This window comes from Desulfobulbaceae bacterium DB1, assembly GCA_001914235.1.
Taxonomy (GTDB): domain Bacteria; phylum Desulfobacterota; class Desulfobulbia; order Desulfobulbales; family SURF-16; genus DB1.
This window is the reverse complement of record MQUF01000006.1, coordinates 173015-230685: the sequence shown is the minus strand read 5'-3', so window position 1 is coordinate 230685 and position 57671 is coordinate 173015. Positions and strand designations below refer to the sequence as shown.

General features: G+C 52.4%; 55 protein-coding genes (1 of these 55 cut by a window edge). 32 read left to right on the top strand and 23 right to left on the bottom strand.

Features of this window, described 5'->3' with window-relative positions:
• On the top strand, positions 1 to 1368 hold the 3' end of the coding sequence (locus tag BM485_07745) for a DNA polymerase III subunit alpha (protein ID OKY75781.1). Its footprint begins 2166 nt before the window's first position; the window shows 1368 of its 3534 coding nt (coding positions 2167–3534); its start codon lies beyond the left edge, outside the window; the stop codon is at positions 1366 to 1368.
• Positions 1369 to 1432: 64 nt separating this feature from the next.
• Here the strand turns inward: BM485_07745 and BM485_07740 are convergent, their stop codons facing one another.
• Entirely contained in the window at positions 1433 to 2155 is a 723-nt protein-coding gene (locus BM485_07740; protein ID OKY75608.1) for a hypothetical protein, read from the bottom strand.
• 96 nt (positions 2156 to 2251) lie between these two features.
• On the opposite strand from BM485_07740, the gene BM485_07735 reads away from it, so the two are divergent.
• Positions 2252 to 3013: a hypothetical protein gene (locus BM485_07735; GenBank protein OKY75607.1), complete on the top strand. Its 762-nt coding sequence runs from the start codon at positions 2252 to 2254 to the stop codon at positions 3011 to 3013.
• Positions 3014 to 3086: 73 nt separating this feature from the next.
• On the opposite strand, the gene BM485_07730 is transcribed toward BM485_07735, so the two are convergent.
• A complete protein-coding gene (locus BM485_07730; protein OKY75780.1) occupies positions 3087 to 3866 on the bottom strand; it encodes a Fe-S oxidoreductase in 780 nt (259 codons plus the stop codon).
• A gap of 121 nt (positions 3867 to 3987) precedes the next feature.
• Here BM485_07730 and BM485_07725 point away from each other — a divergent pair, with 121 nt between their 5' ends.
• A complete protein-coding gene (locus BM485_07725; protein OKY75606.1) occupies positions 3988 to 5859 on the top strand; it encodes a hypothetical protein in 1872 nt (623 codons plus the stop codon).
• Between the two features lie 30 nt (positions 5860 to 5889).
• Here BM485_07725 and BM485_07720 read toward each other — a convergent pair whose 3' ends face one another.
• The 4 genes from BM485_07720 to BM485_07705 form a co-directional block, all read right to left on the bottom strand.
• Positions 5890 to 6150 carry a hypothetical protein gene (locus BM485_07720; protein OKY75779.1) on the bottom strand — a complete coding sequence of 87 codons (261 nt, stop codon included), beginning with the start codon at positions 6148 to 6150 and terminating at the stop codon, positions 5890 to 5892.
• The gene (locus BM485_07715) at positions 6150 to 7964 is read right to left on the bottom strand and encodes a hypothetical protein (protein OKY75605.1); all 1815 of its coding nucleotides are present in this window, start codon (positions 7962 to 7964) and stop codon (positions 6150 to 6152) included. Before BM485_07715 ends, BM485_07720 begins: the two co-directional genes overlap by 1 nt.
• Positions 7965 to 8145: 181 nt before the next feature.
• Entirely contained in the window at positions 8146 to 8886 is a 741-nt protein-coding gene (locus BM485_07710; GenBank protein ID OKY75604.1) for a hypothetical protein, read from the bottom strand.
• A gap of 3 nt (positions 8887 to 8889) precedes the next feature.
• On the bottom strand, positions 8890 to 9462 hold the full coding sequence (locus tag BM485_07705) for a hypothetical protein (GenBank protein ID OKY75603.1): 573 nt from the start codon (positions 9460 to 9462) through the stop codon (positions 8890 to 8892).
• A 225-nt stretch (positions 9463 to 9687) separates the two neighbouring features.
• On the opposite strand from BM485_07705, the gene BM485_07700 reads away from it, so the two are divergent.
• The 9 genes from BM485_07700 to BM485_07660 all read left to right on the top strand — a co-directional run bounded on the left by BM485_07700 (position 9688) and on the right by BM485_07660 (position 18095).
• A complete protein-coding gene (locus BM485_07700) occupies positions 9688 to 10548 on the top strand; it encodes a hypothetical protein (protein OKY75602.1) in 861 nt (286 codons plus the stop codon).
• 119 nt (positions 10549 to 10667) lie between these two features.
• Positions 10668 to 12107, top strand: coding sequence for a hypothetical protein (locus tag BM485_07695; protein ID OKY75601.1), 1440 nt, complete (start codon positions 10668 to 10670; stop codon positions 12105 to 12107).
• Positions 12104 to 12565: a hypothetical protein gene (locus BM485_07690; GenBank protein ID OKY75600.1), complete on the top strand. Its 462-nt coding sequence runs from the start codon at positions 12104 to 12106 to the stop codon at positions 12563 to 12565. The genes BM485_07695 and BM485_07690 overlap by 4 nt, the downstream gene beginning before the upstream one ends.
• 179 nt (positions 12566 to 12744) lie before the next feature.
• On the top strand, positions 12745 to 14172 hold the full coding sequence (locus BM485_07685) for a hypothetical protein (GenBank protein ID OKY75599.1): 1428 nt from the start codon (positions 12745 to 12747) through the stop codon (positions 14170 to 14172).
• A gap of 381 nt (positions 14173 to 14553) precedes the next feature.
• A complete protein-coding gene (locus BM485_07680; GenBank protein OKY75778.1) occupies positions 14554 to 15537 on the top strand; it encodes a rfaE bifunctional protein in 984 nt (327 codons plus the stop codon).
• The gene (locus BM485_07675) at positions 15534 to 16421 is read left to right on the top strand and encodes a YicC family protein (protein ID OKY75598.1); all 888 of its coding nucleotides are present in this window, start codon (positions 15534 to 15536) and stop codon (positions 16419 to 16421) included. The genes BM485_07680 and BM485_07675 overlap by 4 nt, the downstream gene beginning before the upstream one ends.
• Before the next feature lie 14 nt (positions 16422 to 16435).
• Complete coding sequence (locus BM485_07670) at positions 16436 to 16720, top strand: hypothetical protein (protein ID OKY75597.1); 285 nt, start codon at positions 16436 to 16438, stop codon at positions 16718 to 16720.
• Positions 16717 to 17328, top strand: a complete 612-nt coding sequence (locus tag BM485_07665) for a guanylate kinase (GenBank protein OKY75596.1) — start codon at positions 16717 to 16719, stop codon at positions 17326 to 17328. Before BM485_07670 ends, BM485_07665 begins: the two co-directional genes overlap by 4 nt.
• Positions 17329 to 17333: 5 nt before the next feature.
• Positions 17334 to 18095 (top strand): 23S rRNA (guanosine(2251)-2'-O)-methyltransferase RlmB, encoded by a 762-nt coding sequence (locus tag BM485_07660; GenBank protein ID OKY75777.1) that lies wholly within the window; start codon positions 17334 to 17336, stop codon positions 18093 to 18095.
• Between the two features lie 187 nt (positions 18096 to 18282).
• On the opposite strand, the gene BM485_07655 is transcribed toward BM485_07660, so the two are convergent.
• The 9 genes from BM485_07655 to BM485_07615 all read right to left on the bottom strand — a co-directional run bounded on the left by BM485_07655 (position 18283) and on the right by BM485_07615 (position 26361).
• Positions 18283 to 18876 (bottom strand): response regulator, encoded by a 594-nt coding sequence (locus BM485_07655; protein OKY75595.1) that lies wholly within the window; start codon positions 18874 to 18876, stop codon positions 18283 to 18285.
• A 54-nt stretch (positions 18877 to 18930) separates the two neighbouring features.
• Positions 18931 to 20151, bottom strand: a complete 1221-nt coding sequence (locus BM485_07650; GenBank protein OKY75594.1) for a 30S ribosomal protein S1 — start codon at positions 20149 to 20151, stop codon at positions 18931 to 18933.
• 65 nt (positions 20152 to 20216) lie between these two features.
• Complete coding sequence (locus tag BM485_07645) at positions 20217 to 20732, bottom strand: YfcE family phosphodiesterase (protein ID OKY75593.1); 516 nt, start codon at positions 20730 to 20732, stop codon at positions 20217 to 20219.
• 31 nt (positions 20733 to 20763) lie between these two features.
• A complete protein-coding gene (locus tag BM485_07640; protein ID OKY75592.1) occupies positions 20764 to 21828 on the bottom strand; it encodes a hypothetical protein in 1065 nt (354 codons plus the stop codon).
• A 10-nt stretch (positions 21829 to 21838) separates the two neighbouring features.
• A complete protein-coding gene (locus tag BM485_07635) occupies positions 21839 to 22348 on the bottom strand; it encodes a bifunctional adenosylcobinamide kinase/adenosylcobinamide-phosphate guanylyltransferase (protein ID OKY75776.1) in 510 nt (169 codons plus the stop codon).
• Positions 22349 to 22417: 69 nt separating this feature from the next.
• Complete coding sequence (locus BM485_07630) at positions 22418 to 24226, bottom strand: hypothetical protein (GenBank protein OKY75591.1); 1809 nt, start codon at positions 24224 to 24226, stop codon at positions 22418 to 22420.
• Positions 24227 to 24317: 91 nt separating this feature from the next.
• Entirely contained in the window at positions 24318 to 24977 is a 660-nt protein-coding gene (locus BM485_07625; GenBank protein ID OKY75590.1) for a hypothetical protein, read from the bottom strand.
• 1 nt (position 24978) lies between these two features.
• Entirely contained in the window at positions 24979 to 25773 is a 795-nt protein-coding gene (locus tag BM485_07620; GenBank protein OKY75589.1) for a glutamate racemase, read from the bottom strand.
• A 108-nt stretch (positions 25774 to 25881) separates the two neighbouring features.
• Complete coding sequence (locus BM485_07615; GenBank protein ID OKY75588.1) at positions 25882 to 26361, bottom strand: transcriptional regulator; 480 nt, start codon at positions 26359 to 26361, stop codon at positions 25882 to 25884.
• Between the two features lie 227 nt (positions 26362 to 26588).
• On the opposite strand from BM485_07615, the gene BM485_07610 reads away from it, so the two are divergent.
• The 3 genes from BM485_07610 (at position 26589) to BM485_07600 (ending at position 29337) form a co-directional block, all read left to right on the top strand.
• Positions 26589 to 27668, top strand: a complete 1080-nt coding sequence (locus BM485_07610) for a hypothetical protein (GenBank protein ID OKY75775.1) — start codon at positions 26589 to 26591, stop codon at positions 27666 to 27668.
• A gap of 536 nt (positions 27669 to 28204) precedes the next feature.
• Entirely contained in the window at positions 28205 to 28711 is a 507-nt protein-coding gene (locus tag BM485_07605) for an IS630 family transposase (GenBank protein ID OKY75587.1), read from the top strand.
• A gap of 5 nt (positions 28712 to 28716) precedes the next feature.
• A complete protein-coding gene (locus BM485_07600; GenBank protein OKY75586.1) occupies positions 28717 to 29337 on the top strand; it encodes an IS630 family transposase in 621 nt (206 codons plus the stop codon).
• Positions 29338 to 29350: 13 nt separating this feature from the next.
• Here the strand turns inward: BM485_07600 and BM485_07595 are convergent, their stop codons facing one another.
• The 3 genes from BM485_07595 to BM485_07585 are packed head-to-tail and all read right to left on the bottom strand — an operon-like array spanning position 29351 to position 31509.
• Entirely contained in the window at positions 29351 to 30286 is a 936-nt protein-coding gene (locus BM485_07595; protein ID OKY75585.1) for a diguanylate cyclase response regulator, read from the bottom strand.
• A 42-nt stretch (positions 30287 to 30328) separates the two neighbouring features.
• Entirely contained in the window at positions 30329 to 31198 is an 870-nt protein-coding gene (locus BM485_07590; GenBank protein ID OKY75584.1) for an HD family phosphohydrolase, read from the bottom strand.
• Positions 31198 to 31509, bottom strand: coding sequence for a hypothetical protein (locus BM485_07585; GenBank protein OKY75583.1), 312 nt, complete (start codon positions 31507 to 31509; stop codon positions 31198 to 31200). The genes BM485_07590 and BM485_07585 overlap by 1 nt, the downstream gene beginning before the upstream one ends.
• Positions 31510 to 31707: 198 nt before the next feature.
• Here BM485_07585 and BM485_07580 point away from each other — a divergent pair, with 198 nt between their 5' ends.
• Positions 31708 to 31983 carry a transcriptional regulator gene (locus BM485_07580; GenBank protein ID OKY75582.1) on the top strand — a complete coding sequence of 92 codons (276 nt, stop codon included), beginning with the start codon at positions 31708 to 31710 and terminating at the stop codon, positions 31981 to 31983.
• Positions 31984 to 32111: 128 nt separating this feature from the next.
• Here the strand turns inward: BM485_07580 and BM485_07575 are convergent, their stop codons facing one another.
• Both BM485_07575 and BM485_07570 read right to left on the bottom strand, forming a co-directional pair.
• Complete coding sequence (locus tag BM485_07575; protein ID OKY75581.1) at positions 32112 to 33215, bottom strand: tRNA preQ1(34) S-adenosylmethionine ribosyltransferase-isomerase QueA; 1104 nt, start codon at positions 33213 to 33215, stop codon at positions 32112 to 32114.
• 29 nt (positions 33216 to 33244) lie between these two features.
• Positions 33245 to 33442 carry a hypothetical protein gene (locus tag BM485_07570; protein ID OKY75774.1) on the bottom strand — a complete coding sequence of 66 codons (198 nt, stop codon included), beginning with the start codon at positions 33440 to 33442 and terminating at the stop codon, positions 33245 to 33247.
• A gap of 200 nt (positions 33443 to 33642) precedes the next feature.
• Between BM485_07570 and BM485_07565 the strand changes: the two genes are divergently transcribed.
• From BM485_07565 to BM485_07555, 3 genes are all read left to right on the top strand, one after another.
• Positions 33643 to 34713, top strand: a complete 1071-nt coding sequence (locus BM485_07565; protein ID OKY75580.1) for a 4-hydroxy-3-methylbut-2-en-1-yl diphosphate synthase — start codon at positions 33643 to 33645, stop codon at positions 34711 to 34713.
• A gap of 73 nt (positions 34714 to 34786) precedes the next feature.
• Positions 34787 to 36508 carry a proline--tRNA ligase gene (locus tag BM485_07560; GenBank protein ID OKY75579.1) on the top strand — a complete coding sequence of 574 codons (1722 nt, stop codon included), beginning with the start codon at positions 34787 to 34789 and terminating at the stop codon, positions 36506 to 36508.
• A 10-nt stretch (positions 36509 to 36518) separates the two neighbouring features.
• On the top strand, positions 36519 to 38714 hold the full coding sequence (locus BM485_07555; protein ID OKY75578.1) for a GTP pyrophosphokinase: 2196 nt from the start codon (positions 36519 to 36521) through the stop codon (positions 38712 to 38714).
• Between the two features lie 88 nt (positions 38715 to 38802).
• Here BM485_07555 and BM485_07550 read toward each other — a convergent pair whose 3' ends face one another.
• On the bottom strand, positions 38803 to 39009 hold the full coding sequence (locus BM485_07550; GenBank protein ID OKY75577.1) for a 50S ribosomal protein L28: 207 nt from the start codon (positions 39007 to 39009) through the stop codon (positions 38803 to 38805).
• Between the two features lie 320 nt (positions 39010 to 39329).
• On the opposite strand from BM485_07550, the gene BM485_07545 reads away from it, so the two are divergent.
• From BM485_07545 to BM485_07530, 4 genes are all read left to right on the top strand, one after another.
• The gene (locus BM485_07545; protein ID OKY75576.1) at positions 39330 to 40667 is read left to right on the top strand and encodes a hypothetical protein; all 1338 of its coding nucleotides are present in this window, start codon (positions 39330 to 39332) and stop codon (positions 40665 to 40667) included.
• 24 nt (positions 40668 to 40691) lie between these two features.
• Entirely contained in the window at positions 40692 to 41537 is an 846-nt protein-coding gene (locus tag BM485_07540) for a c-type cytochrome biogenesis protein CcsB (GenBank protein OKY75575.1), read from the top strand.
• A 239-nt stretch (positions 41538 to 41776) separates the two neighbouring features.
• The gene (locus BM485_07535) at positions 41777 to 42163 is read left to right on the top strand and encodes a class III cytochrome c (protein ID OKY75773.1); all 387 of its coding nucleotides are present in this window, start codon (positions 41777 to 41779) and stop codon (positions 42161 to 42163) included.
• A gap of 112 nt (positions 42164 to 42275) precedes the next feature.
• Positions 42276 to 44297, top strand: coding sequence for a penicillin-binding protein (locus BM485_07530; GenBank protein OKY75574.1), 2022 nt, complete (start codon positions 42276 to 42278; stop codon positions 44295 to 44297).
• Between the two features lie 49 nt (positions 44298 to 44346).
• On the opposite strand, the gene BM485_07525 is transcribed toward BM485_07530, so the two are convergent.
• Together BM485_07525 and BM485_07520 are read right to left on the bottom strand one after the other, a co-directional pair.
• Entirely contained in the window at positions 44347 to 45030 is a 684-nt protein-coding gene (locus BM485_07525) for a hypothetical protein (GenBank protein ID OKY75573.1), read from the bottom strand.
• A gap of 209 nt (positions 45031 to 45239) precedes the next feature.
• Positions 45240 to 46100 (bottom strand): hypothetical protein, encoded by an 861-nt coding sequence (locus BM485_07520; GenBank protein OKY75572.1) that lies wholly within the window; start codon positions 46098 to 46100, stop codon positions 45240 to 45242.
• A gap of 175 nt (positions 46101 to 46275) precedes the next feature.
• On the opposite strand from BM485_07520, the gene BM485_07515 reads away from it, so the two are divergent.
• From BM485_07515 to BM485_07475, 9 genes are all read left to right on the top strand, one after another.
• A complete protein-coding gene (locus BM485_07515; GenBank protein ID OKY75571.1) occupies positions 46276 to 48540 on the top strand; it encodes a hypothetical protein in 2265 nt (754 codons plus the stop codon).
• Between the two features lie 575 nt (positions 48541 to 49115).
• Entirely contained in the window at positions 49116 to 49796 is a 681-nt protein-coding gene (locus BM485_07510) for a hypothetical protein (protein OKY75570.1), read from the top strand.
• Positions 49793 to 50824: a hypothetical protein gene (locus tag BM485_07505; protein OKY75569.1), complete on the top strand. Its 1032-nt coding sequence runs from the start codon at positions 49793 to 49795 to the stop codon at positions 50822 to 50824. Before BM485_07510 ends, BM485_07505 begins: the two co-directional genes overlap by 4 nt.
• Positions 50825 to 50885: 61 nt before the next feature.
• The gene (locus BM485_07500) at positions 50886 to 52607 is read left to right on the top strand and encodes a hypothetical protein (protein ID OKY75568.1); all 1722 of its coding nucleotides are present in this window, start codon (positions 50886 to 50888) and stop codon (positions 52605 to 52607) included.
• Positions 52588 to 55242, top strand: a complete 2655-nt coding sequence (locus tag BM485_07495; protein OKY75567.1) for a chemotaxis protein CheR — start codon at positions 52588 to 52590, stop codon at positions 55240 to 55242. Before BM485_07500 ends, BM485_07495 begins: the two co-directional genes overlap by 20 nt.
• A gap of 181 nt (positions 55243 to 55423) precedes the next feature.
• The gene (locus BM485_07490; protein ID OKY75566.1) at positions 55424 to 55708 is read left to right on the top strand and encodes a hypothetical protein; all 285 of its coding nucleotides are present in this window, start codon (positions 55424 to 55426) and stop codon (positions 55706 to 55708) included.
• A 45-nt stretch (positions 55709 to 55753) separates the two neighbouring features.
• Positions 55754 to 56416 (top strand): hypothetical protein, encoded by a 663-nt coding sequence (locus BM485_07485; GenBank protein OKY75565.1) that lies wholly within the window; start codon positions 55754 to 55756, stop codon positions 56414 to 56416.
• A 397-nt stretch (positions 56417 to 56813) separates the two neighbouring features.
• Positions 56814 to 56993, top strand: coding sequence for a CsbD family protein (locus BM485_07480; GenBank protein ID OKY75564.1), 180 nt, complete (start codon positions 56814 to 56816; stop codon positions 56991 to 56993).
• Between the two features lie 319 nt (positions 56994 to 57312).
• Positions 57313 to 57660, top strand: a complete 348-nt coding sequence (locus BM485_07475; protein ID OKY75563.1) for a hypothetical protein — start codon at positions 57313 to 57315, stop codon at positions 57658 to 57660.
• The last annotated feature ends 11 nt before the right edge of the window (positions 57661 to 57671 follow it).

Here is a 57671-nt window from a genome sequence, read left to right as displayed (position 1 = left end):
CGGGGCAAGTTCATGCAAGGGGCGGAGAAAAACAAGGTCCCCCTGGACAAGGCCGAGTACATCTTCGACCTGATGGCCAAGTTCGCCGGCTACGGCTTCAACAAGTCACACAGCGCCGCCTATGCCCTTATTTCCTACCAGACCGCGTATCTCAAGGCCCATTACCCGGCCCAGTTCATGGCGGCGCTGCTTTCCTGCGACGTCAACAACACCGACAAGGTGGTCAAATACATCAATGAGTGCAAGGAACACGAAATCGATGTCCTGCCGCCGGACATCAATGAAAGCAACCAGGATTTCACCGTCATCAACGACCGCATCCGTTTCGGCCTTGCGGCGGTAAAAAATGTCGGCGGCGCGGCCCTTGATTCCATCATGGAAGAGCGGAGCAAGGAAGGGCCGTTCAAATCCCTCGGTGACTTTTGCGCCAGGGTCGACTCCCGCAAGGTCAACCGCCGGGTCATTGAGAGCCTGATCAAGGCAGGGGCCTTTGATTCCCTTGGCGCGAAACGATCCCAGCTTTTCGCCGTTCTTGACCTGGCCATGGAACAGGCCCAGGCCGCCCAGAGGGACAAGGAAAGCGGACAGCTTTCCCTTTTTTCCATCATGCCGACCGAGGCCAAGGAAAAATCGACCAATATCCCCTTTCCCGACATCCCGGAATGGGATGAAAAAGACAAGCTTGCCGCGGAAAAAGAAACGGTTGGTTTTTACATCACCGGCCATCCGCTGGATGATTTCAGGAAAGAAATCAGCCAGGTTATTGATACCGAGATCGCCGACCTGATGCAGCGCAGTGACGGTTCGGCGGTCAGAATCGGCGGCCTGATCAAGAACCGGAAAAACCTGAAAAGCAAAAAAGGGGATCCCATGTCCTTTATCACCCTGGAAGACACGTCCAGCTCGGTTGAGGTCATCGTCTTCCCCCAGACCTATGCCGAATTCGGTCATGTGCTGGTCGACGATACCCCCCTGGTTATTCAGGGAGTCCTGCAGAAGGAAGAGGAAGAAGGCGGCGGAGCAAAGATCCTGGCGGACACCATTGATACACTGTCCGAGGCCCTGAAAAAATTCACCGCCGCGGCAAAAATCATGCTCATTTCCGATCGGGTAAACCGCAAGATACTTGAAGACCTGAAAAAAACCATCCACCGCCACCACGGCCCCTGCCCGGTGTCGCTGACCCTTCATTTCAACAAACGGGGAGAGGCGGACATCGACCTCCCGGAAGAACTCACCATCAATCCCTGCGGGGATTTCGCCCGGGAGGTGGAAAGCGTGCTTGGCTACAAGGGGCTCCTTTTCATGAAAAAACAGGCGGAACTGATCCCCAAGAAAAACGGTAAATGGGGCGGCAAGCGACAGTGAACGAAAAATGAATCGATAGTTTTAGTGCCTGAAATACTTCAAGTACTTAAAGTGTCTCAAGTTATCAGTCGCCTGTCGACCTCCGGACCTGTACCATCTGACCGACAACGCTGACCGCGATTTCTTCCGGGGTTTGCGCCCCGATCTCAAGACCGGCCGGTGAAATTATCCGGGAAATTTCTGCTGCGTCAAGGCCCTGCGCGGCAAGATATGCCTCCATGGCCGTGCGTTTCCCGCGGCTTCCCAGCACGGCAACATATCGCGCCGGAGTTTTCAGCGCGGCAAGGGCCGCGGCAAAATCCTGCCGGTGATCACTGGTCGCGATAAAAATAAAGCTTTGTCGGTGCCCGGCAAGGGCAAGCAGTTCTTTGTCGATTTCAGGACCGGGCGAGACGAGACGTGCCTGAAACCCCGCCGCCTCGCCCGCGCACATCACGGCCCTGGCCACATGGCCTGATCCCACCGCCACCAGACGGGGTGCCGCGTTGATCGGTTCGATATAGACCCGCATGTTGCCGCCGCAGGTCGCGCCGCTTTCCTCGATGGCAGCAAAGCGCAGAAGACGCGGTTCGCCGGTTTGCAGGCTCTCAAGCGCCGCGACGATGGTGTCCGCCTCGATTCTGCCGCCGCCGACGGTTCCGGCAATGGAGCCGTCCGCGGAAACCAGCATCTTGGCTCCCGCCTTGCGGGGCGTTGCCCCGCTCGTCTCAACCACCGTGGCCAGGGCGACGGACTTGCGTTCGTGCATGAAACGGATTATTTCTTCATAAAGACGAAGATCATCCACGGCACCTTCCTCCTGAAATTCATATTGCTTGACAGAACGGCAATGATCTTTCCATAATTTTCATGACCCCCTCTCTCAAATCAAAGGAGAAAGCCCATGAAAAGAGAATTATCCGCATCGATCTGTTTTCTGTCATTGCTCACCGCCCAGCTGGTTCTCGTGCCGGCAAATCCTCCCTCCCTGCAGGCCGGCTGGCTGGAAAAAGGGGCTGATGTCCTGCAGAACTCCATGCCGGGAAAAACAACATCCGCCACCCAGCCGAGTTTAGGCGATGTCACCGCCGGACTGAAGGACGCCCTGCGGGTGGGCTCCGAAACCGTGGTGGGGAAGCTCGGACGGCCGGACGGCTTTAACCTGGATCCTAAAATCCACATACCATTGCCGGAAAAAATGCGCGTCGTCCAGGATGCCCTGAAAAAAATCGGCATGTCCTCCATGGTCGATGACCTGGAAACACGTCTCAACCGTGCGGCGGAGATCGCAACGCCAAGGGCGAAAGAACTTTTCCTGGGCGCCATCAGCGAGATGACGATGGACGACGCCATGGCGATTTATAATGGCCCGAAAGACGCCGCGACCAGATATTTTCAGAAAAAACTGACCCCGCGGCTGACAAAGGAAATGACGCCCGTGGTCTCGGAAAGCCTGGCCGAGACCGAGGCGGTCAAATCATACGACAATGTCATGTCCAAATACCAATCCATCCCCTTTGTTCCCGACGTCAAGGCCGATCTCACCGCCCATGTGGTTGACAAAGGCCTTGACGGCATTTTTTACTATCTGGCCAGGGAAGAAGCTGCTATCCGCACCAATCCGGCAAAACGGACAACGGAAATCCTGCAGAAAATTTTTCGCTGACAAAGGCAATGCCTGCGGGGAGAAGCAGCGGTTGAACATCGCCGCTCTTCCCCGTCTTGACGGATTCATTTTCTCACCTTTTTTTTCTCGGCTGCAGAGTCGGCATGCCGGCAAGCAGCAACTTCAGCCAGTCAAAGCCGAAGGTCAACAGGGCTTCATCATCATTTTCAATGGAACGGAGCCGGTTCGGCGAAATCTTGAACAGGTCGAGCAGATTGTGATGCGCGACATAATCCCTGAAGCCGTCGATATTGTAACAGATCAAAAAGGCAAGTTTCTGCATGGGGCCGGCCGCCCCTTCACCCGCCCAGGGATTTTTCGCGAACAGGGTATCCATCTCCGCCCACTGATCAGCCATGGCATTGTGAAACAGCAGATTCTGGCTGCGCAGCCATTCCTTTACCGACCAATCCTGTTGTTCCTCATGTCCCTTGCAGTAATCATGACGGGTCAGGAAATAAAACTCCGCGGCCCTGCCCTTCTCCGGCGTGCGGTCAACCCCCCTTTCCAGCGGATACATGCGGCATGACAACGGCCGCTGCTCATAAACCGTGCATCCTTCCGCACCGAGAAAAGGACAGGAATTGGTTGAGGTCATTTTCATCATCAACGCAGGAAAAAAAGGATTTGCCCCTTTGACCACCTGCACATATTTTTCCAGAAACTGGTCTGAACGGATGCCCAGGAATTTTTTCAACCCGATGATGTCATACGGGTACAGCAGCATATCAACATTGCTGCAGCACTTCATGAAACAGGACACACCGGGATGGCAGGAAAAGGAAAACTTCGACTTTCCCAGGGGAACCATCCCCGCGGGAAAGGATTTGTCTTGTTTGTCGGTCTCGTTCATCGTAATCTCTCTCATGATGTTCATGTGACTTTTTTCATGATAAAAGCCGCGATTTCCCGGCAGCATGGAAATGAGGCAAATGAGTCTTTTGCAAAAAAGAAACAAGGTAACATTTGCGTTTATGCAGGTCAAGAATGCGTATCGAATATGCCGCGTCATCCTCGTCTGTCTTGTCGGGCTGCCCCTGTTCCTCGTCAGTGCCCCGCAGGCGGCGCCGCAAAAAAACCTTGCCGCCTGGGTCGTCCGCCGGCACATGGACAGCCAGGCGGAAATAAAGCAGATCTGCGCCGAAGCCCATGCCTCCGGTTACACCACCCTGCTCGTCCAGGTGAGGGGAAGAGCTGATGCCTATTACCGGAGCGATCTTGTTCCGCGTGCCGAAGAACTGAGTCAGACGCCGCCTGATTTCGATCCACTGGCCGCGATGATGCAGCAGTGCCCTGACCAGCGCATCCAGGCATGGCTGAACGTTTATTATCTCTGGTCCGGCCAGGCCCCGCCCAAAAACAAAAAACATCCGGCCCTCGCCGACCACGGTTGGCTCCTTGCCGACAGAAACGGCAAATCGGTTTCCGATTACAGCGAACTGGAACAAAGTCAACACTGGATTGAAGGCATCTATGCCGACCCTTCCTCCAGCCGCTTCCGCGATTATTTTGTCGCCGTTGTGGCGGAACTTGTACAGCAATATCCGGTTGCCGGCATTCATCTCGATTTTGTCCGCTACCCCGGCTCCTTCTTCGGCCTTGGGGAAATTGCCGATGAATTCACAAATGCGTACGGCTTTGATCCCCGGCTGCTGCCGGAAAAAATAAACGAAGCCGACGTTGAAAAATGGTATCGGGGGCAACTGAGCGCAGGTGATGAACTCCTCACCACAGCGGCACTTCTCTGGGCCGACCTGCGGGCGGGTGAAGTCACAAAACTTGTCCGCCGGGTTAAAAACACCTTGCGGCAATCCCCGCATACCCCCTTGCTTTCCGCTGCTGTTTTCCCGGACCTGATTCCCGCCTATCTCGACAAAGGCCAGGACTGGTTGACCTGGGCGCAGGAGGGGATTGTTGATGAAATCATGCCGATGGCCTATTTCGGCGGCGCCGAACGGGTAAAGAGACAACTTGAAAATGTTGTGGACAGAAGCGGCGCAACCCCGGTTCGCATCTGGGCCGGACTCGGCGCCTACATCAAATCTCCGGAAGAAATCGCTCGGGAAACCGAGAACATATCCGAGCTGGGACTTGACGGCATATCGTTTTTCAGTCTCGGCCATTTACTGCGGCAAGACGACAAATCCGCCGCATATAGAAAAAAGATGGTTTTTCCTCGCCACAACGGCTGCGGCGCGACAACATCAAAAGCCGCGCAACAAACCATGACAACGGAACATATCATTCGAAACCTGCAAAAAATACGCGGGGTGAAAAAAAATGAAATGAATAAGGCAGTCGACCTGCGGATTTCAGCCAGGATTGAGGATTTTCATCAAAGCTGCCGAACCATTATTCCCCCAGCACTCAAGGAACTCGAACAAAATACGGTCATGTCGCCCTTCCGGCTTGATCTGCACGGCATCTTCCGCTACATCCATCCTTACGACTCCGCAGAAAAAAAACAGGCCCAGGAAAACCTCTGCCGTGAGGCGCGGGAATTGATGCTTACCGACGGCAATATGGACCTAATATCAAAAAAATTCTCCCAGGCCGGTTCAAGGCAATTCCAATCCCTGCTGCCGCGCAGGTATCTTGATATGAACCAGGAAAAAGACAGGGAGCTCGCCGGTTTGCACGAGGGTGAGGTAAGCCGGGTCTTTCAAGAGGAGGACGGCTGTTGGACGTACAAAATCCGGGCAACAGGCACGGCGGGGGAAAAAAAATTCGAGGAACTTGATTGGGCGGCCAAACGTATCGTTTTCAGCAACAAAATCAGGGAAGCGGCAATCAGGGAAAGGGCAATGAAGTCGGAAATCCGCAGCAACAACAAAAAAGGTTGGTGAGATTCCCGACTGCCGGCTGCTGTTGCACGATCAACTGTAAATAAAGACATAATCATCCTTATTGACACTGATCCTCACCCGGCCGCCATGGTTGCGGCCATAAACCTCCCAGCCCGGGGCGCCATGCAATTCGCATTTCACGCAACTGGGGGAATGTTTATCGCGTGCCCTGTCATTCCAGGAAATCAGCATGGGTTCATCACCCTCTTTTTCCGCAACGGCCAGCGCGATGTTCTTTGCCGTCTCAAAATCAAGCGCAATCCCATCAACGGTAATATGAATTTCCTGCATCATGCCTTCTCCAGGTGAAATTCCCCGACAAGCCCTTCAAGTCTTCCGGCCAGTTCCGCCAGTTCCGCGGCGGCATCGGAAATTTTATGAATTCCTTCCGTGCTGCTGTCGACAACAGCCTTGACCTCATTGATATTGGCCGTGGTATCGTTGGCATTCCCGGCAAGCTCACTGATGGCGGAGGCAATGTTGTTTGCCCCTTCATTGACATCCGCCACACCGGCCGCCATGCCCTGTGCCTCCCGAATCTGCTCTTCCACCGCCTGATTGATCTGGAGAGAAGAGAGATTAACCTTCTTAATGGTCTCCGCCACATCGCCGATGACATGCACCGCCTCGCCGGTGTTGTTCTGCACCTGGCCGATGAGTGCTGCTATATTTTCCGCCGCCGCCGCGCTCTGCTTGGCCAACTCCTTGACCTCTCCGGCAACCACGGCAAAGCCCTTGCCGGCATCGCCGGCCCGGGCGGCCTCGATGGTGGCGTTTAAGGCGAGAAGCTTGGTCTGCTCGGTAATTTCATTAATGGCCGTGGTCACCTTGCCGATTTCAATGGCCGTATCGTGCAGGGAGAGGATTGTTTTCGTCGCCTTATCGGACATGGTCAACGCCGTCTCGGTTATCTCGGCGCCATCCTTTGCATTGCCTCCTATCCGGACGATGGCAGCCGACATCCGCTCGGTGGTCTCGGCGATGATTGCCATATTTTCGGACATTTTCCGGGCAGTGGTGGTGACATTGCGAGCATGGACATTGATATCGTTGATACAATTTGTCGCATCTTTCGTTTGTGCACTCATCTCTTCCGCCCCTGCGGCAAGATGCATCGACAAACCGGACATGGAATCAGAGGCGGTGGAAAGATGGATGGCATTTTTCTGCACGTTTTTAATCATCGCGGCAAGATTTTCCACCATTTTCTGCAACGAATGGCCAAGCGTGTCGCGCTCGGAAGCTATCGGGACATTGCAACACAGATCTCCCTGGGCGATGGACTCAGCCACCTCGCTTTTCTGGGCAAGGCTGCGCACCATGTCATTCAAGGCCCTGCTCATGCTGCCCAGTTCGTCCTTTGACGTGATATCAAGCTGGTGGGAAACATCTCCTTCCGCCACCCTTTCGGCGAACTCCACAGTTTTCGCCAATGGCCGGATAATGGAAAAAACAGTGACGATCGACAAAAAAAGGACAATCGGCACGGAGACAGCAAAGATAACGAGATTGATACGAATACTTTGTTTGGAAAGCGAATGAATCTGATCCAGCGATTGCTCCAGATCGGAACGGGCCATCTGCTGCAAAGAGCTTATCAGGGTAAAATATTCTTTTTTCAGAGCCTTGAATTCTTCCTCCGCGGCAAATGATTCGGCATACTTCTGCGCAAAGGAAAATTCAACCCATCGCCTGCCGGCGTCAAGAACCTGATCAGTCAGTTTCTTCATTTCATTAAGGGTGTTTTTCACTTCCTCATTTTTTGATACCGCAACAATATCATCAATCTGTTTCTGAAGAACGGTTTTGTCCTGTTTTGCCGTTTCCAGACTGTCAAGAGATTCCGTGGTGGCGCTGATTTCGACATCATTTGACAACTTGCGGGACTGGGCACCGAGTTTTTCTATATCCATGGCCATAACAAATTTTTCACTCTTGACCCGTGCACTGATTTCGATGTTTGCATTCAGTGCTTTATTGGCGTTCAAAAAGACAATAAAGAGCCCCAGCAGGGAAATGCAGATCATGACAACCATTTTTGTTTTTATGTTGGGAACAATCATCGCGCCACTTTCTCCCTTTTTAAATTTGGTTGAAAAGCACATCAGGCAACCGGCTGATACCGCAAACAAATTATAGAGGTGAGAAACGCAGAAAGAAAGTTTTTTTTACCACGGCAGCGCATTCCTCTGTTCCGATTAAAAACACCCGAACAGGACGCATAAAAAAAGGCGATGCGGCAGCATCGCCTTTTTTTATCAATACAAGTTGAAACTTCCGTGTCAATTATTCCGAAATTTCACACCCGTCATCCGGATCGCATTCCACATTTCCCATGACATACCGGGTCTTGAAACCTGCCTTTTTCAACTCCTGAAAGGCCATTTCCGCCCGGGCCCCGGTGGAGCAGTGGATGAGTATCTCCTTGTTCTTGGGCAGGGTGTTCATTTTGGCGCCCAGCTCATCAAGGGGGATGTGAACGGCGTTTGCAAACATGCCTTCCTTGATCTCGTCATTTGTCCGCACATCAAGGATAATCTTGTCCGCAGGTTGTTTTCCCGCGACTTTCACAAAATCGGCAATCCCGATTTCACCCGGCCCAAGAATTCTCACCCAGGTGATCTCTTTGGGAGAGGCGGATGTATCCAGGGATTTGCCGGCCGCGGTCCATGCCTTGGTTCCTCCTTCATACACCGCCGAGCCTTTATATCCCCACTTCTTTGCCGTTTTAAAGGCCTTCACCGCGTTGTTGCCGTAAAAAACAAGGGGGGCCGTTTTGTTTTCCGGGAAATCATCCTCCGCACCTTCAAGATCGGCAAAGGGGACATTATAGGCGCGGGGAATATGACCTTTTTTGTAATCAGCCGCATCGCGCAGATCAACCAGCACGATATTGCCTTTCTCGACAAAATTATTGCTGGCAACCACATGATGACCGGCCTTCTGCCATCCCGGTGCGCCGTCAAGAAATACCTTTACATTTTTGTACCCTGCTTCAGCCGCCAGACCGGCGGACTCGGTGCTCATGCCTCACGTGGGGCCTCCGCAGAAGAAAATCAGCTCGGTATTTTTATCTTTGGGCAGAAGGGAGGCACCCTCCTTCTTGATCTTGTCAACAGGAATACTGACCGCGGAAGGCAAACTGCCGGCGTGAAAACGACCGGCCGGACGAGAGTCGATCAGCTGATAATTCCCGCCTTTGGCAATAAGGGCGGCAACATAGTCGGTCTTGACCTCGGAGGTTCCCTTGGGCAGTTGGGCCAGTTTCGGTTTGATGACCGTCGCTATCTTATCCTTCCCGACAACCTTATACGCGACAATGGCGGCCTGACCTTGTTCGGCGAATTCAAGACCCGTGGTCTGGTCGTTAAACTTGACCATCATGGTTTTGGCTTCCGCATCCTTGCCGACCTTGATGGATATTGTTTTCGCCTTATTGGACTTTCCCGTCACCTCGCCTTTATAGACATTCTGCTCGGTCTGGGCGCTGGTGACCTGAGCGGCCTTGCCGCCTTGTTTTTCGCTGCCCGTTGTTGCACAGCCAACCAGCAATGAGAAAAAAATCATCACCGGCACAAATTTCCGCAAAAACGTTTTCTGCATAGACAACCTCCGAATGGATTTGTGATTTTCAACCGGAAGGCAAATACCACATTGTGCATCCGGCTAATATTACGAAAAAATATTTTTTAAATGGTATCACAGTCAAAAATTTAACTCAAACCGAAATTGACGAGAGCAATCGACGCCGAACAAAATCGAAAAAGTCATGGAGAAAATGTTTGCATTGCCAAAATGTTCCTCTTGCCTCTATCCTGAATTTTTCCTTTGATTTTATTTTTTTTTCCCCCTTATAATGGCATAAGCTTGCAACGGAATCAACTTGCGGCACTGATTTTTTCCATCAAAAAAAGAACAGTGCGTGTTGTGCGCGGATCAAAAAAATTAAACCAGGAGGATGATTTCATGAAAAAAGTTGGTCTTTGCCGTATTCTGTCATTATTGACGCTTTGTCTTTTTTTCATTCAGTCAACGGTCCTTGCGGCGGATTCTCTGATAACCACCGACGACCTGAAAAAGAAAATTGATGCAGGAGAACCTCTCACCTTAATTGATGCGTTGAGCTCCATCGAACATAACGAAATGGCAATTGCCGGCTCCATCAATATCCCCAGCAGCAAGGTTGCCGGCAACCCATTGCTCCCGGCTGACAAGGCATCACTGCTCATTTTCTACTGCAAGGGCCCCAAATGCACCAAAAGCAAGAAAGCGGCGGACGCGGCAACTGCCCTGGGATACACCAATGTCATGGTCTACAACGAAGGGCTTCCCGCCTGGGCAAAAAAAGGGTATCCCATTGAAAACAAAGTCAAATATCCCAATGTCGACCTTCCCCGCTTGAACCCTGCCGATGTTCAGGCCCAGGCCGGCGGTATCGTCATGCTCGACATCCGCGGTGAAGAGGTTATTGAGGTGGGCAAAATCAAAGGCGCCGTCAATATCCCCCTTGATGACCTGGATGAGAAATACACAACCCTGCCCAAAGACAAAAAAATAGTTATCATTGACCATGCCGGAAAACAAGTCGGCGTCTGCGGCAAATTCCTGCACATGAACGGTTACACTGATCTTGCCGTCATGGATGGCGGCGTACTGGCATGGAAACGGGCCGGACTGCCGGTTGAATAGATGCTTTTACGTTTGTGATTTTGGCGAAAAAAGGAGATGCGGCCAGACGTCATCTCCTTTTCCTGTTTTTGTGATGCTGTTTTATTTCCAACAGTTCAGACTTTTTCGAGAGATTTTTTATGAAATTCGGCGGCAAAAGAAGACTGTATTTCTTTTTTCTTCTCCTCTTTCTCCTTTCCGGCGCTATTATTTCCTACGCCCTGATGGCGACGAAACAATTTACCCTCGAAGTTCGCAAGGTGAGCGGGCAGGTGTATCCGGAAACCAAAATCGCCATTGAATTAAAAGGCCGCGTCACCAATATCATAGAAAAATTCAATGTGTCGCGGGCAGCGGGAACGGAAAGCGAACTTGCCGGCATGGAAACCATCAACAAACAGATTCTTGATCAGTTTGCAGCACTCGCTCAACTGAACCAATCCGTACCCGAGGCAACAAAGCAGATTGGCGCTCTGCAAAAAACCTATCAGGCATCGTATCAGGCAGGGCTGAAAATGGTTTCCGCCAGCGTTAATCAGCAATACGGGGAAGAATCGACATGGACCGCCGCCTTCGACAAAGAAAACAAAAGTCTCCTCCAGTCCCTTGCCGAAATCGTCGCAAACAGCTCCGCCAGTCATAACGAGGCCATGGCCCATGTCCTTGACGTCAGCAGGCAACTCAACAAAATGCTGCTTGTCTCCATTGGACTGCTGGTCGTGATCGGCGCAATCATCTTTTACATGATTTCCCTCATTTCCCGCCAGCTCGACTGGATGGGCCAGGAATCAACCAACGCAACCCATGGGCTGCTCGACGCCATTGACAACATCAACGCCATGTCCGTTCAATTGGCAACCGAGACCAGCTCATCCTCGGCCTCCCTGGACAGCATCGCATCGACCATGGAGCAGATGACGGCACAGGCCGAAGAGAATCTGCAAGCCGCCCGTACCGCTGAAAACGCGGCAAACGACCTCTATCGCACGGCAACTCATTCCAACAGTTCCATCAATGATGTGGTCGGTGCCATGAAGGAGATGGTGGAAGCGGACAAGGAAATTTCTTCCCTGGTCAAAGTCATAGAAGATATTGCTTTTCAAACAAATCTTCTGGCTTTAAATGCCGCGGTCGAGGCGGCGCGCGCCGGTGAAGCAGGGGCGGGATTTGCCGTTGTCGCCACTGAAGTGAGAAACCTTGCCACCCGGACGGCGGAAACATCAAGCATGGTTGCCGCCATTATCAAACGACTCGACACAAAAGTAACCGCCGGCGTCGATATGGTGAACAACCTGAAAACAACCTTTGCCGAAGTCAACACGGCCTCGGATTCGGTTGTCCGCCAGATGGAAAAAATCATGGAGACCGGCAAACGACAGTCGGAAACCGAAGGAAAAATCCGCGAATCGGTCAACAGCATTGACGGCATGGTACAATCCCAGGCTGCCATGTCGGAAGAAGCCTCGGCTACTGTTCAGGACGTGAAGGAACAGGTGGAGAGATTGCATCAGATGATGTACAAATTGATGCAGTTCTGGGAAGGAACCGGCAAAGGCGATTCTCCTGTCGACCCGTCATGAAGGTGATCCGCTTCCTGGTGGTGACTGACTACTATCTGGCGTCGGCTCTTCTTGTCTGGGCAGGACTTGTCAAGATACGGGACGCCGGTGTCGGAGATGTGCTTGAATCCCTTCTGGAACGGCACATTCTCACCCTTGATCAGATACTGTTTCTTGCCCGCTGGTACCCTCCCCTGGAAATCCTTCTCGGCGTTCTGGCCCTCATCGGTATCAAGGCAGGAATTTTCGCCAGGATGATCGCCGGTCTTTATCTCGCCTTCACCCTGCTTCTTCTTTTTGTTTCCGGCGGCTACCTGCAATTGCCCATCGACTGCGGCTGTTTCGGAACCGGCAATACAAGCCCGGTTTACCTGCTTATCCTGCGCAACCTGCTGATCGCTATCCCCCTTTTCTTTTTCCCCGGATCCCTCCGTCATTTCACCCGCCCCACCCTCCTTTACGCATGCCGGCAACATTAAAATTTGTTTGCCTGCTGGCCTCTTGCCGTCTATAGTAGCAGATTCAGAATTTTTTTTCTTTTCACATGTTTTCAGGCCCAAAAAAGGGACATAAACTCATCATGGCGCAACCGGCAAACACTTCCGTCAGGCAACATTCCGCTCCTGAATCAATTGCCGATCACTTGAGCCGATCGTTCATGGCGCAGGTCGCAAACAAGCTGCCGCCGGATCTTGATGTTGTTGATCATCTTTGCCGCATGGCTCTTTCCAGGGACAACGAACAGACACGAAAAGCTGCCGTTGTCGCCCTTTATAAAAATATTATCGAACCGTTGTGCGATGATTTCAGCGCTGACGGTGTCGACATCTGCAGCCGGGTCCTGCTGCGAATGACGGCATTTCTCCGCACCCGGACTGAAGGCGGGGCTCTCGACAAACTGCTCGGCGATCTGCACTTTCACGACGAGCACCAGTTATTCTCCCGTTATCGCCGGATCAAAAAAGAACGCGCGCTCTCCGGCTCCATGCGCCGCAACATCCGCAAGATCCTTGTGCTGTCCCGGGTCACCGTGGGCGCCGATGTTGCCATGACCTCCATCATTGTTCATCGGCTTCTCGTTACTTTTCCCCAGGCTGAACTGATTGTTTTCGGCCCTCAGCATCTTGCCGAGATTTTTTCCGAACTTCCCCGCGTCCATTGGACCAAGGTGCATTATCACCGTGAAGGCGGTCTTGTCGGCCGAATGACCTACTTCACCTCGCTTTACCGTTTGCTTGAACAGGAATGGCAGGCAGCTTCGGTGGAAAACACCCTTCTTTTCGATCCCGACAGCCGACTCAGTCAACTCGGCCTGTTTCCCTTGATCGATGACCGGTCTTACTGCTATTTTCCTTCACGGGAAATGGAGCAGCACAGCTCACACCGCCTCAGCAGTCTGACCAATGTCTGGCTGAACCGTCTGCTGGATGAAAAAAAAGATATCGCGCCCTGCATCTCCATTCGCCCCGTGCACCAGCAGACCGTGCGCAACTTTTTCACCCGCTTTCCGAAAGAAAGCAAAAAAATCGCCGTCAATCTCGGGGTAGGCAATGATCCTCGCAAACGACTGCCCGACCCTTTCGAGGAAGAACTGCTGTCCAGCCTGCTTCAGCATGCCGGGGCCATGGTCGTGCTTGACAGCGGTTGTCACCCGGATGAAAGAAAAAGGGCGATAAAACTTGTCGACAAAATAAGCGGCAGGGGATTTGCGACCGCGCACATATCGGAAAAAGATTTCAACCAAGAAAAACCGTATTTCAAACAGGGCCTTGTCTGCGTGCAGGGCGGCATCGGCATGCTTTCGGCGCTTATCGATCAGGCCGATGTTTTTTTCGGCTATGATTCCTGCTGCCAGCACCTCGCCACCGCCCGGCAAACCAGATCGGTCATCTGCTTTGCCGGGGCTGTTAATGACCGTTTTTTCTCCAGATGGATGCCGCTAGACAATCGCGGCCGCACCACAACCGTCCGCATGGAAGGGATTGACAACCTTTCGATCCCCGAGCTGCAACGATTGGCGATAAAATTTTCCGAACTGATTCTTCAGGATGACGGAAAACATCTCGTAAGGCCGAATACCCGCTGACAGCCCGGCGCTGCCGGCGGACAACGTGCCCTGGAGAAACAATTTTTTGTTTAAAACGATGGCAAAATCTGAAAATCAGGTTAAAGAGCTTTTTTTAAAATTCAAACAACCTGATCCCGGCAAATTTTACTTTAATACCGGAATCGCGGTTCGAGAAAAGTGCCTAAAGTACTTAAAATGCCTAAAATACTTGAAGTGGCGGTATTTTCTGCTCAGATAACACCTTTAATTTTCGGCACGTTACGCACTTGAAGTATTTTAGGCACTAAAACCGGTAACAAGCCAGAATCCGAAATTGTGACAAACTTATCGAAATCACGTTACGACATCAGGAGTTCTGAAATTATACGACACGTCCCTATAAAACAGGAGTAACCAGTGCTGGAAAATGTCAACAGGCAGAACCTGCATGATGCCGTCAAAAAATTTTCTTCCGCCAGGGTGCTGGTCATCGGTGATATTATCGTTGACCACTTCATCTGGGGAACAGTCACCCGCATATCTCCCGAAGCCCCGGTTCCGGTCGTCAACGTCACGGACGAAAGCCTGCTGCTGGGCGGCGCGGCAAACGTCCTGCACAATCTCTATGATCTGGGCGGTAAAGCGGTTTTGTGCGGCGTGATCGGCAGTGACTTCATGGGCGACCATCTCCTTTCTTTGCTGGAAGAGTTGGATTCCCCGACAAACGGCGTCATCAGATGCGCGGATCGGCCCACCACAAAAAAAACCAGGATCGTTGCGCAAAGCCAGCAGGTGGTTCGTTTCGACCGGGAAAAATCAGGTCCCCTTCCCGACGAAACCATCGATTCCCTGCTTTCCTTTCTTGACGATCATATTTCCTCTTTTGACGCGGTGATCATCTCCGACTACAGCAAAGGCGTCATCTGCGCCCGCCTGATGGACCATCTGCGGGATCTTCTCGGTCGCCGGCAGATCCCCATGATTGTCGACCCGAAACCCGCCCATGCCGAACTCTTTCACAACGCCACCATCATCACCCCGAACAACCATGAGGCGGAAAAGATGTCAGGCGTTGCCATCACGGACGGTGATTCGCTGCTGCGCGCCGCATCCGCCCTGCGGGAACGACTCAACTGTACCGCTGTTCTCATTACCCGGGGCGAGGCGGGAATGGCGTTGCTTGAAAAGGGAAAGACCATTTTCACTATTCCCACGGTGGCCAAAGAAATATATGATGTCACCGGGGCCGGCGATACGGTTATCGCCAGCCTTGCCCTGGGTCTTGCCTGTGGGCTCAGTTTCGCCGAGGCCGCCACTCTTGCCAACTTTGCAGCGGGCATCGTGGTGGGCAAGGTGGGCACGGCCACGACAACGGCACAAGAACTTATGGAGCTTATTTCATGAAATACCCTGCCAGCATGACGGCTTTCGGCCGAGGCGAACAGCTGACCCCGACCTGCGGCTGGACGGTGGAAATCCGTTCGGTCAACCATCGTTTTTCCGACATCCGCATCAAAATACCCAGGCAGTTTGCCGGTCTTGAGGAAAAGGTCAAAAAAGAAATCTGCCTCTTTTACAGCAGGGGGCACATCGAAGTGGTGATCACCCCTGCCCCTTCCATCGTTGACAGCAAAACCCTCACCGTCAATCTCCCCCTGGCCCGTCAATACCGTGATCGGTTGAAGGAAATCAAGCAGGAACTGATGCTGCCTTCTTCCCCCAATGAACTTGACCTGATCGCCGCCTACCCGAACGTCATTATTTCCGACGAGCAGGAACAGAACCTTGATGATGCGTGGTCCGTTCTCCGCCAGGCTCTACTGGAAGCCCTTGAATTCACCGGCGAAATGCGACAACGTGAAGGATTGAGCGTAAAATTGGATCTGCTTCAGCGTCTCGATCTGCTGACCGAGGTCGGGAAACAGATAGCGGAAAGGATTCCGGAGCTTACCGTCCAGAGAATGGAAACCTTGCGTGATCGAGTGGCAAAACTTGCATCCGAGGTTGATCTCGATCCGAACCGCCTTGCTCAGGAAATCGCTCTCATCGCCGACAAGGCGGATGTCACCGAAGAGCTGGTCCGGCTGAACAGCCACATCGACCAATTCCGCCGTTTTCTCGAAAAACAGGAACCCGTCGGGCGCCGCCTGGACTTCCTCCTGCAGGAATTTTTACGGGAGATCAACACAATGGCATCGAAGATCTCCGATGCGACCATCGCTCATCAAGCGGTTGAGCTGAAAAATGAAGTGGAAAAAATGCGCGAGCAGGTACAGAATCTGGAATAGGAGAACAGGTTGAAATGGACCAGAGAATGATCAATGTCGGTTTCGGCAATTCGGTGGTGGCGAGCCGGATTCTTGCCGTGGTAAAACCGAAATCATCCCCCATCAAGAAATTGAAAGAGGAAGCAAAAGAGCAGAAAAAACTCATTGATGTGACCGAGGGGAGGAAAACACGCTCCATCATCATCCTGGACAGCAATCATGTGATACTTTCCGCTGTGCAGCCGGAGACCTTAACCCAGCGTTTCACCCCGGCCACCATCAACGATCCACCCGTGGTTGATGAAGAGGACGCACCGTGAAAGGAAATCTCATTATTATTTCCGCCCCCTCGGGAACCGGCAAAACCACGATCCTCAAAAAAATTTTCGCAGATTTGCACGGCGTGACCTTTTCCATCTCCCATACGACCCGGGCACCGCGTCACGGTGAAAAAAACGGTGTGGATTACCATTTCGTCGATCATCAGACCTTTGCCGCCATGCGGACCAAAAATGAATTTCTCGAATGGGCCGAGGTGCACGCCAATTTTTACGGCACCAGCAAAAAAGAGGTGGAGGGACATCTGGCACAAGGGATCGATGTTTTTCTGGACATTGATGTGCAAGGCGCCCGCCAGGTCCGGCAGGCAGCCGGGAGTGTCGGCTGTTGCTCCATTTTCATCGTGCCCCCCTCCTGGGAGGAGCAGGAACGGCGCCTCACCGGACGGGGAACCGATTCAACGGAAACCATTGCCCTGCGCCTGAAAAACGCCAAAATGGAAATGCGGGATGCTTCTCTTTATGACTACATCATCGTCAATGATACGGTGGAACAGGCGGTTGACACCCTGCGGGCCATTATCATTGCAGAGCGCAGCAGAACGAGGCGCGACAGGGACGGACGGCCCCTTTCCCTTCCCCTCACGTGAAAGATATGAAACCAAAAAACGACCAAACCGACGACAATCTCGTCTGGGGCATCCATCCCGTCCATGAACTGCTTGCCGGCCGACCCGGTTCGATTCATGAGATCATTATCCAGAAAGGGAAAAGCGGCCAAAAACTCCGGGAAATCATCGATCTGGCCCGTGATGCGGGAATCAAGGTCAATTTTTCCGCTGACTTCGGAATGACCGGCAACAAGCAGATGAATCACCAGGGCGTCATCGCCAGGGTCGCTCCTTTTGCAACATTGGACGAGGACGCCTTCCTTGCCCTGCTGGAACAGCACGCTCCGCCCTTTGTTCTGGTCCTTGATTCCATCCAGGACCCGCACAATCTGGGCGCCATCATCCGTTCCGCTTCCGCGGCGGGCGTCACCGGCCTGATCATCCCCAAGGATCGCTCCGCCCAGTTGAGCGGCACGGTGGCCAAAATATCCGCCGGCGCATCGGCCTCTCTGCCGGTCTGCCAGGTAACCAACGTAGCCCGTATGCTGCAGAAACTGAAAGAAATGGGGATGTGGATTTACGGAACGGTCAAGGATGGCGGAACTTCGATTTATCAGACCACATTTTCCGGCGCCGTCTGCCTGGTGATCGGCGGCGAGGAAAAAGGCATTCGCCCTCTGATCGGCGAACAGTGTGACTTCAAGGTCACAATCCCCATGCAACGGCATCTCGATTCCCTTAACGCCTCCGTTGCAGCCGGGGTTGTCATGTTCGAAATCGTGCGACAGAGAACCGGGTCGGAATAAGGGAAAAAATTATGTAACTATCCAGCAGCACCGCATCTGCTTTGTCATCGGCCTGCCCGCATACCCAGTGTATAGCGGTCAGGCCTCTCTCGGAGTCTGCGCTTACCGGCGCATCTGCGGCACTGCTGAACAGTTACAGCACGGGACGGTTTGAACACTTTTCGTCCCAAGCTGGATAGTTGCAAAATTATTTCTTCTTTTTTCTGGCCAGCTCGATTTCTTTCATGGCCTCCATGAAACATTCGGGACAGTATCCGTGACTGATACCGAGACCCGTTTTTTTGCTTATGAACTGGTCCAGGGCAATCCATTCCGTCTTTTTGCCTGTTCCCGTCAAATCGTTACAGACTTTCCTGCAATCCTCGCAGATCGGCAGAATTTTTTCATAAATCTTTATTTTCCTGGCCATGTCCTGCAGTTCAAGACATTTTTCAATCCGCACCTGCAGTTCATCACTGCCGCAGGGCTTCAGCAGATAATCAGAGGCTCCGAGCCGTAACGCCTCGATTGCCGATGACACCTCGCCGTAACCGGTGAGGATGATGACGGCGATTTCAGGGTCAATTTCCTTGGCCGCCTTCAGAACTTCAAGTCCGTCAATGCCCTCCATCGCCAGATCGGTAATCAGCAGATTGAAGTAATTTTTTCTGAGCGCATCTATCCCCTCCTCCCCGTTGGCCGCCATGGTGACATCGTACCCAGCGCCTTCAAGGTCCATGCAAAGACTGCTTAAAATAAGTTCTTCGTCATCAACGAGGAGGATTTTTTTTTTGACTTTCATTGGTTGACTTTCATCTGCCCTCTGCCTTCGGCGGCTTCCGGACTGGAACCATACTTATTCATCAAGCTTTCCCTTCAACAGATCCCCAAAAGTCCCCATTGCGGACCCTTTCTTGTCTTTCGATGTCTCTTGAAAACGATGGAATTCATCACGCATGTCATCCCGGCGCTCAGACTTTCGTCCTTTTTTCCTTTCCTCAACCTTCTGCTCTTCTTCCTGCGACTGGGGCAGGGAAAGGGAAACCCGTTTCTGCTCCCGGTCAAGGGAGTCTATGCGCACTTCCAGGCTTTGTCCTTTCTGCACCACCTCACGGGGATGATTAATCCGGCGTCCGCCGCCGAGATTGGAAATATGAACCAGGCCGTCAATGCCGGGCGCCAGGGTAACAAAGGCGCCGAAATCCACCAGACGCGAGACAACGCCTGTCATGGTGCTGCCTTCCTGAAGATTGGCCGCTTCCCAGGGATCGGGCATGGTTTCCCGCAGGGAAAAAGAATAACGGTCGTTTTCCCAGTCAAGTTTCTTGACGGCAACCTGTACCTTCTGACCTTTTTCCACCACGGAATGAACGTCCTCAACCCTGCCGTAGGCCATCTCGGAAACCGGAATAAGTCCTTCAATACCGCCGATATCGACAAATGCGCCAAAATCACGGATGGAGGTGATGGTTCCATCGACGATCCGGCCGACTTCAAGACTTTCCCGCAGGGCTTCTTTCTGCCGGAGACGTTCCTCCTCCATGATTTTACGGTGGGAAACGATGATATTCCTGCCGTTTTCCTTGTATTCAACAATGCGGAAAGGCAACTGACGGCCGATGTATTCCTCATTATTTGTTATTTTATGCAGCCCCATCTGAGAAAAGGGGCAGAAGGCGCGGATGGCCCCGATTTTCACTTCAAAGCCCCCCTTGATTTCCTTCTGAACGGTTCCCTCAACCGGGATACCGCTGCGGTACGCCTCCTCCAGATGGGCACTGGCCGCGGAACCGCCTATTTTTGTGGTGAAAATTTTCTCATTGCGCTGCACCCCAAGAAAATAAACCTCAATGGAATCGCCTTCCTTGACCGTCGGCTCTCCTTCCGTGCCAAGCAGTTCCGCCAGGGCGAGCGATCCCTCGCTTTTGCCGCCGAGATCAAGAAAAACCCATTCCTTGCTGATGCGAACGATTTCCGCCTTCACCTTCTGGCCGGGAACAAGATGTTCCACAACGGTCTCGTTATCCTGGAACATCTCGGCAAAGCTCATCTCATTGTCGTTCTTCTGGTTCTGCATGCATTTGTCCTGTTCAATGTTTTTTCCGGCTTATAAAAAAACTTCTTTCCCAATGGTGCGTGACATTAGTTTCCGAACTTCATTTTCGTGCCCACCTCCACCTTTTCCACGGTGCGGGATGAGCTTTCAAAAATTACAAAACACGGCTGATTTTCCTTGCCGAGCATATCCCCTGGATTTATCAGCAATGTCGTGCCTATTTCTTCCACCCCGTAACGATGATTATGGCCGCAGCATACCACGTCAAAAAGACCCTGGTGGGCAAGGCCGCGGGCAACCTGGGGATAATGGTGGAAGGCGATTTTAAGCCCTCCCGCTTCAACGGCTCCCAGCACCCCGTGATGACTGATGGAGGGGAATCTGGTGCCGCAGGACTGGGAGATCAGATGCTGATCGCCGACATTATTGCCGTAAATCAAATGCACCGCACCGGCAAAGCAGGCCAGCTCATCAAGCATGAACGGCGAAATCAGATCCCCGCAGTGGATGAGCAATTGGACATTATAGGCATTGCAATATGTGACCGCTGCCCGCAGGTTGGCCACCTGATCGTGTGTATCCGAAATGATCGCTATTCTCATTGTTGTTATTTACTGAAAATAATTCTTTTTTTTACCTTTCGGCAACTATGTCGGACAAGGCCCTGATGCATGCCTCGTTTTCCTTGCGCTCCTTCAGGCAGATGCGGAAAAACGTATCGTCAAGCCCTTCGAAATTATCGCAGTTACGAATCATGATTCTTCGAACCAGCATTTTATCCCGCAGTTGCCGTGCCGTCATCTGTCCGTGCAGTCGGATGAGGATGAAATTGGCGTTGCCGGGAATAACCTCGATTCCGGGAATTTTCGCCAATCGGTCGACAAACCAGGGGCGCTCCTTTTCAAGAAACGCGCGTACCTGCTCCGCATAAACCTCACCATGGGTGAGGAGAAACTCCCCCGCCAACTGGGCGATCCGGTTGACCCCCCATGGTTTGCGGCGCTCGCCGAGTTTTTTCAGGTTGGCGGCGCGGGAAACCAGAAAACCGAGCCGGAGCCCTGGAATACCATATATCTTGGAAGAAGAAAAGAGAACAAAAAGATTGCCGGGCAGCTCAAGGGTGAGCTGCGATATATCCCGGGTAAACGGCAGATAGGATTCATCCACCAGAAAAAACGTTTGCGGATGGTTGACGATAAAATCATGCAGCTCACGGTTTGGTGTCAGTACGCCGGTGGGATTGTTGGGGTTGCAGAGAAAGACCAGCTCCCCGCCTCGGAGTTGCGACGAAAGCCGGTGCAGATCAAGCTGAAAATCCCGGTCACGGTCGAGCATGAAATCGACCACCTCGACACCGGCCCATGAACAGGCCAGCTGATAATCGGAATAGGTCGGATTGACGATCACCGCCCGCCGGCCCGTAAAGGCCCACGGCAAGGCAAAGATAAACTCGGTGGTTCCGTTGCCGACCAGAACCTCGTTTTCAGCCAGGCCGAATCTTGCGGCAAAAATATTGCGCAGGGTTTCACTTTCCGTTTCGGGCAGATAGGCTATCTGCGACAGCCCCTGTTCAAGAACCTGTCTGAGTCCGGGAGCCATACCCAAGGGTGTCAGGTTGCTGCTCATATCGATCAGGTCGACTACCCGGCAACCGAGCTCTTTGGCAACGGCAACTATATTGCCCCCATGCTTGCTCATTGTTCCTCCCTTATTTCAAAGTAAGCGGCAATCCGGCCGCCATGAAAACAACCTTGTCACAGCGGGCGCCGATCTGCTGGTTGCACCAGCCGGCAAGATCCCGGAAACGCCGGGCAAGGGACGATTCAGGCACAATTCCCATCCCCACCTCATTGGCGACCAGCACCACCGATATCGGGCACTCCTCCAGGGCCTGGATCAGCTCCTTCACCTTGCCGGAAATGGCCTCATCGGTGTTCTCATCCAACAGAAGATTGGTCAGCCACAGGGTGAGACAATCGATGAGGAATACATCCGTTTCACGGCAAAGGTCACGCAACACGGACGGCAGATTACTCGATTCCTCGATGGTCCGCCAGTTTTCCCCACGGTCCCGACGATGTATCCGCACCCGTTTCGCCATTTCCTTGTCATCGCCGATAACCATGGTGGCCACATAGATTTTTCTGGCGAAACGCTCGGTGGCCCATTGTTCCGCAAAGCGGCTCTTGCCGCTGCGGCAGCCGCCGACAACAAGCATCGTCTGTTTATCAAAGGTATCCATATTCTTTATCCAATCAGGCAACAGCCATTTGTCTGGGACGCAACATCAATTTTTCCCATCCCTGACCGCCAGGGCGAGAAATCTGTCACCTTCACGGAAGACGAGCCGCTTGGCGACAAGGTCATTTAAAAAGTTCTCAATCTGTTTCACGCTCAATGACGGAAACATCCGGGCAAGGGAGGCCGGGTCGATAATATCATTACAGGCGCGATATATTTCGCGGGACAGGCCTTGCAGCCGATGATGCAGAACATCTCCTGCCGGCAGCACCTGACGGATAATGAGAAAATCACCACCATCGCGATATGAAAGAAAAGGGTTCCCGCCGCCTGTTTTTTTTTCATGAAAGGCGCGCCACCGGCGAACCTTGTCCACCACCGGCTGCCACATCCTGCGCTGTTTTTGTCGATCCCCCCGGTATCCCTTGATGAGAAAAGGGAAATCCGCGGCAATCTCCGCGGGCAGCATGGCCGCAAAATGGGGATGCACCGTTTTTGCCGAAATTCCGTAATCCCTGGCCCGGCAATCCACGGGACTGCCGTGGCCGAGGAAAAAAGAGGCGGTGGAGAGGGGGTGAAAAGGAAAAGCAAAATCAAGGACCGTCAGTGTCTCCTCGACCTCGGCCGAGGTGCTTCCCGGAAATTCAACGATCAGATTGCCGTCAAGCACGACGCCGCCGGCCGCCGCATCACGCATGATCGCCAGATTTTCGATCACCGTGACCCCTTTGGCAAATTTCTGCAGCAACGAGTTGCTGAAGGATTCAATCCCCACCTGGACGGCAGCAAGGCCGCCTTGTCGGCTTTGGGCGAGCATCGTCCCTCGATAATCCGCCCGAATTTCCGCAAAGAAACGGTAGTCATGGGCGGACCGCGCCATCGTCGTAAAAAAGGTGGCTGCATCCTTGAGCGGCAGCGCGTTATCCGTGAAGGTAAAGTCCAGGGTTTTATAGCGGTTGGCCAGCAACAGCACCTCGCGTGCCATCTTTTCCGCCTTTTTGAAACGATAGCCGCGCCACTGCAGATTCAGATTGCAGAAAGTACATCGCCGCCACCAGCATCCACGGGAAAATTCAATCGGCAGAACAGGGATGAAGGTATTGCGGCTGAACAAATTTTCCATTTCCCGAAAATAGTCATCATAATCAGGAACAGCAAGTTCGGTCAAATTGACCTGCCCGTCCGCCGGCGCCGGTGAAGGTTGGGCAGGAGGACCGGCATGATGCACCCGCGCGTGCAGCCTTTTGTCCAGCCCGGCCAGATATCGGCACAGCGAAAGAAACGGTTCCTCCCCTTCGCCGCTGATCATGTAATCAACATCAAAAGAGCGGAAAAGGGCGCCTGCAACATCATCATGACAGGAAGAGCCGCCAAGCACGATCACCAGGCCGGGACGTCTTTCTTTCAATTCCCGAACCGCAACAAGAGTGGCAAAGAGCTGATTGAAACAAACGGAAAAACCGACCAGATCAATGTCCCGCCAGTCAACGCCTGCCGCCCACATTTTCAGGTTTTTGTCCAGTTGCGCACAGACAGCATCAAAATCAAAAGGAAGCGTCCGGTTGTCGGACTGAAACTCTTTTTCCGCCAGCTCCTTGGCCCGACCGCGCTGTTCCGGAAAGAGAAGTGCCGCGTAAAGCGCCTCGCAGACCCAGACATTGGCGGAAATCGCGTGATAAAGATCCTTGCCGAGATCTTTTGCCACTGCAAGATACGGATGCAGCGAACGCACCTTGATACCGTCCGCTTTTCCCTCCAGATAACTTTTCAGGGTACCGAGCTGGATGGAAGGCCGGTTAAAAATGGCCCACGGCATGGAGACAAGCGCCACATGGAAAGGAGATGATGGTGTCATTCGACTGCTTTGAGTTCCGGTTCCGGTTTCAGGTCAACAGCAAACCATCCTCCGCAAACCATAAACCGGTCATTGAAAAAAAACAAAAAGGCTATTGCCTGATTATTTCCGTTCCTTCAGGGGGGGTAAAATGGAAATGTTCGACCGGAAACGGTTTATCAACCACCGGATTGAAAAAAACAAGATCGGTCAAACTGCCCAGATGATCCTGAATCTGCAGATGGTTGATGAGAAAAGTGTCCTTATCCACCCAGACATACATGATCTCCACCTGGGGATGCGGATTTTTCGGCTTGAGGGCGATCACGTGGCTGCCTTCCTGGTCGAGAAAACCGGGTGCGTCCGTCACGTCAAAATCCCGCAGCAGGTTGCCGGTCCCGGAAAAGAAGCTATAGGTCACATCCTCCTGCAAATACTCTTTGGCAGGGGTGACAATCATCTGTTTTTCCGAGGCGAAATAAAGGGAGAAATTCTCTCCATCGCTTACCAGCACCTGGATGTCCGGAGATGAATAATCCCAACGAAGCAAAGCCGGTTTCTGGATCGCCATTGTGCCGCTGCCCTGCCGCTCGCGATGCTGCATGCCGCTTATATTTGATGTTTGCAAAAAATCGGCTTTAAAAGCATTTGTCCTCTCGTATTTTTCCTGAATCTTCGTGGCAACGGCAGTCGGGGTCAAGTCATCGCAGTGACCGACAACGGAAAAAAAGAGAATAAGGAGCATCTGCAGCAAAAGTAACATTTTTTTCATTTCAACTTCCTTCCATATCAACCTGAATAAGTTCTACTTTTCTGCCGAAAATCCGCTGGGCGGTCTTCTGAGCCGCATCGGTGACATCCGAAACATAATAAAAGCGCTCTCCGCCGTTGGTCAACTGACTGTCCATCTCGGGGTGATCAACAAGATACTGCTTTACCACCCAGGCGACAGCAGTGGAAGAATCAATCACATTGACCCCGTTGCCGATCCGCGGCCCGATAAGATGCTTGAGCAGCGGGTAATGGGTACATCCCAGCACCAGGGTATCAACACCTTTATGCTTCAACGGATGCAGATAACGACGGATGATCATCTTGGTTTCCCGCTTGTCCAGCCACCCTTCTTCCACCAAGGGAACCAGCAGGGGACAGGGCTGGGAGAGCACCGCCGCATCCGGCCGGATTTGCCGGATTTTCGACTCATAGATGTTGCTTTTAATCGTTGCCCTGGTGCCTATCACCCCTATCCGTCCGTTTTTCGACAGATTGATGGCCCGATGGATGGCCGGAGTGATAACCTCAAAAACCGGGGCGCTGAACTCGCCGGCCAGCAGGTCCGAGGCCACACTTGCCGCGGAATTACAGGCGATGACAATGATTTTTGCCCCTTTATCGAGCAGCAACTCGGTATTCTGGCGTGAATATTTCCGGATGGTTTCCGGACTTTTCGAACCATAGGGAGTCCTGGCAAGATCCCCGAAATAGACTATATTTTTTTGGGGCAGCAGTTGTTCAATGGCTTTGGCCACCGTCATTCCGCCGACACCTGAATCAAAGATACCTATCACTTCCGACGCCTGACACAATAAATCAACATAAAAAAAGCACGCAAAGATCCATTCCCTGCGTGCTTTTTATTACAAGACGGATTGAAAGAAGTAAAATAAAATCGTTTTTTACTTCGTCTTCTTCGCCGATTTCTGTTTCGCGCCGCCCTTCTTTTTCCGCTCGGCGATGGCCTTTAAAAGATTCTCCGGAACACCGCGCTCCTTGCCGGCCTTTTTACGGCGTTCCGACAGCGCCTTTGCACAAAGAGGCTGACGGAGGGAAAACCCGTATTTCTTTCGATAATCTCGGCCGGTCAGTCCATGCCCGGCAAGATGTTTCGGCGACAACTGCTTGAAGGACCGGCCGCACTCAAGGCAGATTATTTTATTCTTCTGGATTGATTTTTCCGGCGTAATCGCGACAGGGACGCTTTCCTCCCCGGTCGCTTCTGCTTGACCCGCATCAGCAGACAATTCAGTTTGCTGCAGGGATTGCAGCAAAGTAAAGGTGTTCTGCAATGACAGCCCGATCTCATCCGACGTCATACTTGTGCAGGCACATTGTGACTTGACAATGTCCGCAGCCATCTCAACAAGCGATTTACTCATATTTCCCTCCTTGCGTCAGGTACTTTATTACAACTCGGCTTTTCATTGTGAAGACATATTTCCTTTATGAGCCTCTTTCAAAATGACGAGACGCGCCACACAAAAGATATTATCGCGTAACATATTGAAATAATTGAACTTCACGGCGTTTTCTGGTATTGTTTTGTAACCAGCAAAACAGAACACAGGAGAACGCCGTGAAGCTCACCGACAAAATATCATGGTTGATGGGGTATGTCCAAAGAAGTCTGTTTCCCCATCTGAACAAATGTTTGCAAGCTCCGCTCACCGCGCAGGAGGAACGCCTGGTGTCTATTCTGGAGATTATCCAGGTTGAGCAACACGTACCAAGGAACATACGTCGATATCAGTATCCCGGGCGCAAGCCTCTTGACCGACAGGCTTGCGCCCGAGCATTCGTGGCAAAGGCGCTCTACCGATATCCGACGACCAGCGACCTGCGTCGGGCTCTGCAATCAGCAGGGAATCTGCGGCAGATATGCGGATTTGCCACTTCCAATGCTATCCCGTCGGAGCCTACCTTGTCGCGGGCCTTTGCCGAATTTGCCGCCGGCAGTCTTGGTGGGCGGGTCCATGATGCACTGGTGAAGGAATACCTTGGCGAAGAGCTTGTCGGACACATCAGCCGGGACTCCACGGCCATTGCCGGACGTGAGAAAGCGGCGAAGAAGGTGGCCAGGGAGCCGAAGAAGCCTCGCAAGAGGGGGCGTCCCGCCAAAGGCGAGCAACGGACGCCGGCCATCGAGAAGCGGCTTGACCGTCAGGTCCGCCAGAGTGCCGAGGAAGCCATTGGTGAGTTGCCGGTTGCCTGTGATCGTGGCACCAAGAAGGACGCCAAGGGGTACAAAATATCATGGAACGGTTTCAAGCTGCATCTGGACATCAACGATATCGGCCTGCCAATCAGTGCCCTTGTAACCTCTGCTTCGCTGCATGACAGCCAGGTAGCGATTCCGCTGATCAAGTTGACCAGCGGAAAGGTGACCTATCTCTACGATTTGATGGATGCAGCCTACGATGCCAAGCGGATCGAGGAGACCAGCCGGAAGTTCGGCCATGTTCCAATCACAGATAAGAATGGCCGCGGCCAAGAGGTTGTCCCCATGGCACCGCACGAGGCAGAGCGCTATAAAATCCGGTCCAGCGCGGAACGGGCAAACAGCCGATTGAAAGAAGACTTCGGCGCTAACAATGTCATGGTCAAGGGACACTGCAAGGTGACCCAGCACTTGATGTTCGGGGTCATCACCCTGTTTGCGGATCAGCTCCTACGCCTGATCGGATAGATTGTCAAAGATCAAATTGTGGACAGCCTTGTAGGCTGTTCATTTTGAAAGAGGCTCTAAAAGATATTTTTTTATATAATCGACAATTGAGATTTAGCAAGCATATCCATTCATTTTTTACTTTTTCATCACAAATCAACATTCCCGGTCAAGAAACAGAAAAAGAAAAGCGGAGATATGACTTCGATTGAAGAAATTGGAAATAGAAAATCGCTCCATAACACGGCACAGGTGTAGACGAAACGACAAAAGCACGGGAAGGTCAGGCAGAAAAAAAGATCAAAGGGGAATAAATCTTCACCCCATGTGAAACAAGCGGAAGGACAAACGGGAAAAGGCTCGTGTCGGCTCAAGTATCATCCGACGTTTCATTTGCAGGTCGGGAAACCTTTCCCGACAGGGAAATGTCGGCATGGGTATGCCGACCTACAAGGACAATTCAAGCTTGACATGCCACTAGTACAATGTAAAATTTAAGTTTTCGTATTTTTGCGTGATATTTGTTATAGTCGTCTTCAAAATACAAGGAGGACGACATGGCACCAAGATACAGAGTGACATTAACAAAAGAGGAACGGGAAGATTTGGAGGCTATTTCAACTAAAGGGAAAAGGGCAGCCCGCACCGTACTGTATGCTCGAGCATTACTTCTGCTTGATGCGGGGGAACATGGACCGAAGTGGGTTGTCACTCAGGTCGCAGAAGCTTTAGGGACAACGACGCGGAGTTTAGAACACTTAAAGAAACGATTTGTTGAAGAAGGTCTTTCTGCCGCCCTTGAACGTAAGGAGCGCGAGACCCCTCCGCGAGAAATTCAATTCGGAGGAGAATTTGAAGCACATCTTTTGGCTTTGGCATGTTCGGATGCTCCAGAAGGTAAAAATCGATGGACAGTACGTCTGTTGGCTGAGAAAATGGTCGAGCTGAAGATGGTAACGAGTGTTTCTCCGATGACGGTATGTAACACTTTAAAAAAAATGAACTTAAGCCTCACCAAAGCAAATACTGGAAGATACCGCCGGATCAAAACGCCAGTTTTGTAGCGGCAATGGAAGATATACTCGAAGTTTATGCGCGTCCGTATAGTCAAGAATTCCCGGTTGTGTGCATGGATGAATCGAGTGTACAGTTAATCGGGGAGGTGCATGAGCCTATTCCGGCAGCCCCTGGCCATCCTGTTCTGATGGATGATGAATATGTTCGCAATGGGGTCGCAAGCATATTACTTGAGGTAGAACCGCTTGGGGGAAAGCGCAAGGTAAAAATTACTGAACAGCGGACACGGATTGATTGGGCCCATTTCATCAAAGAGATGCTTGAAGAGCGTTATGCCGATGCCAAGAAAGTAGTTTTGGTCATGGACAACCTCAATACACACGACACGGCCTCGCTCTATGCGGCTTTCCCACCTGAAGAAGCCAGGGGCTTGGCGGAACGTCTTGAAATACACTACACCCCGAAACACGGGAGTTGGCTGAACATAGCAGAGATTGAACTCAGTGTATTGAAGCGGCAATGCCTTGCAGGCCGGATTGATTGTATCGAGAAGATGCGAGCTGAAGTGGCGGCATGGAACATTGATCGAAATAACCGCCAGACTAAGGTTGATTGGCAGTTTAGAACAGATGATGCGCGAATAAAACTAAAACGGCTTTATCCGAAACTTTAACATATACAATGTACTAGCCTTTCAGAGAGCGGCGATCAATCATATAATTGCTTCCCTCTTTCTGTTTGACAAAGTGCTTCACCTCGGAGGCTGCGGTGGAAACCTCGCCTGAATGGCTGTAAACATGGGAACCGGTCATGACCACTGCAATGGAAAGGCTGAGCAGGCCGAATATGGTTTCCCTGCCCTGCCGGTCCTTTTCCACATAACAGCCGACCTTCAGATCCTCCGCCGGAATGAACATGTTGCGAACAACATCAAAATTGGCAAGTATCCGTTCACAAACAGGCTTCACCTTTTCTTCTCCGACAATAAAAACAAAATCATCGCCGCCCACATGGCCGACAAAGCTGCCGTCCCGGGCCAGCTCATCAATGACGTTCACGGCGATACGGGCCACCATGAGGATAACGTCATCCCCTTGGGAAAAGCCGTAGCGGTCATTGTACGGCTTGAAATTATCAATATCGATGTAGCAGACACCATAGCTTTCATCCGCATCGATGGCTCGCTGGATCGCTTTGAGGATGGAGGTGTTGCCCGGCAGTTTGCTGAGCGGATTGTTGTCAAACACGCGTATCATCCGTGCTTCGGCGAGCTGAATGCGGGCCAGCATCAATTCCGGAGAAAAGGGGCGGACCAGGATATCATCCACCGGATAGGTCTGCCAATTAAAACCTGTTGCCACGTGTTTTTCCGTCACCACCAGCAGGACCGGAATATTTGTTTTCTGCAGGCATCCCTTGACCGCGTTAAGCAATGCCAGCCCCTCCTGTTTCTCACCAAAATCGATATCCATAATAAGCATGTCCGGCGGATCTTCCAGGATAAGTGAAACAGCGGAATGGAGATCCCTTATCAGCAAAGGCTGGTATCCTTTGGCCTCGAGAAGAATCTTGTGCTCGGAGCTGCCGACAATGTTTTCACCGACAATAAGAATGCGTTTCATATCCGTCCCGGAGTGACAATTTCCATTGCCTGCTATCTGTTATCAAGATGTAACGCTTCGTTCCAGCTCGGATTGTATTTCCAGGCTGAAGCCCTTGACATCCCAGAGTTTTTCCTCAACCTGCTCGATTATTTCATCAATGTCCTGGGCCGAAAGATTCAGCATCTCCCAGGCGCTTTTGCTCAGCGGCGGCACCCAGACGTCATCGCCGTGACCGTACCCGAGACCACGAATCAGAATATCGCTGAAATGAATAATTGCGGCGGTGAGCTTTTCGTCTTTGGCATCCGTGGGATTATGATGGCAGGCAATGGACTCCACCAGCTTCGGCGGCAGATTCCAGCTTTTTGCCAGCCAACCGCCGACTTCGGCATGATCGAGCCCGAGCAGTTCACGTTCGGCGGCAAGCATGCTGATCTCTTTCTCACGAACCAGTTGGCCGAGGGCTTCGCATTCCCGACGAAGTTCCATCTTGATCGCCACCTTGCCGATATCATGAATAAGACCGGCGGTGCTTACCTCTTCCGGGTCACTTACCTCAAGACGTTTGGCCAGCACACTGCAGACAACCGCGCAGCCCAGGGAATGCTCCCACAGCTCCATATCCTGGGACTCCATCAACTCAAAAATCGACGAACTGATGATGAGACTCTTGATAACGTTGAACCCAAGGAGAATGATGGCACTGTTTAACGAACTGATTTTCTGTGGAAAACCGTAAAAGGCCGAATTGACAAGCTTCAGGAGTTTTGCGGCGAGAATGTGATCCTTGCTGATCACCTTGCCCATCTGCTCCGTGGTCGTGTCCGGATCCTCCGCCATTCTGGTCAGCTTGGAAATAATTCCGGGCAGGGTGGGAAGATTTTTCACCTCCCGCAGTGCCTTACGAAAATCCGCCTGTTTCGTGTCCATTACGCGCCCTTTCTGCCCGCAACCGTGCGCTGCATAATTTTCTTTTTGATGTACATGAGGGGCGGGACATGCTTGACCCGGGAAAATCGTTTTTCAATATCGGCCAGTTCCTGCTCCAGGCTCTTTTCACCCTCAACCTGAACCGGATGCCCCTCCACGGTGACATATCCCACCTCCATTTTGATAATTCGATCAATCATGGAAGCGGTGAGCGTGGTTCCCTTGCCGCAAAGAATGCGACCATCCGGCGTATTGACATCCTTGGCCAGCACCATTCCCTCCGCAGCCTGCAAACTTAAAATCTGCTGCATGATTTTACCTCCTTGGCCCTCGAACTGAATGAAAAATGTCGTCTGAGAGTTGACAGACTCGCTTCGCAACATTACTATCAGTACGTTTCCGGATTAAAATATATTCGTGAGCCGAAGCCTCCCCAAATCGGAAGACGACTTCACGTTTTCATTTTTTAACCATTTTTAAAGATTATACTTTTTTTAGGGAGAACTCAAATGCCTATTTACGAATACGAGTGCCAAAAATGCAAGAAGGTTACCGAGGCCTGGCAAAGTATTTCCGACGAACCGTTGACTGACTGTCCGGACTGCCATGGAAATCTGAAAAAAATCATCTCAAGCAGCGCCTTCCACCTTAAGGGCGGCGGCTGGTACGCCGATGGATACTCAAGCTGCAAATCAGGCAAGTGCGACGCCTCCCCCGCCTCCCCATCCGCAACCGGCGGATGCGGCAAGGAATCTTCCGCATGCCCCTGCGCCGCGGCATCATAATCCGGAAAACAGATTACGATTCAGGAACCGGGAAAAAATGTTTTTTTGTGACTCCCGGCTCCTGAACCCTGACACCATTTAAGCCTTGTCCCCACGGACATTGCTTACCGAAACGGATCTCTCCGCTCCTATTCCCCCTGAATTATCATCGCATCGCCGTAACTGAAAAAACGGTAGTCATGTTCCAGGGCATGTCGATAACAGGAAAGGAGCTGCTCGCGTCCGACCAGGGCGCTGACCATGAAAAGCAGTGAAGAGCCGGGCAAATGAAAATTGGTGATGACATTTTTCACCAGCTTGAATCTGTATCCCGGTTTTATATACAGGCTGCACCATCCTTCAGCGGCATGCATCATTCCCGAAGCATCAGCCGCGAATTCCAGAGCCCGGACCGTGGTGGTTCCCACCGCCCATATTCGATTTCCCCTCAGTCCGACCTCATTTATTTTGTCCGCCGTCTTTTGCGAAACCGTTAAAAATTCGGAATGAACCTGATGATCACGGATATCCCGTACCCGTACCGGCGCAAAAGTACCGTATCCGACATGCAGGGTGACGGACTCTCTTTCCACTCCCTTGTCGGCAATGGCGGCCAGCAGATCATCGGTAAAATGCAATCCCGCGGTGGGTGCGGCAATGGCCCCGGTCCGGGCGGCAAAAACCGTTTGATAACGTTCCCTGTCCCGCCCTTCCTCCCCCTTCTTTCTTTTGATGTACGGAGGCAAAGGCAGCCGGCCATACTGTTCAAGAAGCAAGGCGAGATCGCCGCTGTAATGCAGCTCCACCAACGCCTTGCCGTCGGCAAGAAGCTCGACCACCTCGGCGGAAAAATCATCGGCAAAGATGATCCGCTGTGCGGGCCGGCAGCGCTTGGAGCTGCGCAACAGACCCACCACCTCGGCCCGTCCCCGGCAATTTCCGCTTCCGTCCTCGGGCAGCGACATCTCTTTGGGATAATGAAGCACGAGCAGTTCCACCCGCCCGCCGCTTTCCTTATTGCCCAAAAGTCGAGCCGGAAAAACCCTGGTGTTGTTCACCACAAGCAGATCACCGGGGGAAAAAAAATCGACGATATCAGTAAAAACATGGTCATGGATGGCGCCGGTTGGCCGGGTAAGGGCCAGCAGCTTCGAACAATCGCGCCGGGAAACCGGATGCTGGGCGATCTTTTCCGGCGGCAGCTCATAGCGGTACGAATCAATATCATAATCAAGGGGGATTTTATCAGGCATGGGAAATCAAAAATAGTGTAAGCAAAAGACTACAGTAAACCTGTCCGCTGGGTAAGATAGCAGAGCAAAAGCCCCGCCCCCATGGCAAGCAGGCCGATAACGCGCAGGACAGCGGGATCCATTGAGGAAATCTGTTTCAGCCAGTTCTGCATGGCTTCGGGGAAGGCCACATAGGGCAACGCCTCCAGGATCAAAACCACACCTATGAGAGAAAGTAAGAATTTCATGGCCGCCATACTAGCAGGAGCGATGAAGGAATTCAACAGGGAAGAAACCGCAGGGCCCGGCTTCCTGGATGATTTCCCCGGTCATTTCCCCCGTTTGCCGGTGCTTTGCTCCTTGGTATCCGCGGTTATGAGAAATTTTCCTTGGGAAGGTTCATTTCCGACTTAAAAGTTTCAAAAAAAACATGTATAGTTGCTGCACTATGATTACAAGAAAACCGACAAAACAAATCAAGGTAGGCAATGTGGCCATTGGCGGCAATGCTCCCATTGCCGTTCAGTCCATGACCAATACCGACACCCGCGACGTGGAGAGCACGGTTGAGCAAATCCGCAGACTGGAGTCAGCCGGCTGTGAGATCATCCGGGTTGCGGTGCCGGACATGGAGGCCGCCGGGGCAATCCGCGCCATCCGGGACCGCATCTCCATCCCGCTGATCGCCGACATCCATTTTGATCATCGACTGGCGGTTGCCGCCATGGAAAACGGCGCCCAGGGAATCAGGATCAATCCCGGCAATATCGGCGGGCCGGAAAAACTGGGCAAGGTCGTTGAGGCTGCCAAAGCGCATCATGTGCCGATTCGGGTTGGGGTAAATTCCGGTTCGGTTGAAAAAGATATCCTGGCCCACCACGGGCACCCGACCGCCGAGGCTTTGGTCGAAAGCGCCATACGCAACATCCGCCTGCTGGAAAAACTTCATTTTTTCGAACAGAAAATTTCCCTCAAGTCATCCGACACCCTGACCACCGTGGAGGCGTACCGTCTGCTTTCAAGCCAGTGCGAATACCCGCTTCACCTCGGGGTGACTGAAGCGGGCGGACTCATCGCCGGCACGGTCAAATCGAGCGTTGCCCTGGGAATGTTGCTTTATGAAGGAATCGGCGACACATTCCGTATTTCCCTTACCCGTGATCCGGTTGAGGAAATCAGGGTTTCCTACGAACTGCTCCGCTGCCTTCGCATCAGGGAGCGAGGCCCCGAACTCATCTCCTGCCCCACCTGCGGACGCTGCCGGATCAATTTATTCAATCTGGCGGAAAAGGTGGAAGAGCACATTCAGCAGATGGACACGCCACTGAAGGTTGCCGTCATGGGGTGCATAGTAAACGGCCCGGGCGAGGCAAAAGAGGCTGACATCGGCCTGGCGGGCGGCAAAGGAGTGGGAATTATATTTAAAAAAGGGAAACTGGACAAAAAAGTTCCGGAAGACCAGCTGCTGGAGGTCTTTCTCGCCGAACTTGACGCCCTGGCCGAAGAAAAAAAAATGTAAACAAACCGCACCGTTTCATCATTCCTCCGCCGGAAACGGAGGAAGATATAGACAAACAACCATAAGGACGATCATGCGCTTTACCCAGCTGCTTTTACCGACTCTGAAAGAAACCCCTGCCGAGGCTGAAGTCATCAGCCACAAGCTGCTGCTGCGGGCAGGCTTTATCCGCAAACTTGCCTCCGGCATCTATTCCTACCTCCCCCTGGGTCTGAAATCCATCCGCAAGGTCGAACAGATCGTCCGGGAGGAGATGAACAACGCCGGAGCCCAGGAGCTGCTCCTGCCCATGGTGCAGCCGGCCGACCTTTGGCAGGAATCCGGCCGCTGGAAGAAATACGGACCGGAACTGCTCCGTTTTACCGACCGTCATGACCGTGAAAGCTGCCTCGGGCCCACCCATGAGGAAGTGATCACCGATCTGGTCCGAAAAAATATCCATTCCTACCGCAACCTGCCGGTCAACCTCTACCAGATTCAAACCAAATTCCGGGATGAAATCCGCCCTCGTTTCGGCTTGATGCGGGGCCGGGAATTCATCATGAAGGACGGTTACAGCTTCGACGCCACTGAAAAAGGGGCGGAAGAAACCTACGAAAAAATGAACTCCGCCTACCATCGGATTTTTCAACGGTGCGGCCTGACCTTCAGGGCGGTGGAGGCCGACTCCGGCTCCATCGGCGGCAGTTTTTCCCATGAATTCATGGTGCTGGCCGATACCGGCGAAGACACCATTGTCATCTGCTCCAGCTGCTCCTACGCCGCCAATATGGAAAAGGCCAGGGCCATGGAAAGCCCCGGCCCCGAGGCAGGCGAAGAACTGCCGGTCAGCCGCGTTGAAACGCCGGGCAAACGCAAGGTGCAGGCCGTCTGCGAATTCCTTGATATTTCGCCGAAAAACCTGGTCAAAACCATGATCTACGTGGCAGACGGTGAACCGGTGGCCGTGCTGCTGCGTGGCGACCATGAGGTGCAGGAGGTCAAATTGCAGAACCTGCTGCACGCGACTGACGTCCGGCTGGCCGACGAGCAGGAAACCTTTGATTTCACCGGCACTCCGACCGGCTATCTCGGGCCCGTCGGGCTGAAACTGAAAATGGTTGCTGATCTGGAAGTGACGAAGATGGCCAACTTCACCACCGGCGCCAATGAAAAAAACTTCCACCTGCAAAACGTCAGGATCGGCCGCGATTTCAGCATCAGTCAGTCCGCCGATCTGCGCATGGTCACCGCCGATGACCGCTGCCCCCTGTGCGGCGGAGCGCTGTCTCTGACCCGCGGTATCGAGGTGGGACACATCTTTAAACTGGGCACCACGTACAGCGAGGCGCTGCATGCCACCTTTCTCGACGACCAGGGCAAGGAGATTCCCTTTGTCATGGGTTGCTACGGCATCGGCGTCAGCCGTTCCGTGGCCGCGGCCATCGAACAGAACCACGACAAGGACGGCATCATCTTCCCGGTCCCCATCGCCCCTTTTCAGGTGATCCTGCTCAATCTTTCCGTCAAGGACGAGGAAATCACCCGGGCCACGGAAAACCTCTATGATGAATTCCGCAAAAACGGTATCGAGGTGCTGCTCGATGACCGGGACGAAAGGCCGGGCATCAAATTCAAGGATGCCGATCTGATCGGTATCCCCTTCCGGGTAACGGTGGGGAAAAGCCTGACCCAGGAAGGGAAAATCGAGATCAGGGAAAGAAAAACCGGCACGACCATCTCCGTGGGTGTTTCGGAAACCACGGCAAAACTCAAACAGCTGATCGATGACGCCATGATGAGCTGCCGGAACTAAAGGTGGCCGCATGGCGCAGCACATTCCCATTACCAACGAACCGATCACGGTAGACGACCTTGTCCACCGGGCTCAGGGCTACCTGAGCCCCGGCGACACCGACGAATTGCGCAAGGCCTATGACTATGCCGTAAAAATTCACGGCAACCGCAAAAGGGCCGACGGCACCCCCTACATCCTCCACCCCCTGGCTGTCGCCCATACCCTGGCATCCATGCAGCTTGACCTGGAAACACTGCAGGCCGGGCTGCTGCACGGCATTTTCAAGGAACCCGGCACCAAGGCAACCGAAAAAGAACTGGAAGAACTCTTCGGCCCGGATGTCAAGGAAATCGTCTGCGGCGTTACCCGAATCGACAATATCGAGCATAATACAAACCTTGACTACCAGGCGGAAAACATCCGGAAGATGCTGCTCGCCATGTCTTCCGATATCCGTATCCTGCTCCTGAAACTGGCCGACCGTCTCCACCTCATGCACCTGATGGACATGCCTGATACGGAAAAAAAGGATTACGCCGCCGAGACCATGGATCTCTACGCTCCCCTTGCCAGCCGGCTCGGTATCGACTGGATGAAACGGGAGCTGGAGGACCTCGCCTTTGCCCATCTCCATCCCCTTGAATATCAGGATCTCGCCGCCCGGGTGGACTCGTCGACCAGCGACCGCGCCATCTACGTGGAAGAGATCAAGAAAATCCTTACCACCAAACTCAGGGAACAGGGCCTGACCGATTTTCTCATCCTCGGCCGGCCCAAACATCTTTACTCCATCTACCGAAAACTTATCGCCCAGCGCATCCCGCTGGAAAAAGTCTATGACAAGGTTGCCTTCCGCATCATCCTGAAAACCGTGCGGGAGTGCTATGAAGCCCTCGGCCTGGTCCATTCCCTCTGGGTTCCCATTGACGGCCGCTTCAAGGATTTTATCAGCTCGCCCAAGTCAAACATGTACCAGTCCCTGCACACCTCGGTCATCGGTCCCCATGGTGATTTCATGGAGATCCAGATCCGCACCGAAGAGATGGACAAAATCGCCAAGGAGGGAATCGCCGCGCACTGGGCCTACAAGGAAGGAACGGCGATTTCCCACAAGGACGCCAAAATGTTCCAGTGGCTCAAGCAGCTCATCCAGTGGCTGCAGGAACTGAAGGATCCGAAGGAATTTCTAGAGGCATTCAAAGACGAGCTGCACCAAGGCGAAACCTATGTCCTTACCCCCAACGGCGAGGTGAAAGAGCTGCCCGAGGGCAGCACGCCGCTGGATTTCGCCTATGCCATCCATACCCAGGTGGGCAATCGCTGCACCGGCGCAAAGATAAACGGACGCCTGGTGCCGCTCAAGACAGTCCTGCACACCGGCGATGTGGTTGAAATCCTGACATCTCCGCACCAGCAGCCGAGCAGGGGCTGGCTGTCACTGGTCAAGACCAGTCGGGCAAAAAGCCGGATTCGCTCCTGGCTGCGCCAGGATGAGATGGAAAAAACCCTGAAGCTCGGACAGGAGATTTGTGAACGAGAGCTGCGCAAACACAACCTGAGCCTGAAAAAACTGATCAAGACCGGCCATCTCAGGGAAATCCTCAAGCGCGCCAATTCCAATACCATGGAAGAGCTGCTGCGCAGGGTCGGTTCCGGAAAAATCAGGACGGACCAGATCATCGACCTGATGCTCCCAGCCGAGCTTAAAAAAGCAAAAGAGGAAGAGATCCCCCTTGCCGTTGAAGCAGCCGTTGAAACTGCCGCGCCACCGGCACCGAAACCGTCAACAGGGGATGCCATTGTCATCGACGGCATTGACGACATGCTGATCAAGATCAGCCAATGCTGCCTGCCCATGCCGGGCGATGATGTCATGGGATTCATCACGACGGGAAGGGGAATCTCCGTCCACAAGGCCCTGTGCCCCAACCTGCAGGCCACGGACCCGGAACGAAGAATCGAGGTAAGCTGGTCCAGCTCGGCGAGAACCCAGCATCGGGCTCATATCCAGATTCTTGCCCATGACCAGAAAGGACTGCTGGTTTCCATCTGCAACGCCATCACCAATGACGATGCCAATATTCTCAACGTGGATGCCCACACATCAAAAGACAATATCGCCAGGCTCAATATTGTTCTTGAAGTGAACAATATCGACCACCTGAGCACATTGCTGCAGCATCTGCGTCAGCTGAATCAGGTGATTGAGGCCAAGAGGAAATAAACAAAACAACCCGAGAAAAAAGCCGTTCAGGAAAACGGTTCTTTCTCGGGTGCGGTGGAAAAAAGATTTTTTCGGCAGGAAATCGAAATCAGGCGTTGCGGACCAGCGGCTTAACCACGGCGCCGGAACGGATACAACGGGTACAAACCCTGATCTGTTTAGCATTGCCGCCGGGGGTAGCCACGCGGACTTTCTTCAGATTGGGCAGCCAACGGCGTCTTGTCTTGTTATGGGCATGGCTGACATTGTTACCGGAAACAGGCTTTTTGCCGCAAATATCACATTCTCTAGACATAATCAACTCCTTAGGACATAGATGATCCGGCCGTAGTCATTTGAAAGAAACAGCCGATATATTTTTTGCAAGAACCAGGATTTATACATCGTCCTCCCGACCATGGCAAGTTTTTTTTATCAGGGAGACACTGAAAAAAAGTTTAAAATCCATGTTATCTTTTCATGAACTTTCTGCTACTATTTGTGTCACAAGTTATGAGTCCTCATACCCTTTAATGATATTGACACTTTGTCACACTCCATGGTATCAGGTTTTTTCCATACTTACGTCCGCCCCATAACCTGTTTCAATTAACCCTTACAATATACAAGGACAGCATGAGCAATCAGAAAAACAGCATCTGGTCTTTTTTTGCCTCGGTCAAACTAGCCCTTTTTGTTCTTTTCCTCCTCGCTGTGGCTTCCATCATCGGCACGGTCATTCCGCAAAACAGTCCAATGGAAGCGTATGTCCAGCAGTACGGCGAAAACATGGCACGACTTTTTCAAGTACTTGACATCCCCGACATGTATAATTCATGGTGGTTTGTCAGCCTGCTCGTCCTTCTCGGCCTCAACCTGACCATCTGTACCATAGAAAGGCTGCCCCATGTCTGGGCAATGGTGGTGCTGGACAATCTGCAAACCGACCTTGACCGGCTCCCCAAGATGAATCCACGCAAGGAAATCGTCACATCCGCCTCGCCTGAAAACACTGCCGTCCAGGTCCGGGCCGGCCTGAACGACAAAGGCTGGAAATCAAAAGAAACCGAACGCGACGGCGGCCTTCTTCTTTTCGCCCAAAAAGGCCCATGGACCCGTCTCGGTGTCTATGTCGTCCATACCAGCATCCTTGTTATCTTTGCAGGTGCCATGATCGGTTCCTATTTCGGTTACAAGGGCAGCATCATGCTTCCCGAAACCCGCAAAACCGACACTATCTACCAGTTCCAAACCCAAAAACCGATCAACCTGGGCTTTGAAGTCCTGTGCAAACGATTCACCCTGTCCCACTACCCGAACGGCGCGCCGAAAGAATTTCGCTCCGACCTGGCCATTCTCGAAAACGGCAAGGAGGTCCTGAGCAAATCCATCGTGGTCAACGACCCTCTTTCCTACAAGGGTCACACCTTTTATCAGTCAAGTTACCAGTCATACGAGAAATTCCTGGTCACCCTTGTCAATAACCAGACACAAAACAAAGAGCTTTTTCTGATTGAACCGGGCAAGGAAATAAAGTGGGACGGCGAAAATGTCACCTTCGGCATTATCAACAGAAACATGACCGACACGCCGATGAAATTCCAGTATAAAATCTGGTTGACCGACGGTTCCGGCAGCGGAGAGCCTTTCTGGATTACCGACGGCGACTCCATGACCGTTAGCCGCGGCGACACGCAGTATACATTCGCCATGAAGGAGTTTTTCGCAACCGGACTGCAGGTCACCAAGGATCCCGGCGTCTGGTATGTCTACCTGGGATGCACGCTTATGCTGCTTGGCCTGATGGTTGCTTTTTTCCTTTCGCACCAGCGCGTATGGGTTTACATTAAAAAAGAAAACGATGAAACCCATATCATGATCTGCGGCAACAGCAATAAAAACAAACCTGCTTTTGAAAAGAGTTTTGAGGCGCTTACCGCCTCCATCACCGCAAAAGTACAAACTCTTTCCTAGTCACAATCATACAGAGGATAGACAATGACAAGTTCGCAACTTTTAGGCATAAGTACCATCGGATACCTCATTGCTTCGGCGCTTTACATCGCCACCCTGATTTTCAAGACCAGAAAGAGCGGCATCGCGGCTTCCCTGGTTACCCTCATTACCTTTTTCGTCCAGACCGCGGGACTAGGCCTCAGGTGGTATGAATCATACCAGATGGGCATGGGCCACGCACCGCTGTCCAACATGTACGAATCCCTGGTCTTTTTTTCCTGGGCCATAGTAATTTTTTACCTGCTGATGGAAGTGAAATTCAACAACAGGCTGATCGGCGCCTTTGCCATACCCTTTGCCTTTATCAGCATGGCGTATGCCTCATTCGGCAAAGGCATCAACCAGGAAATATCCCCATTGATCCCCGCCCTGCAGAGTAACTGGCTGATTGCCCATGTTATCACCTGCTTCATCGGTTACGCCGCCTTTGCCGTTGCCTGCGGCCTCGGATTCATGTACCTGCTGAAAAACTCTGCGGAAGAGAAGAAGGATGACGGGCTTATCAGCACCCTGCCTTCTCTCAAAATAATTGATGACATCATTCATAAAAGCATGATTTTCGGTTTTCTTTGGCTGAGCGCGGGCATCATCACCGGCGCCATCTGGGCCAATTCCGCCTGGGGAACTTACTGGAGCTGGGACCCCAAGGAAACCTGGTCGCTGATCACCTGGTTTATCTATGCCGCCACCCTGCATGCCCGTTTTACCCGTGGCTGGCAAGGAAAAAGAATTGCCTGGCTGGCGATCATCGGCTTCGTTTCGGTCATTTTCACCTACTTCGGCGTCAACTTTCTGCTCTCCGGCCTGCACAGCTACGGCAGCAGCTAAGCCTTTGGAAACACACAACATGAGCATCAAAATGCTCAATAAATCACAGGGAGCCGTTACGAAAGAAATGATGAACCACGTTATTGCGCAACGGCTCCTGAAAAAATGAATAGCAAATCATTTTTCTCCGCTTCCATCTTGACAAACGACCCGAGAAGTCGTAAAAAAGATGGAGTTTAGAGGTTTTTTTCACTGGCTCTTATGGATGTGTAAAAATTAATCAAGGGAGAAAAAAAATGATTAAAAAAACTATTGTTAGCGCAGCAGCTCTCGCGGTACTTTTCGGTTTCACCATGCCCGTCATGGCTGATAACGGTCCGGCCGACATGACCCTGCAGGCAACCGTGGATGCGGCAGCCAAACCAAAACCAGCGGTTTTCCCCCACAAGAAACATCAGGATGCCGGATTGAAATGCGGCGAATGCCATCACGGCAAAGGCGCTGACGGCAAGAAAACCGACTATACCGACGGGATGAAAATCGAGAAATGCGAGTCCTGCCACAATAAAGCAGCCGGACTGCCGAAAGAAGTTGCAACATTCAAAGATGCGGCTCACACCAACTGCAAAGGCTGCCATCAGAAAGGCGGCAAAGGCCCCACCAAATGTGGAGATTGCCACAAATAAGTATCGCTTGACATCAGTCTCATAAAAAAAAGGCTGCTCCCTGGAGCGGCCTTTTTTTTATGAAATAACTCAAATCCTCCACCAAAAGAGATCCTCACCCCGCCCCTGAACCATGGCAGCACAAAACAACCCGCAAAAAGGGCAAAACCGAACACTGAGCCATATTCATCTTTCCCTTTATCTCCTGTTCATTGCCTTTCTCCTGACCGTCTTCATCGGGACGGTGATGTTTCTCTTCGTCTCCTTGAACATCCCCGACGTCGGCTCCCTGACCGAGTATAACCCGCCGGCCACAACCGTTATTCTTGACAGATACGGCAAGCAGGTTGACCGTATTTTCACGGAAAACCGTTACGTCATTCCCTATGACAAAATGCCGGAACAACTTCCACTGGCTTTTGTAGCCGCCGAAGACGCCCGTTTTTTCCAGCACGCCGGTGTTGACGCCTGGTCCATATTACGCGCCCTGCTGCACAACATCAGCAAAGGCGGCCGCGGTCAGGGCGGCAGCACCATTACCCAGCAGGTCGCCCGCTCGCTGCTGCTTTCTCCGGAAAAGACATACACCAGGAAGATCAAGGAGGCGATACTGGCCTACAAAATCGATAAAACCCTGAGTAAAAAGGAAATACTGCATATCTACCTGAACCAGATCTATTTCGGTGAAGGGGCGCATGGTGTCGACGCCGCAGCCCGGGTCTATTTCGATAAACGGGCCGAGCAACTGAACCTGGCGGAAATCGCCATTCTAGCCGGTCTTCCCCAGGCACCCAGCCGTTATTCACCCTTCAAGCATTTTGACCTGACCAAGAAAAGGCAGGCCTATGTATTAAACAGAATGGCGGAAGAGGGATATATCACCCCGACCATGGCCAGGAAGGCCTATGACCAGACCCTGCTCTGGGGGGCGCCGCTGGAAAGGGATGATGACTCCCGCTATTTTATCCAGTATGTGAAAAATTATATCCAGAACAAATACGGTACGGATGCCCTGGTATCCGGTGGGCTCACTGTTGAGACAACCCTTGACCAGGAACTGCAGAAATATGCGGCGTCTGCCGTCAGTCGCGGAGTCGCCAAATGGGCGGTGCGGCAAACGAGGAAATCCACGGACCTTCCCCAGGCGGCCCTGGTTGCCATGGAAAGCGAGACCGGTCACGTCAGGGCTGTGGTCGGCGGAACGGATTTCGACAAGAGCCAGTTCAACCGGGCAACCCAGGCAAAACGACAACCAGGCTCTTCCTTTAAACCGATAGTTTACGCGGCGGCCCTGCAAACAAACTTCACCCCGGCCTCGATTATTATCGACGAGCCTCTCGAGCTGCCGGGCTCAAACGGCGCCTCGAGCTGGCAGCCCCAGAACTTCAGCGAGGAATTTTACGGGCCGACGACAATCAGCACGGCGCTCATTCATTCCCGCAATATCGTTACCATCAAACTTCTCCAGGAAATGGGAATTGATCCGGCCCGCAGGTTAGCCAGGGCCCTGGGCATTGCTTCACCCATGATGAAGAATCTTTCCCTTGCCCTCGGCTCTTCCGAGGTCACCCTGCTGGAACTTACCGGCGCCTATACCGCCTTTGCCAATCAGGGAAAACGATCCCTGCCGGTTTTCATCACCCGCATAATCGACAGAAACGGAAAAATCCTGGAACAATGGCAGGCTGACGGCGAACAGGTGCTGGATGAGGAAACCGCCTTTCAAATTACCCATATCCTGAAAAACGCCATCGCGGAAGGAACCGGACGCAATGCCGGCGGGCTGCCCCAGGAATCAGCCGGCAAAACCGGCACCACGGACAAATACCGCGACGCCTGGTTTATCGGCTATACCCCGGAAATCGTCTGCGGCGTCTGGCTGGGCTTTGATCGGCGCGAATCACTGGGCACCAATGAAACCGGCGGCAAAGCCTGCGCGCCCGTCTGGCTCGATTTCATGCAGCATGTCCCCTACAAGCAAACAAAATTCGCGGTTCCCGAAAACATTGTCTTCCTGCCCATTACTCCGGAAACAGGGGCCTTTGATCCCAGCAACCTCGACAGATCGACCTGGTTGCCTTTCAAGAAGGACATGCTGCCGTGGGATACGCAAACACCCGCACCGGCAGAAGAGGTTTTTCCCGGTCTCAAATAAAAAAGCCGGGGTACGACCCCGGCTTTCCACATTTCCATAAAAGAAGAAACTAATTGCGTCGTTTGGGAACGTCCTTCAATTCATCCTTGCCCTGGAAGACAACGGTAAAATTCTTCGCAAGCAGATCAGAAAGATTTTCCGCTTCATCCGGGTTTATCGGTAAAACCCTGATCGCCACCCTTTTCTTCCCTGACGGCGCATCTTCAAATGAGGTCAGCACACTGATAACCCTGGCATTATTTTCCCGTAACACGCCTACCACCCTGGTGACGGAGCCGGGCTCATCGACTAGGTCGAAAACATACTGCATGGCGCCGTCCTTGATGCCGGTGCTGTGGATGAAGCCGCGCAGAACATCGGTTTCACTGAGCAGTCCGATGAGATAGCCGGATTCGTCAATAACCGGGATACCGGAAATTTTGCACTCCAGCATGATAACCGCCGCCTTCTCCAATGACTCATGTCCACCGATGACAATGGGGCTCGGGGTCATGAGATCCTTGACCTTCATCTCGGAAAGAAGATAGTACAGTTCATGCACGTCAAGCGACGTCGTTTTGGAGGGAGACGCATCCTTGACGTCACGATCAGTTATAATTCCAACCAGTTTCCCATGGGAAACAACGGGCAGACGGCGAATTGAATTTTCTTTCATGACACGGGTAGCCCGCATCAGCGACGTGTTTTCATCCACAGTCAGAACATTTTTCGCCATCCAGTCACGAATCAGCATGCTTCTTTTCCTCCCTGATCACTTTACAGATATCATCTGATGTTTTTTTGCTCACAACCGCGCATAGACAAAAAAGAGAATTATTCCATTTTACAAAGCATTATTTATAAAATATTCCCTTGCAGATGGCAAGGGTTTCAACTCTTTTGATCACCATCACGGCATCGATTTTCGCAAGGAGGATATGCGGCGACCGGCGCAACCGGGACTCACCATCCGGCGAGCCCTTCCCGCCACAGGTTGGCTTCCGCCTGACGCCGCTTGCACAAGCCCGATCCCGGCGACCAGAGGCGCTGCATGGCGACAATCTGATCCTCGACTTCGATCAGGATTTCCTTCCGCCGTGTCATGGTCAGGGAAGAATCATCAGCCTCGGCAAGAATATCACGGATGGACGCCATTTCCCGCCGCTTCGCACCGCTGAGACCGGTGCCCCGGTTGTAGACGATGCTGACCAGCACGGCGCGACACAACTCCGGCAAACGCGGCAGCGACGGATAAATGCCCTGGGTCTCAAGGTAAAAACGGGGCAGGGTTTTGTCGATAAACACCGACCAGGCCGCCTTGAACGGGATCTCGATCCCCATCCTTTTCAATTCAGCGGTTCGCTTTTTCGTGCCCGGCCTGCCGATATCCGAGGACAACGCCTCAAGAGCAGCCGGGGCAAGATGCGGCTCCCACGCCTCCCGGAAGCCGTCTTCCGAGTTGAACCGCAGATCAAAGCCGATGCCGATGGTAATACCGCTGGCTTCGCCCGGATAATGGGGCCAACGGCAGACCTGATCATAATAGGCCAGACCGCCGGTTTCCTCCCTGGCAATGAGGGCAACGCCATTGGTGGCCAGCGACGGAAAGGGCTCCGGCCGTTCTTCAAGCCAAAGCCAGAGATTACGGTCGGCAATGCCGCTTTCCGGCTGCCCCGCGCACTTCTGTCCGTAACATACTCCCCGCACGGTGCCGCTGCCGAAATCACCGTCCGGCACAAGCATCGCCCCCACCCGGTTCAGAAGCGACTGCAGCCGCTTCACCTCATCTCCCTTGGCCCCACGACGCAGTTCCGGATAGCTCATGTTCTTCTCCTGTTTGTCGAATAAACGCCGGCAATGTTTCCCATATTATATAGCACGAAATCCGATAAACGCACAAAAAGTAACAAACTTCGGCTCACAAAAAAAATCTTGCCCGGCTCATGGCGTCCGGTGATTTTAATCTTGCCGGAACACATATCAGTGAAGTAAAAATAATGTGGGCACAAAAAAACAGATATGTAACGCGGGCGAGAGCAGTGAGTTGACGCGCTTCGAAAAAACTCAGCCATTTGCCGTCCCGGCTGACGAGCCATTTTCCCGCCCCTGTTGCTTCTCCCTGTTGCATAAAACCTATCGGGCGGCATTTATGAATCAGGATTCTTTGCACAAAAAAAAACGCGGCGCAAAAACAGCATCCCGTGAAATGCGGGAGCGCGCCGAACGGTTGCTGCGCGAAAAGGCGTTGTCGGCTTCGGATATCACACCATCGGATATGCCGGAGCTCGTCCATGAGCTGCAGGTGCATCAGATCGAACTTGACATACAGAACGAGGAATTGCGCCGGACCAAACTGCAGCTTGAGGAATCCTGGCTTCGTTACGTCTATCTCTATGATCTCGCGCCGGTCGGTTATTTCACCTTTGACGGCAAGGGCCGTATAGTGGCGGCAAATCTCACCGCCGCCAAGCAGCTCGCTCTGGGGAAAGAGGCCCTGTTGCAAATGCCGTTTTCTTCTTTCCTGAGCCAGGATGATGCCGATCTGTTTTATCTGCATTTAAAAAAGGTATTTCGCACGGGCACGAAACAAAGCTGTGTTCTCACCGTTTTCCAGGAAAAAGGCGAACCGTTTCATGCCCAGCTTGACAGCATCGTTTCCGCCGTGTCCCACGATGAAAATCCCGTCTGCCAGACCACGATCACCGATGTCACCGAACGCAAGAAGCTGGAGGAGTCGCTGCAGATTTCAGAAACCTTCTTCCGCCGTCTCTTTGAAGAAGCCAGAGAGGGAATATTAATTCTCGATGCCGAGACCGGACAGATATCCCAGGTCAATCCTTTCCTGATGGAAATGCTGGGCTATTCATACGAGGATTTTTTGGGCAGGAAACTCTGGGAAATCGGTCTTTTCAAGGATGTTGATGAGTCGAGAGTCTCATTTGCGGAACTGCAGCACAAAGGATTTGTCCGTTACAGCAATTTGCCGCTGGAAACAAAAAACGGCAGGATAATTGCCGTGGAATTTATCAGCAGTGTTTTTCTGGTGAACCGTAAAAAAATGATTCAGTGCCGCATCCGCGAGGTCACCGGGCAGGCACTTGGGTCAGATTTTCCGCATGACGAGCACAACGGAACGGAACGACGCATGCGGGAGCGACGGAGCAAGCAGCGCACCAGCAATGAAGAGCTGATGCAGGAGAAAAAAAGAAACACGCAGCTGGAGGAATCCCTGCTGAAAGCCCTGGCGGAAATCAGAACATTGAAAGACCGGCTGGTGGTCGAAAATATTTACTTTCACCAGGAAAGCAAAAAGAAACATCAATTCGGCCACATCATCGGCCAAAGCGACGGCCTCAAGTATGTTCTCTATCGCGCCGAACAGGTCGCGCCGACAGATGCGACGGTGCTCGTCCTCGGCGAGACCGGCACGGGCAAGGAGCTGATTGCCGAGGTCATCCACCACTTGAGCCCCCGCAAGGATCGACCGTTGATCACCGTCAACTGCTCGGCACTGCCCGCCAATCTGATTGAAAGCGAATTGTTCGGCCGGGAGAAAGGCGCCTTTACCGGAGCCGATACCCGCCAGATAGGCCGCTTCGAGGTTGCGGACGGCTCCACCCTGTGTCTGGACGAAATCGGCGAACTGCCCATGGAGATGCAGGCCAAGCTGCTGCGGGTGATCCAGCATGGCGTGTTTGAACGCCTGGGCTCGTCAAAAAGCATCAAGGTTGATGTGCGCATCGTGGCCACCACCAATCGCAATCTTGAGGAAGCAATCCGTGCCGGCATCTTCCGGGAGGATCTTTTCTATCGGCTCAACGTCTTTCCCATCACGGTTCCGCCCTTGCGCCAGCGAATCGAAGATATCCCTTTACTGGTTCAGGCCTTTGTGGAACGTTATGTCCGCAAAATGGGAAAACAGATCACCTCGATCCCCAAGGAAACGATGCAGGCATTGCTGGATTATCCGTGGCCCGGCAACATCAGGGAGCTGGAAAGCATCATCGAACGGGCCGTGATCCTCTGCCCCGGACCTCTTCTGCAACTGGCGGATAAACTGGAGTCCTCCCCAATCCCCTCTTCCACCGGGGGAACCATGAAGGAAAGGGAGCGGGAACAAATCCTGCAGACCCTGGAAAAAACCAGGGGGCGGATTGAAGGAAAGGACGGGGCCGCCCAGCTCCTGGGCCTTCACCCCAGCACGCTGCGGGCGAGAATGCACAAGCTCGGCATCGTCCGTCCTCCTTCCGGATCGCCTGCTTAACCGTCTGTTTCCCTCAACATATTGAGGAGCCGCCATATTTCGAGGCAAGACCGCCCCCTTTCACCCTTCTCCGCCGCTTGTGTCGCTTCTTCTCAATCCTTGCCGCCAAAGGCCTTTCCCACACGTTCCCACCTGTTTTCGTTTGCAGGCACACCTCTTGCAGTAATCTTTCGTATACATGGATGGTGAGATGAAAGAAACATTACACGAAAGGAGGGAGTTATGGGATTTGTCATTGCTGTTTTGGTTGTTGTTATTCTCGTTATCGTCATCATGCGCTTAACTTAGAGGCCGTTACGAAATATCTTCTACTTTTTATCCATTTCTTTACGGCCTTTTATGGCGTTCATGAACCTAAAAAGTCCAAGTTGTTTTTGTACGACGGTTTAGCGAGAACGAGAGACCAGCGAAGCACGACTCTTTTCCCACACCGCATGCCGCGGCCGGGGGACTGAAAGTAAGGGTGGCGCGCGGTGTGTGCTGTCGGTGCCGAGGCAGGCACTGCGGCCTGCCCTGTCCTGTCGGGAATGCTTTTTCCCGACCTGCAAATAAAATGAAAGATGTGATGATACTGCATGCAACTCGAAATCCTGAATCTGACAAAACTCTACGACCACCAACGAGGACTGCAGCCGACCAGCTTTGCGGTGAAAAAAGGCGAACTGATCGCTGTTGTCGGCCACAACGGCGCCGGCAAATCCACTCTGCTGAAAATGCTGGCAAACTGGATTCTGCCGGACAGCGGTCACGCCACGATCGGCGGCATTGAGCTGAAAAACAGGACGGCTGTTGTGAAAAAAGTGGGTTTTGTGCCGGAAGTACCCAATCTTTTTGATTTCTTCAGTGTTGAATACAACCTCAAACTCTTTGCTTTTCTCTTTCAAACACCCTTTGCACGGGTGGATGAGATATTGAAAGAGTTCAATCTGTTGCCCTTTCGAAAAAACAAGATACAGGAACTGTCAAAGGGTTTAAAGCAACGGGTGAACATTGGCCGCGCCCTGCTGGCGGATCCTCCGGTGCTCCTGCTGGACGAGCCGACATCGGCCCTGGACTTCGAGACGACAAAAGAACTTTACCGGCTGTTGCACACTCTCCATGAGGCCGGGAAAACAATCCTTTTCACTTCCCACCGGCCGGAAGAAATTAAAAGCCTGGCAACGCGCATCATGGTGCTGCACGAAGGCAGTCTGGTCTTCGACGGGTCTCCGCGGAAATATTTTCAATCCGAAATACACGAAACTCTTTACGCATGATGATGAGAAATATCCTTGCCCTCGCATTCAATGATTTAGCCGTCGCATTTAAGAATAAAACGATTTATCTCATTCTTTTTATTCCTTTTTTTGTTTTTGTTTCTTTAAAATTGCTGGACCGGACCGACGGGGAGATAAGCAAAATAAAAATCGGTCTCCTGCAGAATTACGTCTATGCGCCCCAGATCCTGGGGAGCGTCAAGGCCGCCGGAAAGATCATTGAAGTAACCTGGGTGCAAAGTGAAGAGGAAGGCACTCGTCTTTTGCAGGAAAAAACCATAAACGGGGTTTTGCTCGGCAATGAAAAAGAACCCGGCAGCCTTGAACTCCTGGTTTTAAAAAAGGAGTCTCTCCCCACCCTGGCCATCGTCGAAAGTTTTGCAGCTTTGCAGAAAGCGGCGGAAGGAAACAGTGTCAACTGGATCAGCGGCATTAAAACGCTGCACGAGGGCGGTATTCAAAGGCAGACTTTGCCGACCTGGATTTTGATGCTTGTCCTGCTCGTCGGTTTCATTATTCTTCCGGCGCAAGTCGCCGAGGAAAAAGAAAAAAAGCTGCTCCTGGCGCTCCTCCAGACCCCCATGCGCGAGATGCAATGGCTGATTGCCAAAGTAATCATGGGAATGGTCCTGATCATTATTGCCGTCATCTGTCTCCATCTGCTGGGTGGATTTACCGTGGTCAATCTCTTCGGCTATGTCGCCTTCATCGTGGCAGGCAGTTTTTGTTTCAGCGCCTACGGGGTTTTCCTGGGTTTTCTCTGCCGCAATCAGGCCGGCGCCAGAACATTAGGGGTTCTCTTTTATTTGCCGCACCTTCTCCCTTCCGCGCTGTCCGATTTTTCACAAAAATTGACCATTGTTGCGCCTTTGCTGCCGTCCTACCAATTTTATGAGCCTCTTCAATCCATTCTGCTGGAAGACGGCGGGGCAGCGAACATGTCCTTTGCATTGGGCTCTTTATTTTTCGTGGGGTCGTTAACCTTTTATCTTTCCTATGTATTGATGAAAAGGCGCTGGTTGATGTGATCCGCCGCCGTCAATTCATTTCAGCAACAACGTTTATATCGATCAATGAGAAATGGAGATTATGAGCAAACAGAAATTTAATGACCTTCGCAAGCGGGCGGAGGCGATGCTTGGATCCGACAACACCCCATTTTCAGGGGATTCCCATGAACTGCGCGCCGCACTGCATGAACTCCACACCCATCAGATCGAATTGGAGCTGCAGAATGAAGAGCTTCGTTCCGTTCAGGAAGAACTTATAGAGACCCGCGACCAGTATGTTGACCTCTATGACTTCGCGCCGGTCGGCTATCTCACCCTTACCGATAAGAACCTGATCGTGGAAGCAAACCTGACCGTGGCCGCCCTGCTGGGCGTAGAAAAAATATCGCTCTACAACCAGCCCTTTTCCCGCTACGTTTTCCATGAGGATCAGGACATTTTTTATAAACACTTCCGGGAGCTTATCGACTCGCCGCACCGACGGTCATGCGAGCTGCGCATGCTGCGGCCGGACGGCGACCGGTTCTGGGCCAAGCTGGAATGTGTTTCCAGGACAAAAACCGACAAAAGCGCTCTCCGCATACGAATTGCCATCAATGACATCACGGCGGCAAAGCACCTGGAAACCGAAATCATAAAGGCGAAAAAGCTTGAAGCCACGGCGTTGCTGGCCGGCGGCATCGCCCATGACTTCAACAACCTGCTGACAATCATCATGGGTAACATCGAAATGGCACAAGAGGATATGTTGATTTACTCCACCTTGATCGGCCGGCCCGTTGCCGACAAATTGCTGCATGCGCGGGATGCGTGTCTCGCTGCCGCCGATCTGACCAAGAAATTCCTCACCTTTTCATCGGGCGGAGAACCTTTAAAAATACCCACATCCGTCAAAACCTTCATGACAAACGCGGTGAGTTTGGCGCTTGCCGGCTCCAATGTGAACTGTGAATATTCATTTCCTGACAATCTCCGGCTTGTCGAGGTCGATGCCGGCCAGATGGCTCAGGCGATCGGCAATGTGATCACCAACGCCAGGGACGCCATGCCGCAAGGAGGCGTGATTCGAATTCGCGCTGAAAATTCCGACTCGGTCCCCTGGAGATACAGGGAACTCCTGCATGGAGACCAGGAGAAGTATGTCAAAATTTCCATCGAGGATCAAGGAGTGGGCATAGCCGGCGACATTCTCACCCAGGTCTTTGACCCTTATTTTTCATCCAAGGAAAGGGGGAGGGAAAAAGGATTGGGCCTGGGGCTCACCGTTGTCCATTCCATCATGACAAAGCATGGCGGCGCCATTGATATTGCCTCGCAACAGAACATCGGAACAACGGTTTCTCTTTATCTGCCGGCCAGTGACAAACGGATCGACTCGCCGGCATCCATCCCCGGAAAAGCTCACGTCTTAAATAAAAAGATTCTGGTCATGGACGATGAAGAGTTGATAAGATTGATAAACATCGATATGCTTGAAAGAATGGGTTATGAAGTTGAAACGGCACGCAACGGAGAAGAAGCCGTGCAAATATACGCCGATGCGCACCGCGCCGGCATGCCCTTTGGCGCGGTTATTCTTGATTTAACCATCAAGGGCGGCATGGGGGGCGAGGAAACCATCAAACGTCTCAAGGAACTTGACCCGGACATCAGAGCCATCGTTGCCAGCGGCTATGCCAATGACCCGGTTATGTCGAACTTCCGGGAGTACGGTTTTCTCGGTGCCCTCCATAAACCATATCAATTAAGGGACATTGAAAAATCCCTGAAGGTTTTATTTGATGAGGCGAAAGAGCGTTAAGCCGGAAAAAACCGAAACCAGCACCACAACCGTGCCGGCTTCCAGCCAAGTCACCCCTCAGATCCACCCGACACCGCCGATTGTCGGCATAGGCGCCTCGGCCGGCGGCCTGGAGTCATTCGAGGCGTTTTTTACCGCCATGCCGCCGGATTCCGGCCTTGCCTTTCTGCTGGTCCCTCATCTCGATCCAACCCATATCAGCATCATGCCCGAACTGATCCAGAAGCGCACAACGATGCAGGTCCTGCAGATCATGGACGGGATGCGGGTGGAGCCGAACACGGTGTATGTCGTGCCGCCCAACCGGAGCCTCTCCATCCTGAACGGCACCCTGCAGCTCATGGAACTGAGCCGGCCCCGCGGCGCCAATCTGCCGATTGACGTCTTTCTCCGGGCCCTGGCCCGGGACCAGGGGACAAATGCGGTGTGCATTATTCTCTCAGGCACCGGCAGCGACGGCACCCTGGGGGTCAAAGCGATCAAGGCCGAGGCCGGCATGGTGATGGTGCAGGACGAAGTGTCCGCCAAATATGACGGCATGCCGCGCAGCGCCATTGCCACCGGGCTTGCCGACTATGTCCTGCCCCCCGGCGAAATGCCGGGACAACTGATCAGGTACCTGCGACACGCGGTTCATAAAACAACGGCGACGATCCCGGCCGATGACGGGAAAATACCCGACGCCCTGCGGAAAATTTGCATCCTGCTGCGCACTCGTACCGGGCATGACTTTTCCCTCTACAAAAAAAACACGATCCTGCGGCGCATCGAAAGAAGGATGCACGTTCACCAGATCGATACGGTAAACGATTATGTCCTCTATCTCCAGAAAAGCGAGGTTGAAGTTGACATCCTGTTCAAGGAACTCCTGATCGGGGTGACCAGTTTTTTCCGTGACGCCAAGGCATTTGAGGCGCTCCGGGAAAAAATCCTGCCCGAACTGTTCAGGGATAAACCGGACGGCTATACCCTGCGCGTCTGGATTGCCGGCTGCAGCAGCGGCGAAGAGGCTTACTCCGTTGCCATCCTTCTGCAGGAGGTGATGGAAGATCAGGGGCGCCGCATGAACGTCCAGATATTCGGCACCGATATTGACGAACAGACCGTGAACAGCGCTCGGGCCGGGATTTACCCGGCCAGCATCATTGATGACGTGAGCGAGACGCGCCTGAAACGCTGGTTCTCCAAGGAGGATAATCAGTACCGGATTAAAAAATCGATCCGCGAGATGGTGGTCTTTGCCGTGCAGAGCATCATCAAGGACCCGCCGTTTACCAAGCTGGACCTGCTTTGTTGCCGCAATCTGCTCATTTACCTCGGCCCGGAATTGCAGAAGAGGCTCATCCCCATTTTTCACTACAGCCTGAAACCGGACGGCATCCTTTTTCTCGGTTCCTCGGAAGCCATTGGCCAGGCCCACGATCTCTTTACCGTGCTGGACAAAAAATGGAAAATATACCGGCGCAAATTCCTCTCGGCTGCCCCCCGGCAGGAATTGAAACTTCTCCCTCCCGTTCCGGCAATGCCGGCGAGCGAGAAAGTGAATCAGCCGGAAACCATCCGCAAGGCGGAAGAATTGAGCGCCTTCCAGCTGGTTGAAACGATTCTGAAACAGGTCGACGCCCCTCCCTGCGTCATTATCGACGAGGCGAACAGCATCATCTATCTCCATGGACGCACCGGCAGGTACCTGGAACCGGTCATCGGCAAAATCAGCGTCAATATCCTGGAAATGGCGCGTCCGGGTCTGAGAACGGATCTGGAGGCCGCCATCCGGGGAGCTGCGGCCAACAAGCTGGAATGTGTCCGTAAAGGGGTAGCCATCGAACACAACGACGGTCATATCTCCATTGACTTGACCGTGAAACCGGTTCTTGGGCACAATGCCTTGCGCGGCCTGATGATGGTCATTTTCAAGGAAATCAACATTTCCGCCCCGAAAAAGCGCACCGACAAACAGTCAAAGGCCCCAGCAAAAAATATCACCGTCGAAACACTCAAACGGGAGTTGCGCTACACCAAAGAAAATCTGCAAACCACCATCGAAGAGCTGCAGACCACCAATGATGAACTTAAATCCACAAACGAAGAGCTGCAATCCACCAATGAAGAGCTGCAAAGTTCCAATGAGGAACTGGAGACCTCCAAGGAGGAACTGCAATCCCTGAACGAGGAAGCCGCCACGGTCAACGCTGAACTGCAGAGCCGTATCGAGGAGCTGTCCAGGACCAATGACGACATGAAAAACCTGCTCGACAGCACTCAGATTGCCGCCATTTTCCTTGATCTTGATTTGTGCGTCCGAAGGTTCACGCCGAAAGCCGTGGAGATTATCCCCCTGGTCGGCACCGATGCCGGCCGCCCCATCAACCATTTTGCCACCGCCTTGACAGACACGGATCTGGCCGAGTATGCCCGCGACGTGCTGGACAACCTGGGAATGAAGGAAAAGGAAGTCCGGAGCAAGGACGGCTCCTTCTACCGCATGCGGATTCGGCCTTTTCGCACGGTGAACAATGTAATTGACGGCGTGGTGATCACCCTGGAGGATATCAGCGCCCTCAAGGAGGCCCATGCGGCGCTCAGCGCATTGAATGAGAAACTTGAACAACGAGACCGGCAGCGTACATCATAAGCGCCGGACAGAATAATCTCACCTTCCGTTTTTCACGACAACCTTTTGAAATCAAATAATATTTTTTAACCGCCGCAACTTGCTTCCAGAGAATCCAGGATACAGAAGTCAATAAACCTCGACCAAAACAGCTGCCGGTTCCCCACATCCTTCCCCTCAGCATTTTGATGATTCACCATATATGGAGGCCGGACAGTTGCCGCCGGCCTTTTTTCCTCATCTTTCTCTTCAGCCCAACTCCCTGTTACCAATCGACTTTCCAGTATTTCCTCGCCTAACTTTATTTTTCGGCATGCCTCTTGCTCTTAAGCCCTGTGTTGCTGATCTGAACAATTTGCCCTCACAGCAGGAGTCGCCCGCGAAATGCAACACCGTGTCCCGGACGATTACCACGCCGGCCGGTTTCATCAATGCGGATATGACAGAAGGGCAAGTCGGTCTTCATTCCTCCCCCGGGGAGTTTTAGAAGAATGGCAATACGACGGTAAAAACCTTTTACTCATGACAACGGATGGTTGTCGAAAAAATAAATTCCACATTCAATTTCGGATTTGGCGTTTACAAACAACATCTTGGAGAAAAAATGAAAAAAAAATTGATAAAGAGTTTGGTTGGAGTCTTTGCAGGGTCATTGCTGGCAGCCGGCAGCGCAATGGCCTGGTCGATTGATGGCAACCTCAATATGGCGGGAGGCTGGACGCCGCTGGGAGGCACCACTGTTTCCACCGCGACAGGCATTCAATTCACGAGCGCCAGGGTCGTGGCGGTTGCCGGAGATTTCGATATCCCGGGAACAATAGAACCTTTCATCACGGAAGTGACGATGAATGACGTCTTTTTCGATCCGTATGCCGCAAATAATCCAATGTGGTCGGTTGGTGGTTTCGAATTTAATTTGGATAGTCTCACCATCGGGGCTTCATCAGTGCCAAACCAATTGGTATTGTCCGGGACCGGCTTTATTTCCGGCAATGGCTATGATCCGACGCAAGCCTATTGGACATTTTCCGGCGATCAGTCAGGCAGCAGCTCCTTCGCATGGTCAAACGGCACCACCACCGATGATCAAACTGCCCCAGTCCCTGAGCCTGCCACCATGCTTCTTATGGGCACGGGCTTGGCTGGCCTTGCCGGCGCCTCCCGCCGCCGCAGCAAAAAAAACAGTAATAAATAAGTAGAAGAGAAACGCTTCTATCTTCTCCCCGGGGGGACGTGATGATGTTAGGTTTGCAAGAAGTACTTATCCTGAGTTCAACTTTCTGACTTGTATCAACACAACAACATATTAGAATTATTTCGTATTTTCCACTTTCTTCCTTACCTGTGAAATAAAATTCAGGAATCAGAATGGAAAACCAAGGCAATAAAATCGGGTTTCCGGCTTCTGATTTCCGACTCCCGGCTCCTGAATTTCCATGATGGAGAACAAAGCAGCAACTATGTCACAAAAATATCGTTATTTCGACAAAATAGATCACATGAGAAAGTTGAGCCTGAATTGCCGAAGAGCCCTTCAGTATCGAGTATCATGATCCAACAAACGTTCTCCCCAGAGAGACAAGGAAAACAACATGAAATCAAGCACAAAGAATAAAACAGAAGGCAAGATGCATCAAATGAAAGGCATGGTCAAAGAGGTCGTCGGCAAAGCAGTCAAGAACCGTGATCTGGAGATCGAGGGCAAAATCGAAAATTTAGACGGAAAAATTCAGGAAAAGATCGGCCGGATTGAAGAAGTTGTGGAAAAATAGGATCTCGGTTCAATGACCGCTCCATCGCGCTGCCGATTCGCCCGTGCGACGGCAGCGCGCGCTTGCTCATGCCGCACCTGTCGTTTCAATTCATGCCGGGAAAATCCATTGTGATAATCCCCGGTGAAGGCCCCTGCCGGTTCCCCTCAAACCCCGCCTCCACATATTGAGGGACTCACCATATCCGGAGGCCAAACACAGCTCCACGCCCCCTCCGGTTCCGTTTTCTGCATTCGTACAATCCGCCACTACAAAAGCTTCATCTTGTTTCTATGTGTGTTTTCATCCGCAGGCACGCTTCTTGCTATTACTTCTTGTTATGATCCTGCTCATTATGCAAATGAAGGTGCCGATTGAGAAACGCATGGAACTTTCTCAGACGATTACCGCGCTGCTCGATCCAATCAGGACCGCCGAGGGATGCCTGCGGTGCAATTTTTTTCACAGCATGGAGGATGCACAGCTCTTCTGTCTGCTTGAAGAGTGGGATAGCCAAAAAAAACTTGAAAAACATATGGGATCAGAGCTTTTTCGGGTGCTGCGCGGGGCGATGCACCTTCTTGAAAAGCCGTGTGAAATAATTTCTTACAGGAACCTCCATCAGTCGGCAAGAAAGGAAATCTGTAATCCGTTCGTGAACAAAACGCATGGTATCCCAAAAAAGTGAAAACAAGCAAC

Coding starts and splice junctions, on each gene's coding strand:
- BM485_07550 (OKY75577.1), bottom strand. CDS start 39,009: ATGTCTAGAGAATGTGATATTTGCGGCAAAAAGCCTGTTTCCGGTAAC.
- BM485_07525 (OKY75573.1), bottom strand. CDS start 45,030: ATGCTGATTCGTGACTGGATGGCGAAAAATGTTCTGACTGTGGATGAA.
- BM485_07635 (OKY75776.1), bottom strand. CDS start 22,348: ATGCTTGTTGTCGGCGGCTGCCGCAGCGGCAAGAGCCGCTTTGCGGAA.
- BM485_07560 (OKY75579.1), top strand. CDS start 34,787: ATGCGCTTTACCCAGCTGCTTTTACCGACTCTGAAAGAAACCCCTGCC.
- BM485_07655 (OKY75595.1), bottom strand. CDS start 18,876: ATGAAAGTCAAAAAAAAAATCCTCCTCGTTGATGACGAAGAACTTATT.
- BM485_07720 (OKY75779.1), bottom strand. CDS start 6,150: ATGCAGGAAATTCATATTACCGTTGATGGGATTGCGCTTGATTTTGAG.
- BM485_07555 (OKY75578.1), top strand. CDS start 36,519: ATGGCGCAGCACATTCCCATTACCAACGAACCGATCACGGTAGACGAC.
- BM485_07585 (OKY75583.1), bottom strand. CDS start 31,509: ATGCAGCAGATTTTAAGTTTGCAGGCTGCGGAGGGAATGGTGCTGGCC.
- BM485_07725 (OKY75606.1), top strand. CDS start 3,988: ATGCAGGTCAAGAATGCGTATCGAATATGCCGCGTCATCCTCGTCTGT.
- BM485_07670 (OKY75597.1), top strand. CDS start 16,436: ATGGACCAGAGAATGATCAATGTCGGTTTCGGCAATTCGGTGGTGGCG.
- BM485_07710 (OKY75604.1), bottom strand. CDS start 8,886: ATGAGCACCGAGTCCGCCGGTCTGGCGGCTGAAGCAGGGTACAAAAAT.
- BM485_07595 (OKY75585.1), bottom strand. CDS start 30,286: ATGAAACGCATTCTTATTGTCGGTGAAAACATTGTCGGCAGCTCCGAG.
- BM485_07730 (OKY75780.1), bottom strand. CDS start 3,866: ATGAACGAGACCGACAAACAAGACAAATCCTTTCCCGCGGGGATGGTT.
- BM485_07735 (OKY75607.1), top strand. CDS start 2,252: ATGAAAAGAGAATTATCCGCATCGATCTGTTTTCTGTCATTGCTCACC.
- BM485_07630 (OKY75591.1), bottom strand. CDS start 24,226: ATGACACCATCATCTCCTTTCCATGTGGCGCTTGTCTCCATGCCGTGG.
- BM485_07625 (OKY75590.1), bottom strand. CDS start 24,977: ATGAAAAAAATGTTACTTTTGCTGCAGATGCTCCTTATTCTCTTTTTT.
- BM485_07545 (OKY75576.1), top strand. CDS start 39,330: ATGAGCAATCAGAAAAACAGCATCTGGTCTTTTTTTGCCTCGGTCAAA.
- BM485_07695 (OKY75601.1), top strand. CDS start 10,668: ATGAAATTCGGCGGCAAAAGAAGACTGTATTTCTTTTTTCTTCTCCTC.
- BM485_07565 (OKY75580.1), top strand. CDS start 33,643: ATGATTACAAGAAAACCGACAAAACAAATCAAGGTAGGCAATGTGGCC.
- BM485_07645 (OKY75593.1), bottom strand. CDS start 20,732: ATGAGAATAGCGATCATTTCGGATACACACGATCAGGTGGCCAACCTG.
- BM485_07490 (OKY75566.1), top strand. CDS start 55,424: ATGGAGGCCGGACAGTTGCCGCCGGCCTTTTTTCCTCATCTTTCTCTT.
- BM485_07715 (OKY75605.1), bottom strand. CDS start 7,964: ATGTGCTTTTCAACCAAATTTAAAAAGGGAGAAAGTGGCGCGATGATT.
- BM485_07530 (OKY75574.1), top strand. CDS start 42,276: ATGGCAGCACAAAACAACCCGCAAAAAGGGCAAAACCGAACACTGAGC.
- BM485_07675 (OKY75598.1), top strand. CDS start 15,534: ATGAAATACCCTGCCAGCATGACGGCTTTCGGCCGAGGCGAACAGCTG.
- BM485_07615 (OKY75588.1), bottom strand. CDS start 26,361: ATGAGTAAATCGCTTGTTGAGATGGCTGCGGACATTGTCAAGTCACAA.
- BM485_07485 (OKY75565.1), top strand. CDS start 55,754: ATGGTTGTCGAAAAAATAAATTCCACATTCAATTTCGGATTTGGCGTT.
- BM485_07660 (OKY75777.1), top strand. CDS start 17,334: ATGAAACCAAAAAACGACCAAACCGACGACAATCTCGTCTGGGGCATC.
- BM485_07650 (OKY75594.1), bottom strand. CDS start 20,151: ATGCAGAACCAGAAGAACGACAATGAGATGAGCTTTGCCGAGATGTTC.
- BM485_07580 (OKY75582.1), top strand. CDS start 31,708: ATGCCTATTTACGAATACGAGTGCCAAAAATGCAAGAAGGTTACCGAG.
- BM485_07570 (OKY75774.1), bottom strand. CDS start 33,442: ATGAAATTCTTACTTTCTCTCATAGGTGTGGTTTTGATCCTGGAGGCG.
- BM485_07505 (OKY75569.1), top strand. CDS start 49,793: ATGATGATGAGAAATATCCTTGCCCTCGCATTCAATGATTTAGCCGTC.
- BM485_07480 (OKY75564.1), top strand. CDS start 56,814: ATGAAATCAAGCACAAAGAATAAAACAGAAGGCAAGATGCATCAAATG.
- BM485_07610 (OKY75775.1), top strand. CDS start 26,589: ATGGGGTATGTCCAAAGAAGTCTGTTTCCCCATCTGAACAAATGTTTG.
- BM485_07685 (OKY75599.1), top strand. CDS start 12,745: ATGGCGCAGGTCGCAAACAAGCTGCCGCCGGATCTTGATGTTGTTGAT.
- BM485_07510 (OKY75570.1), top strand. CDS start 49,116: ATGCAACTCGAAATCCTGAATCTGACAAAACTCTACGACCACCAACGA.
- BM485_07705 (OKY75603.1), bottom strand. CDS start 9,462: ATGCAGAAAACGTTTTTGCGGAAATTTGTGCCGGTGATGATTTTTTTC.
- BM485_07475 (OKY75563.1), top strand. CDS start 57,313: ATGATCCTGCTCATTATGCAAATGAAGGTGCCGATTGAGAAACGCATG.
- BM485_07575 (OKY75581.1), bottom strand. CDS start 33,215: ATGCCTGATAAAATCCCCCTTGATTATGATATTGATTCGTACCGCTAT.
- BM485_07540 (OKY75575.1), top strand. CDS start 40,692: ATGACAAGTTCGCAACTTTTAGGCATAAGTACCATCGGATACCTCATT.
- BM485_07500 (OKY75568.1), top strand. CDS start 50,886: ATGAGCAAACAGAAATTTAATGACCTTCGCAAGCGGGCGGAGGCGATG.
- BM485_07605 (OKY75587.1), top strand. CDS start 28,205: ATGGCACCAAGATACAGAGTGACATTAACAAAAGAGGAACGGGAAGAT.
- BM485_07520 (OKY75572.1), bottom strand. CDS start 46,100: ATGAGCTATCCGGAACTGCGTCGTGGGGCCAAGGGAGATGAGGTGAAG.
- BM485_07495 (OKY75567.1), top strand. CDS start 52,588: ATGAGGCGAAAGAGCGTTAAGCCGGAAAAAACCGAAACCAGCACCACA.
- BM485_07600 (OKY75586.1), top strand. CDS start 28,717: ATGGAAGATATACTCGAAGTTTATGCGCGTCCGTATAGTCAAGAATTC.
- BM485_07640 (OKY75592.1), bottom strand. CDS start 21,828: ATGAGCAAGCATGGGGGCAATATAGTTGCCGTTGCCAAAGAGCTCGGT.
- BM485_07690 (OKY75600.1), top strand. CDS start 12,104: ATGAAGGTGATCCGCTTCCTGGTGGTGACTGACTACTATCTGGCGTCG.
- BM485_07590 (OKY75584.1), bottom strand. CDS start 31,198: ATGGACACGAAACAGGCGGATTTTCGTAAGGCACTGCGGGAGGTGAAA.